Annotated in this window: 52 protein-coding genes and 7 pseudogenes (2 of these 59 only partly in view); 27 read left to right on the forward strand and 32 right to left on the reverse strand. The window is 64.8% G+C overall.

Annotation, left to right across the window (positions count from 1 at the left end):
• The 5 genes from EYW47_RS28640 to EYW47_RS28660 form a co-directional block, all read right to left on the reverse strand.
• Positions 1-520: the 5' portion of an alpha/beta fold hydrolase gene (locus EYW47_RS28640; RefSeq protein WP_133198218.1), read on the reverse strand. It extends 263 nt beyond the left edge of the window; 520 of the gene's 783 nt are visible here — the first part of the coding sequence; it begins with the start codon at positions 518-520; its stop codon lies beyond the left edge, outside the window.
• Positions 521-757: 237 nt separating this feature from the next.
• Positions 758-1534 carry a glycosyltransferase family 2 protein gene (locus EYW47_RS28645; RefSeq protein ID WP_338117847.1) on the reverse strand — a complete coding sequence of 259 codons (777 nt, stop codon included), beginning with the start codon at positions 1532-1534 and terminating at the stop codon, positions 758-760.
• A 131-nt stretch (positions 1535-1665) separates the two neighbouring features.
• Positions 1666-2985: a chorismate transformation FkbO/Hyg5 family protein gene (locus EYW47_RS28650; RefSeq protein WP_133198220.1), complete on the reverse strand. Its 1320-nt coding sequence runs from the start codon at positions 2983-2985 to the stop codon at positions 1666-1668.
• Between the two features lie 47 nt (positions 2986-3032).
• Positions 3033-3749, reverse strand: coding sequence for a 3-oxoacyl-ACP reductase FabG (gene fabG, locus EYW47_RS28655; protein ID WP_133198221.1), 717 nt, complete (start codon positions 3747-3749; stop codon positions 3033-3035).
• Between the two features lie 145 nt (positions 3750-3894).
• Entirely contained in the window at positions 3895-4155 is a 261-nt protein-coding gene (locus EYW47_RS28660; protein ID WP_240763963.1) for a phosphopantetheine-binding protein, read from the reverse strand.
• Between the two features lie 691 nt (positions 4156-4846).
• Here EYW47_RS28660 and EYW47_RS28665 point away from each other — a divergent pair.
• The 13 genes and pseudogenes from EYW47_RS28665 to EYW47_RS28725 form a co-directional block, all read left to right on the forward strand.
• Positions 4847-5497 (forward strand): annotated as a pseudogene (locus tag EYW47_RS28665) (COG4648 family protein); the annotation flags it as partial.
• A 195-nt stretch (positions 5498-5692) separates the two neighbouring features.
• Positions 5693-7660: an ApeI family dehydratase gene (locus tag EYW47_RS42100; protein ID WP_133198223.1), complete on the forward strand. Its 1968-nt coding sequence runs from the start codon at positions 5693-5695 to the stop codon at positions 7658-7660.
• Positions 7657-8571: pseudogene (locus EYW47_RS28675) on the forward strand (LpxL/LpxP family acyltransferase); the annotation flags it as partial. The gene EYW47_RS42100 and the pseudogene EYW47_RS28675, both read left to right, overlap by 4 nt.
• Positions 8572-8822: 251 nt before the next feature.
• Complete coding sequence (locus EYW47_RS28680; RefSeq protein ID WP_133198225.1) at positions 8823-9506, forward strand: outer membrane lipoprotein carrier protein LolA; 684 nt, start codon at positions 8823-8825, stop codon at positions 9504-9506.
• A 25-nt stretch (positions 9507-9531) separates the two neighbouring features.
• Positions 9532-12222: an MMPL family transporter gene (locus tag EYW47_RS28685; RefSeq protein ID WP_133198226.1), complete on the forward strand. Its 2691-nt coding sequence runs from the start codon at positions 9532-9534 to the stop codon at positions 12220-12222.
• Positions 12223-12372: 150 nt separating this feature from the next.
• Positions 12373-13389: a polysaccharide deacetylase family protein gene (locus tag EYW47_RS28690; protein ID WP_133198227.1), complete on the forward strand. Its 1017-nt coding sequence runs from the start codon at positions 12373-12375 to the stop codon at positions 13387-13389.
• 76 nt (positions 13390-13465) lie between these two features.
• The gene (locus tag EYW47_RS28695) at positions 13466-14689 is read left to right on the forward strand and encodes a beta-ketoacyl-[acyl-carrier-protein] synthase family protein (RefSeq protein ID WP_133198228.1); all 1224 of its coding nucleotides are present in this window, start codon (positions 13466-13468) and stop codon (positions 14687-14689) included.
• Positions 14690-14696: 7 nt separating this feature from the next.
• Entirely contained in the window at positions 14697-15539 is an 843-nt protein-coding gene (locus EYW47_RS28700; protein WP_133198229.1) for a beta-ketoacyl synthase chain length factor, read from the forward strand.
• The gene (locus tag EYW47_RS28705) at positions 15536-16120 is read left to right on the forward strand and encodes a hotdog family protein (RefSeq protein ID WP_240763966.1); all 585 of its coding nucleotides are present in this window, start codon (positions 15536-15538) and stop codon (positions 16118-16120) included. The genes EYW47_RS28700 and EYW47_RS28705 overlap by 4 nt, the downstream gene beginning before the upstream one ends.
• Positions 16117-16422, forward strand: coding sequence for a hypothetical protein (locus EYW47_RS28710; RefSeq protein ID WP_133198230.1), 306 nt, complete (start codon positions 16117-16119; stop codon positions 16420-16422). The genes EYW47_RS28705 and EYW47_RS28710 overlap by 4 nt, the downstream gene beginning before the upstream one ends.
• Positions 16423-16712: 290 nt before the next feature.
• Positions 16713-17321 carry a DUF2760 domain-containing protein gene (locus EYW47_RS28715; protein ID WP_133198231.1) on the forward strand — a complete coding sequence of 203 codons (609 nt, stop codon included), beginning with the start codon at positions 16713-16715 and terminating at the stop codon, positions 17319-17321.
• Positions 17318-19171, forward strand: a complete 1854-nt coding sequence (locus EYW47_RS28720; protein ID WP_133198232.1) for an Hsp70 family protein — start codon at positions 17318-17320, stop codon at positions 19169-19171. Before EYW47_RS28715 ends, EYW47_RS28720 begins: the two co-directional genes overlap by 4 nt.
• Before the next feature lie 26 nt (positions 19172-19197).
• A complete protein-coding gene (locus tag EYW47_RS28725; protein ID WP_133198233.1) occupies positions 19198-22041 on the forward strand; it encodes an Hsp70 family protein in 2844 nt (947 codons plus the stop codon).
• A 173-nt stretch (positions 22042-22214) separates the two neighbouring features.
• Here EYW47_RS28725 and argG read toward each other — a convergent pair whose 3' ends face one another.
• The 4 genes from argG to EYW47_RS28740 all read right to left on the reverse strand — a co-directional run bounded on the left by argG (position 22215) and on the right by EYW47_RS28740 (position 26226).
• Positions 22215-23549, reverse strand: a complete 1335-nt coding sequence (gene argG, locus EYW47_RS28730; RefSeq protein ID WP_133198234.1) for an argininosuccinate synthase — start codon at positions 23547-23549, stop codon at positions 22215-22217.
• A gap of 409 nt (positions 23550-23958) precedes the next feature.
• Positions 23959-24363 carry a PAAR domain-containing protein gene (locus EYW47_RS42600; protein ID WP_133198235.1) on the reverse strand — a complete coding sequence of 135 codons (405 nt, stop codon included), beginning with the start codon at positions 24361-24363 and terminating at the stop codon, positions 23959-23961.
• 219 nt (positions 24364-24582) lie between these two features.
• On the reverse strand, positions 24583-24747 hold the full coding sequence (locus EYW47_RS41050) for a hypothetical protein (protein WP_165976701.1): 165 nt from the start codon (positions 24745-24747) through the stop codon (positions 24583-24585).
• Between the two features lie 84 nt (positions 24748-24831).
• On the reverse strand, positions 24832-26226 hold the full coding sequence (locus tag EYW47_RS28740; protein WP_133198236.1) for an MFS transporter: 1395 nt from the start codon (positions 26224-26226) through the stop codon (positions 24832-24834).
• A gap of 503 nt (positions 26227-26729) precedes the next feature.
• Between EYW47_RS28740 and EYW47_RS28745 the strand changes: the two genes are divergently transcribed.
• A complete protein-coding gene (locus EYW47_RS28745) occupies positions 26730-27203 on the forward strand; it encodes a hypothetical protein (protein WP_240763967.1) in 474 nt (157 codons plus the stop codon).
• Positions 27204-27223: 20 nt separating this feature from the next.
• Here EYW47_RS28745 and EYW47_RS28750 read toward each other — a convergent pair whose 3' ends face one another.
• The 10 genes from EYW47_RS28750 to EYW47_RS28795 all read right to left on the reverse strand — a co-directional run bounded on the left by EYW47_RS28750 (position 27224) and on the right by EYW47_RS28795 (position 37626).
• Positions 27224-28033: an NAD(P)H-dependent oxidoreductase gene (locus tag EYW47_RS28750; protein ID WP_133198237.1), complete on the reverse strand. Its 810-nt coding sequence runs from the start codon at positions 28031-28033 to the stop codon at positions 27224-27226.
• Positions 28034-28628: 595 nt separating this feature from the next.
• Positions 28629-29291: a response regulator transcription factor gene (locus EYW47_RS28755; protein WP_133198238.1), complete on the reverse strand. Its 663-nt coding sequence runs from the start codon at positions 29289-29291 to the stop codon at positions 28629-28631.
• Positions 29292-29309: 18 nt separating this feature from the next.
• Complete coding sequence (locus EYW47_RS28760) at positions 29310-30215, reverse strand: S1C family serine protease (protein ID WP_133198287.1); 906 nt, start codon at positions 30213-30215, stop codon at positions 29310-29312.
• A 356-nt stretch (positions 30216-30571) separates the two neighbouring features.
• Positions 30572-31045 carry a DUF6130 family protein gene (locus tag EYW47_RS28765; protein WP_133198239.1) on the reverse strand — a complete coding sequence of 158 codons (474 nt, stop codon included), beginning with the start codon at positions 31043-31045 and terminating at the stop codon, positions 30572-30574.
• A 201-nt stretch (positions 31046-31246) separates the two neighbouring features.
• Positions 31247-32599 carry an epoxide hydrolase gene (locus EYW47_RS28770; protein ID WP_133198240.1) on the reverse strand — a complete coding sequence of 451 codons (1353 nt, stop codon included), beginning with the start codon at positions 32597-32599 and terminating at the stop codon, positions 31247-31249.
• Positions 32600-32621: 22 nt separating this feature from the next.
• The gene (locus tag EYW47_RS28775; protein WP_133198241.1) at positions 32622-33554 is read right to left on the reverse strand and encodes an NmrA family NAD(P)-binding protein; all 933 of its coding nucleotides are present in this window, start codon (positions 33552-33554) and stop codon (positions 32622-32624) included.
• Positions 33555-33662: 108 nt separating this feature from the next.
• On the reverse strand, positions 33663-34700 hold the full coding sequence (locus EYW47_RS28780) for an alpha/beta fold hydrolase (protein WP_240763976.1): 1038 nt from the start codon (positions 34698-34700) through the stop codon (positions 33663-33665).
• Positions 34701-34752: 52 nt separating this feature from the next.
• Entirely contained in the window at positions 34753-35745 is a 993-nt protein-coding gene (locus tag EYW47_RS28785) for a carbon-nitrogen hydrolase family protein (protein WP_133198242.1), read from the reverse strand.
• A gap of 74 nt (positions 35746-35819) precedes the next feature.
• Entirely contained in the window at positions 35820-36302 is a 483-nt protein-coding gene (locus tag EYW47_RS28790) for a MarR family winged helix-turn-helix transcriptional regulator (protein WP_133198243.1), read from the reverse strand.
• A gap of 217 nt (positions 36303-36519) precedes the next feature.
• Positions 36520-37626 (reverse strand): GlxA family transcriptional regulator, encoded by a 1107-nt coding sequence (locus tag EYW47_RS28795; protein WP_338117848.1) that lies wholly within the window; start codon positions 37624-37626, stop codon positions 36520-36522.
• 36 nt (positions 37627-37662) lie between these two features.
• On the opposite strand from EYW47_RS28795, the gene EYW47_RS28800 reads away from it, so the two are divergent.
• The 6 genes and pseudogenes from EYW47_RS28800 to EYW47_RS28825 form a co-directional block, all read left to right on the forward strand.
• Positions 37663-38217, forward strand: coding sequence for a tautomerase family protein (locus EYW47_RS28800; protein ID WP_133198245.1), 555 nt, complete (start codon positions 37663-37665; stop codon positions 38215-38217).
• On the forward strand, positions 38214-38672 hold the full coding sequence (locus EYW47_RS28805; protein ID WP_133198246.1) for a hypothetical protein: 459 nt from the start codon (positions 38214-38216) through the stop codon (positions 38670-38672). The genes EYW47_RS28800 and EYW47_RS28805 overlap by 4 nt, the downstream gene beginning before the upstream one ends.
• A gap of 17 nt (positions 38673-38689) precedes the next feature.
• Complete coding sequence (locus EYW47_RS28810; protein WP_240763970.1) at positions 38690-39094, forward strand: hypothetical protein; 405 nt, start codon at positions 38690-38692, stop codon at positions 39092-39094.
• A gap of 328 nt (positions 39095-39422) precedes the next feature.
• Positions 39423-40055, forward strand: a complete 633-nt coding sequence (locus EYW47_RS28815; RefSeq protein ID WP_133198247.1) for a LysE family translocator — start codon at positions 39423-39425, stop codon at positions 40053-40055.
• A gap of 80 nt (positions 40056-40135) precedes the next feature.
• Positions 40136-40337, forward strand: a pseudogene (locus EYW47_RS42110) (cystathionine gamma-synthase family protein); the annotation flags it as partial.
• 135 nt (positions 40338-40472) lie between these two features.
• Positions 40473-40688, forward strand: a pseudogene (locus EYW47_RS28825) (integrase); the annotation flags it as partial.
• Between the two features lie 128 nt (positions 40689-40816).
• Here the strand turns inward: EYW47_RS28825 and EYW47_RS42115 are convergent.
• Positions 40817-40971: pseudogene (locus tag EYW47_RS42115) on the reverse strand (IS6 family transposase); the annotation flags it as partial.
• Positions 40972-41214: 243 nt separating this feature from the next.
• Between EYW47_RS42115 and EYW47_RS28835 the strand changes: the two are divergent.
• Positions 41215-43272, forward strand: coding sequence for an FUSC family protein (locus EYW47_RS28835; RefSeq protein ID WP_133198248.1), 2058 nt, complete (start codon positions 41215-41217; stop codon positions 43270-43272).
• A gap of 17 nt (positions 43273-43289) precedes the next feature.
• On the forward strand, positions 43290-43685 hold the full coding sequence (locus tag EYW47_RS28840) for a hypothetical protein (protein WP_133198249.1): 396 nt from the start codon (positions 43290-43292) through the stop codon (positions 43683-43685).
• 612 nt (positions 43686-44297) lie between these two features.
• Here EYW47_RS28840 and EYW47_RS28845 read toward each other — a convergent pair.
• Together EYW47_RS28845 and EYW47_RS28850 are read right to left on the reverse strand one after the other, a co-directional pair.
• The gene (locus EYW47_RS28845; RefSeq protein ID WP_133198250.1) at positions 44298-44618 is read right to left on the reverse strand and encodes a DUF4148 domain-containing protein; all 321 of its coding nucleotides are present in this window, start codon (positions 44616-44618) and stop codon (positions 44298-44300) included.
• 356 nt (positions 44619-44974) lie between these two features.
• Positions 44975-45784: a LysR substrate-binding domain-containing protein gene (locus tag EYW47_RS28850; RefSeq protein ID WP_133198251.1), complete on the reverse strand. Its 810-nt coding sequence runs from the start codon at positions 45782-45784 to the stop codon at positions 44975-44977.
• Between the two features lie 53 nt (positions 45785-45837).
• On the opposite strand from EYW47_RS28850, the gene EYW47_RS28855 reads away from it, so the two are divergent.
• Complete coding sequence (locus tag EYW47_RS28855) at positions 45838-46254, forward strand: FAD-binding oxidoreductase (RefSeq protein ID WP_133198252.1); 417 nt, start codon at positions 45838-45840, stop codon at positions 46252-46254.
• A 229-nt stretch (positions 46255-46483) separates the two neighbouring features.
• On the opposite strand, the gene EYW47_RS28860 is transcribed toward EYW47_RS28855, so the two are convergent.
• Entirely contained in the window at positions 46484-48121 is a 1638-nt protein-coding gene (locus EYW47_RS28860) for an alkaline phosphatase family protein (protein ID WP_133198253.1), read from the reverse strand.
• A 573-nt stretch (positions 48122-48694) separates the two neighbouring features.
• Here EYW47_RS28860 and EYW47_RS28865 point away from each other — a divergent pair.
• Complete coding sequence (locus EYW47_RS28865; RefSeq protein ID WP_133198254.1) at positions 48695-48964, forward strand: hypothetical protein; 270 nt, start codon at positions 48695-48697, stop codon at positions 48962-48964.
• Positions 48965-49376: 412 nt separating this feature from the next.
• Here EYW47_RS28865 and EYW47_RS42500 read toward each other — a convergent pair.
• Positions 49377-49574 (reverse strand): annotated as a pseudogene (locus tag EYW47_RS42500) (HipA domain-containing protein); the annotation flags it as partial.
• 139 nt (positions 49575-49713) lie between these two features.
• Positions 49714-49896: a HipA domain-containing protein gene (locus tag EYW47_RS42505; protein WP_165976703.1), complete on the reverse strand. Its 183-nt coding sequence runs from the start codon at positions 49894-49896 to the stop codon at positions 49714-49716.
• A 252-nt stretch (positions 49897-50148) separates the two neighbouring features.
• Between EYW47_RS42505 and EYW47_RS28880 the strand changes: the two genes are divergently transcribed.
• Positions 50149-50352, forward strand: coding sequence for a hypothetical protein (locus EYW47_RS28880; RefSeq protein ID WP_133198257.1), 204 nt, complete (start codon positions 50149-50151; stop codon positions 50350-50352).
• Between the two features lie 258 nt (positions 50353-50610).
• Here the strand turns inward: EYW47_RS28880 and EYW47_RS42125 are convergent.
• A pseudogene (locus EYW47_RS42125) lies at positions 50611-50793 on the reverse strand (Crp/Fnr family transcriptional regulator); the annotation flags it as partial.
• Positions 50794-51218: 425 nt separating this feature from the next.
• Here EYW47_RS42125 and EYW47_RS28885 point away from each other — a divergent pair.
• The gene (locus EYW47_RS28885) at positions 51219-51422 is read left to right on the forward strand and encodes a cold-shock protein (protein ID WP_133198258.1); all 204 of its coding nucleotides are present in this window, start codon (positions 51219-51221) and stop codon (positions 51420-51422) included.
• On the opposite strand, the gene rpoD is transcribed toward EYW47_RS28885, so the two are convergent.
• The 4 genes from rpoD to EYW47_RS28905 form a co-directional block, all read right to left on the reverse strand.
• A complete protein-coding gene (rpoD, locus tag EYW47_RS28890; protein WP_377785334.1) occupies positions 51344-53515 on the reverse strand; it encodes an RNA polymerase sigma factor RpoD in 2172 nt (723 codons plus the stop codon). The two genes, EYW47_RS28885 and rpoD, sit on opposite strands and share 79 nt — an antisense overlap.
• 368 nt (positions 53516-53883) lie before the next feature.
• On the reverse strand, positions 53884-54282 hold the full coding sequence (locus EYW47_RS28895) for a hypothetical protein (protein ID WP_133198259.1): 399 nt from the start codon (positions 54280-54282) through the stop codon (positions 53884-53886).
• A gap of 23 nt (positions 54283-54305) precedes the next feature.
• Complete coding sequence (locus EYW47_RS28900) at positions 54306-54797, reverse strand: Rossmann-fold NAD(P)-binding domain-containing protein (RefSeq protein WP_240763971.1); 492 nt, start codon at positions 54795-54797, stop codon at positions 54306-54308.
• Between the two features lie 350 nt (positions 54798-55147).
• Positions 55148-55828, reverse strand: a complete 681-nt coding sequence (locus EYW47_RS28905; protein WP_338117849.1) for a TetR/AcrR family transcriptional regulator — start codon at positions 55826-55828, stop codon at positions 55148-55150.
• Between the two features lie 432 nt (positions 55829-56260).
• Here EYW47_RS28905 and EYW47_RS28910 point away from each other — a divergent pair, with 432 nt between their 5' ends.
• A complete protein-coding gene (locus EYW47_RS28910) occupies positions 56261-56521 on the forward strand; it encodes a hypothetical protein (protein ID WP_133198260.1) in 261 nt (86 codons plus the stop codon).
• 674 nt (positions 56522-57195) lie between these two features.
• Here EYW47_RS28910 and EYW47_RS42710 read toward each other — a convergent pair.
• Positions 57196-57396, reverse strand: a complete 201-nt coding sequence (locus tag EYW47_RS42710; protein WP_165976704.1) for an IS3 family transposase — start codon at positions 57394-57396, stop codon at positions 57196-57198.
• Between the two features lie 105 nt (positions 57397-57501).
• Positions 57502-57671, reverse strand: the 3' portion of a protein-coding gene (locus EYW47_RS28925; RefSeq protein WP_165976705.1) for a hypothetical protein. Its footprint extends 136 nt past the window's final position; 170 of the gene's 306 nt are visible here — the last part of the coding sequence; its start codon lies beyond the right edge, outside the window; the stop codon is at positions 57502-57504.

Raw genomic sequence — 57671 nt, forward strand, 5'->3', positions numbered from 1 at the left:
AAAACGGCCCCAACCAGGCATCGTTACCACCTTGTGCCTTCAATTGCATCAGGAATTGCGAAAAGCCGCCGTTGACGAATTGCTGCTCGGTTTGGGACGTAATCTCCGACAACATGGCTACGCCGTAGTCGGTCAGTCCAGGCTCACAAAGGACAAGCGTGCCAACCTGAATGGGCAACTGCTGCGCCAGCTTCAAGGCGATGAATGCCCCAGCGCTATGGCCGAACAGGTTCACGTTCGAGAAACCCTGGTTGAGCACAAAGTTCGACAAGACCGTTGCCTGTGTAGCGGAGACGTATTGTCCGTCTTGCGGCTTGTCGCTAAAGCCAGACCCCATGAGATCGACGAGAAAAGATCTGCGCTTCGAGTATGAATCGGAGGTCACGACCGGCGGGTAATCGCTGCTGGATGCGCAGCCCAGGCCATGAATATAAAAGAGTGGTTCAGACGCCTTTTCCCCGGAATACAGATCAAGGTAACGAAGGATATTACCTCTTTCGTCAATGGAAAACGTATTCATTTCCCGCCCTCAAACCTGGAACACTTTCGGAGTATGCTGCTATTCGCAGAATACATCCACGCATCGGAATCATTTGACGATGCGATTTGATCGGCATCAGCGATCTTTAGATGAATTCGATTTCAATTCACAGCACAAGCGCAATAGACATTGCACAACCAGGGCGGCAATGTACAAACATTTCCGCTAACGAAATACATTCACGTGCGTCCAGGCGAAACACCTGGGAGATCGGCCTTACACCGTCTCGCGCCCCAACACACGCCTCGCGGCAAGCAACGGCAATCTCACGCCGAAACCGGCCACGAGCCGCAGATGCATCCACGAAAGCAGCAGGTTGTCGCGCGCGTAGTTGAAATGCGAAACGCCACCCTCGTGCGCCCGGAAATAGCGCACCGGCGCCTCGATCTGGATCGGCCGCACGCCGGCCCAGCACAGGCGCACGGCCGCCTCGGGGTCGAAGTCGAAACGGCGCATCCAGGGTTGGCGCCGCATGATCGTCCTGAGCGGCTCGATCGGGTAGACGCGAAAGCCATAGAGCGAATCGCCAATGCCGGCCCACAGCGTCTCGATGTCCGCAAACAGGTTCGAAAGGCGCCGCCCCTGCACGCGAAGCTGCGGCGCGCTCGCGTCGAATTTCGGCATGCCCAGCACCATCGCATCGGGGGCCGCCTGCGAAGCGGCCATGAAGCGCGGAATCAGGTCGGCGGGATGCTGACCGTCGGAGTCCATCGTGAGCACATGCGTGAAGCCACTCGCCGCCGCGGCCTCGATGCCGGCGAGCACCGCGCCGCCCTTGCCGCGGTTGGTCGGCAGCACGATCACATGCAGCCCCGGATCGTTGGTCGCCATCGCCTGCAGGCGCTCGACGCTGCCGTCCGTGCTGCCGTCCACGACCACCCAGACGGGGTTCCACTGCGCACGCGCGGCGCGCACGGTCTCGTCGACCTTGAGGCCCGGGTTGTAGCTCGGGATCAGGACGAGGTGCGTGGTCGAAGCGGGAGGAGTAGGCATGGAAGCGGCCGATTGCATGGAACGGAATACTGACAAGATTTTATGACTCGCCGACGACCCTGCACATGTCTCTTCGACATCGTGCGCGCGTGGCCATGGCAATGCAACGCATCTCTATGGTGCCCCGCGTATCAGGCGAGGCTCGCCACGGCGTGACCCGCGCTCGCCTCGATCTCGATCAGCAGGTCCGAGCGGCACACGTCCGCATGCAGATAGAGCGCTCGCACGTGCGGACCCGCGGCCTCGCGCAGCTGGCTGTCGATCGCAGCGAGCATGGCCGCATCGGCGCCGTCGCGCACGTAGACCTTGAACGTGAGATCCGCCAGCGCGAACGGCCCATGGCCTTGCCGCGCGGCCTGGTCCAGCACGGCCGCGAGGTTCGCGAGCGTCTCGCGCGTTTGCGCCAGCACGTCGCCGTGGTGCACGGTGCGGTGCCCGACGATGCTCGCCGTGCCCGAAATGAACAGCACCGGCGCGGTGCATGCCCCGGCGGCGCCTGACCAGGCGGCCGCGCGCGCGAACGTCGGAGCACGCGCGCCGTATTGCGCCGGGTAATGGAACGCGCTCACCTGGCGCGGGTTCTCGATGGCGTCGGCGCTCGTGCGGCTCGCGAGAAAATACACCGCGAGCGGCTCGCCCGGCACGCCCTGCGCCGAAAGCGGGCCGACCGAGCCAAGCGCACATGCCGCCGGCACGCTGCCCGTGAGCGTGCGGCGGCACGCTTCGAAAGCACGCTGGCGTCCCGCATTGAACTGACGATAACGCTCTGCGCCATGCTGCTCGAGGTTGATCGCGGGCACGGTGTTCCAGATGCGCAGCGGATGCGGCATGTCCAGCCCGTCGAGCAGATCGAACAGCATGCGATAGGCCGCGTCGGTCGCGCGTTCGAGCGGTGCTTGCGCGTGTGTCGCGGGCTGGGCCGCGAAATCGGCTTCGTTCAGCACGATGCTGCCGAACACGAGCCCCGCCGCCTCGCTATAGCGGTAGTGCAGCGCGCCGCGCCGCACGCTGCGCAAATCGTCCGCTGCGCATTGCCAGATTTCGTAACAGGATGCGTCGTGGCCAGCGCCAGGAGTGGCCTGTGGCGCACCGGCTGAGTGCTGCGGCACGAGACGCTTCATGTGCACCGGCGCGAGCGGCAAGTCGGGCACGGCGTCGGCCAGCAGCGGCCCGTGCGCCGCCGCGCCAGTGCAGGCCGCACCAACGCAGGCGGCGCCAATGCCGGCCGCGCCAATACACGCTGCACCGATCGCGCCCGGAAACGCGCGCTCGAAAGCTGCGGCGCCGCTTTCCCCGCCGGCACCGGACGCGCCGCCCAGCAAAGCGGCAAGGCGCGCATGATCGACCTGCACGAGCCGCAACGCGCTTTGCAGCGCGGGGCCATGCGGCGCCACAGGCGCAGACGTCATCGATTGCGAACGCCCGCCGGCGTCGACAGTTTGCACAGACACTCGAAATTCCTCAGGAAATCGTCAACGGACAAAATACGCGCTCGCGGCTACGCGAGCCCGCCGTTGATCGACAGAACTTGCCCGGTCACGTACGCGGCCGCATCGGACACGAGATACGCGACCATGCCGGCCACTTCTTCCGGCTGCCCGGCGCGCTGCGCGGGCACGAGCTGCTTGATGCGCTCGGCGGGAAACGCGCGCTCGGCCATGGCCGATGCAATGACGCCAGGCGCGATTGCGTTCACCGTGATGCCGCGCGAGGCGACCTCCAGCGAGAGCGCCTTGGTCGCGCCGATCAAGCCGGCCTTCGCGGCCGAATAGTTGACCTGCCCGCGATTGCCCATGACGCCCGCGAGCGAGGCGATATTGACGATGCGTCCATGGCGCGTGCGGATCATCGGCAACAAGAGCGGCTGCGTGACGTTGAAAAAGCCGTTGAGCGAGACGTCGATCACGCGGCGCCATTGCTCGCGCGTCATGCCCGCGAGCGGCGCATCGTCGTGAATGCCGGCGTTGTTCACGAGGATCTGCACCGGCGCGTCTTCGATCAGGCCTTCGAGCGCGGCCTGCGCGGCATCGGCATCGGTCACGTCGAAGGCGATCGCCTGCGCGGCGCCCCCCGCATCGCTGATGCGCCGCACGACGTCCTCGGCCGCGCCGAGATGGCGGTTCGCGTGCACCCACACTTCGTGGCCCGCCTGCGCCAGCGCCATGCAGATGGCTTGCCCGAGCGCGCCGCTGCCACCTGTCACGAGCGCGCGCATCGGCTTTCTCCTTTCATTCGCGCTTCCCCTTTATCAGGACGGTCAGGACAGCAGCGCCGCAATCCTGCACGTGCCGCCGCACCACGTAGCTCAAGTCGCTCACGTAGCTCAAGTCACTCAAACGCATCCCACACCGCGCGCGCCCTCAGCGAACGCGATGCGCCTCTACGTAGGCAGCCAGCGCGCCCAGCGTCGCGAAGATCTTTTCGTTATCCGGATTGTCGGAGCGCAGCTCGAAGCCGTACTTCTTCGAGATCAGGAGCGCGATCTCCAGAATATCGATGGAGTCGAGCCCGAAGCCCTCGCCATAGAGCGGGGTCTCGGCGCTGACGTCGTCGAGCGAGACGTCTTCAAGGTTCAGTTCGCCGACGATCAGCGCGGCAAGCTCGTTTTCCAGTGCGTTCATCATGCGTGCGTTGGAGGCGGCGCGAGCGCGGCGCGCAACCGGAGACATGGCGCACGTATCGCACGTGCTCCCCGCCGTCCCTCCCGGCGCCTGCCCGCTGCCCCGCCTGCCTGATTTTGGGGTTCGTTTAATAAAAGTTACGCGGATTCTAGACGATGGGTATCGGTGCGTATACGGTGCGCGCCGCCGAAAGGTTACAAGGGGTCGGGCACGCGGCGCCCCAATTTTGGGACGCGAACGCGCGAGACGCTTGCACGGCGTTGGGCGCAATTGTTTCGGATACCCGCGCCGCGCCGCGCGGTGGCATACAAACGGTTACAAACCGGCGGCGCGCCATACCGGCGCTGCTCCGTCGCCATCTTAAAATATGGCTGCCGCAATTGCGCGGCCCGCTATTCATGTGACATATGCCCTACGGCGAGGTGCCAGGGGTGCCCGCCAAACAGTCGCCGCCATATGAAAGCCGTTTGAAACCCACCCAAGCCAACGGAGCCAAACAAGCCGTGCCCTGCCCGCCCATTCACCTTCGCCTCGCGCCCGACCGCGCTCGGGTACACTTGCCGGCCCGCCTCGCCGCGCGCGGCAGAGCCGGCGCACGCGGTGCCCAAGGCGCACAGGGCACTCAGGGTGCTCGCGGCGCGCGTGGCGCGGGGACGTCTGAAGGCGCGCGGCGCCGGCCCGGAGAAGCACGATGAGCACGCTCGCCGGCTTCGCGCGTGCAGCGCTCGCGGTCGTGGCGGTGGTCGCGTACCAGCTGCTGGCCCATCACGCGGTGGCCACGCCCGGCGAACACGGCCTCGGGCTGGCCATGGCGCTGGTGCCGCCGGTGGCGATCGCGCTGGCCGCGGCAGCCCGTTCGGCGCACCGGGGCTGGCTGCTGCCGCTCTGGGCGCTCGCGGCCGCCGCGCTCTGGGCTGCGCGCACGCCGCTTGCTGTTCATTTCGAATGGGGCCTGTACCTCGAGCACGTGAGCTTCAACCTCGGGATGGCGCTGCTATTCGGCCGCACGCTCGCGCGTGGACGCGTGCCGCTCTGCTCGCAGTTCGCGTCGATGATCCACGGCTCGCTGACGCCGGCCGTCGCGCGCTACACGCGGCAGATTACCGTGGCGTGGACGGTGTTCTTCGTCGCCATCGCCACAGTTTCGACGCTGATGTTCGCCGCCGTGCCGATCGTCGCGTGGGCGACCTTCGCCAACTATCTGGCGCTGCCGCTGGTGGGCGCGATGTTCGTCGCCGAGCATGCGTGCCGCCGCCTTGCGCTGCCCCGCGAGCGGCGCTCCGGCATGCTCGACGCGATACGCGCATTCCGGCAGTCGTCGGCGCAAGGCCACGCGGGCCAGGCGGATTGTGCGGCCCACGCCAGCCGCAAGGACTCTGTGAGCCGTCCAGACCGCGCGGGCCGTGCGGTGCCGGTGCCGGTGCCGGCCGGCCCAAGCGTAAGCCGGGCTGCGAGCCGGGCGGCCAACCCCATGCCATGAATAAACGGCCGGTGGCGCGCTGCATCGCCGGCCCCTGTTTCCGAATCAACTGAAGTTATGCCGACTCATCCGCTGGTCTTTCACGCTTCGCCCCGCCAGGTCATCGCCTGGCGCGACGGCTCGCCGGTCACGGTGCATGCGTTCCTCGCCGACGTCGCGCGCGTGGCGGCCGCGCTGCCGCCGGGCGGCCACGTGTTCAACGTCTGCCGCGATCGCTACCGCTTTGCCGTGAGCCTGTGCGCGGCGCTCGTCGCGGGCCGCATTAGCCTGCTGCCGTCCACGCATACGCCGGAGATGGTCCGCCAGCTTGCCTCGTTCGCGCCGGACGCGTTCTGCCTGCACGACACGGCCGACTGCACGATCGACCTGCCGCGCTTTCGCTATCCAGAGGCCACGCCGCCCGCCTTGCCCCACGAGACGGACAACACGGGCGACACGCCCTTCGAGGTGCCGCAGATCGACGCCGCGCGCATCATGGCCTACGTCTTCACGTCGGGCTCGACCGGCGCGCCGGTGCCGCATCGCAAGACCTGGGGCTTCCTCGTGGCCAACGTGCGCGCGGCGGCGGAGCGCCTCGGGCTGATCGATGCGTCAGCCCAGGCCCGCGATGAGACCCGCAATGAGACGCGCGCAGAAACCCGCGCCGAAGCCAGTGCCGATGCGCCCTTCAACACGCACACGCTGATCGGCACGGTGCCCGCGCAGCACATGTACGGCTTCGAATCGACGGTGTTGCTCGCGCTGATCGGCGGCCTCGCGTTCAGCAACCGCCAGCCGTTCTATCCGGTCGACATCCGCGCCGAACTGGAAGCCGTGCCGCAACCGCGTGTGCTCGTGACCTCGCCCATCCACCTGCGCGCGCTGCTCGCGACCGAAGCGGCACTGCCGGGCACGGCGCTCGTGCTCTGCGCGACCGCGCCGCTCGCGGAAAAGCTCGCGCGCGAGGCCGAGGCGCGCCTCGCCGCGCCGCTCGTGGAAATTTACGGCAGCACCGAAACCGGCCAGATCGCGACGCGCCGCACGGCGCAGGGCGCGACCTGGGCGCTGTTTCCGCACATCCGCATGGAGGCGCGTGCGGCCGCCAGCAATGGCAATGGCGACGATCGTGACGAAGGCCCGACGGTCTGGGTCTCGGGCGGCCACGTGGAAGAGCCGGTGCCGATGGGCGATGCGCTCGAACTGCTCGGTGCGCACCGCTTCCTGCTGCACGGGCGCAAGGCGGATCTCATCAACATCGCCGGCAAGCGGACCTCGCTCTCGTACCTCAATCATCAGATCAATGCGATCCCGGGCGTGGCCGACGGCGTGTTCTTCATGCCAGGCGATGCCGCGCACGCCAGCGGCGGCGCACAGGCCGGCGCAAACGCCGATAACGCGGGCAGCGGCGCGGTCACGCGCCTCGTCGCGCTCGTGGTCGCGCCCACGCTCACGGCCGCCGGCCTGCAGCGCGCGCTGCGCGAGCGCATCGACGCCGCGTTCATGCCGCGCCCGCTCGTGTTCGTCGAATCGCTGCCGCGCAACGAGACCGGCAAGCTGCCGCACGACGTGCTCGCTGCGCTGGTTGCACAGCACACGCACAGCGCGGCCGGGGCGGCAGCGCACGCGAACGGTGCGAACGGTGCGAACGCGGCGAACGCGGCGAAGCAGGCACACGCCCCAAGCGCCAGCGCGTCCACGCTCTCCTTCACGGTTCCCGCCGATCACCCCGCGCTGCCGGGCCACTTCCCGGGCCACCCGGTCGTGCCCGGCGTCGTGCTGCTCGATCACGCCATCGACGCCATCGGCGCGGCGCTGAACCGCCCGCTGCAGGCCTGGCGTCTGAGCGCCGCGAAGTTCCTGAGCCCGGTCAAGCCCGGCGAGACGCTCGATCTCGCGTTCGACGCGGCGGCCAGCGGCGCGATCCGCTTCACCGTGCGCGCGGGCGAGCGCGACGTCGCGAGCGGCACGCTGTCGACCACACCACAACCTCAACCCTGGGCGCCGTCCGCCGCGCGCGCCCCCTCACAGGAAGGGCCGCAACCATGACGAAGCGCACCGACTGGGCCCAGCGTCAGGAGCGCGGCAGCGCGCTGCTGCTGCGCGTCATGACCTGGCTCTCGCTACGCCTCGGCCGCCCGGCCGCGCGCGGCCTCCTGCATCTGATCGCCCTCTACTACGTGCTGTTCTCGCCGCGCGCGCGGGCCGCCTCGCGCGACTACCTGCGCCGCGTGCTGGACCGGCCGGTGTGCTGGAGCGACGTCTACCGGCACGTGTTCACCTTCGCGACCACCATTCACGACCGCATCTATTTGATGAACGAGCGCTTCGACCTGTTCGACATCCGCCCGCAGGGGCAGACGCTCGTCGACGCCGCGCTCGCGAGCGGACGCGGCGCGTTCCTGATGGGCGGCCACCTGGGCAGCTTCGAAGTGGTGCGGGCGCTCGGCAGGACGCGGCCCGACATGCGCGTGGTCGTCACGATGTTTGACGAGAACGCGCGCAAGATCAACGCGACGATCGCCGCCGTGAACCCGGCCGCGCAGCCCGAGGTGATCGCGCTGGGGCAGATCGATTCAATGCTGCGCGTGAACGAGCGGCTCGACGAGAACTGCATGGTGGGCATGCTCGCCGACCGCACGCTGCTTGCCGACGCCGCCAGCTCGATGCGCCGCATGGCCTTTCTCGGCGAGCCCGCCGCCTTCCCGCTCGGGCCGCTCTACATGGCCGCGATGCTCAAGCGTCCCGTGATCTTCATGACGGGCCTGTATCGCGGCGGCAACCGCTACGACGTGCACTTCGAGATGCTCGCCGACTTCACGCACACGCCCCGCGAGTCGCGCCAGGCCGCCATCGACGCGGCGCTCGTGCGGTACGTCGCGCTACTCGACCGGCATTGCCGCGCAGCGCCGTACAACTGGTTCAACTACTTCGACTTCTGGCAGACCGCGCAAGCGGCTCAACACGCGACCGGGACCTCTCAGACGGCACAGACGGCACAAGCAGCAACAGCGGCAAAAGCGCCACAAACGATGCAAGCGGCAGGCGCGATGCCCGCGCCGAAGCCCGCCGACGTTGCCGCGCGCGTCGCCAGGAACGCCTATGCGGCAAGCCGCGCCGAAACCGCTGGAGTTGCCCGAGCGCGCCGCGATGAGCCGCGCCGCAGCGAAGCGGCGCATGCGAGCCTTGCCGCCCGGGAGACCTCCGACGCATGAGCGCCACTCGCCGTTTCGCTTTCCTTCGCCGTGCGCAGCGTGTGCCGTGCGCAATAACGGGCATGGCTGCCGCGCTGGCACTGCTCGGCGCGACTGCCTTGTGCGCGCTCGCGCCTGCGCCCGCCGCTGCGGCACAAGCCAACGAGGCCGCCGCCCCTGGCTGGACACTCGACCGCCTCATGGCCGCGCTCGCCCAGCACAAGTCGGGCCGCGCCGCGTTCACGGAAACCAAGTACCTCGCCATCGCCTCGCAGCCCATCGAGTCGTCGGGCGAACTGATGTTCGTCGCGCCCGATCATCTGGAGAAAAACACGCTCAAGCCCAAGCCCGAGCACCTCGTGGTGGACGGCGACATGCTCACCGTCGAGCGCAACAACCACAAGTACACGCTCGCGCTCGCGCGCTATCCGGAGCTTGGCGCGTTCATCGAGAGCATCCGCGCGACGCTTACGGGCAACCGCCTCGCGCTCGAGCAAACATACCAGGTCGCGCTCGCCGGCAGCGGCGAGAACTGGACGCTCACGCTCACGCCGCGCGACTCGCGCATGCTCAAGGCGGTGAGCACGATCACGCTCGAAGGCACGGGCGACGCGCTGCGCAGCGTGGCGATCCAGCAGGCGGGCGGCGACCATTCGCTGATGCGCCTGCGCCCGCTGGCCGCTGCTGCGGCGGCGGACTGAGTCACCTTCGCGGGTAGCAGCGCGCATGGACAACCCGACCCGGCCCACACAGCAAGCCCGAGGCTTGAGCGCCCTCGGCGCGGCCTTGCAGCGCCGCGCCGTGCTCGTATGGCTCGTCTTCCTGCTCGCGTGCGCGGGAACCATCGCGCGCGCCCATTTCAGCACCGACCTCTCCGCGTTCCTGCCGCGCTCGCCGAGCGCAGGTCAGCGCGTGCTCGTCGATCAGCTGCGCGACGGCCTCGTCTCGCGGCTGATTCTCGTCGCCATCGAGGGCGGCGATCCGGCCACGCGCGCGCAGCTCTCGCGGCAAGTCGCGGCGACGCTGCGCGCCGACCCGCAGTTCGCCGCGGTCCACAACGGCGAAGCCGTGAACGACGCGCGCGACCAGCAGTTCGTGTTCGCCCATCGCTATGCGTTGAGCCCGGCGGTCACGCCGCAGCGCTTCACGGCCGCGGGCCTCCATGAGGCGCTGGGCGAGAGCCTCGACTTGCTGAGCTCGTCGGCGGGCCTCGTCGCCAAGGATTTGCTGCCTCACGATCCGACCGGCGAAGTCGCCGCCCTCGTAGGCGAGTTCGACAGCGCCGCCCAGCCGCAAAGCCTCGATGGCGTGTGGGCCTCGCGCGACGGCACGCGCGCCGTGCTGGTCGCGCAGACCAGCGCCGCGGGCTCCGATACCGACGCCCAGGCGCGCGCCATCGACGCCGTGCGCCGCGCGTTCGACGCGGCCACATATGCGCCTGCGAATGCCGCGGCGGCCTCGCCGTACCGGCTGGAGATGACCGGCCCCGGCGTGTTCTCCGTGGATACGCGCGACGCGATCCGCCACGACGTCGAGCGCATCTCGGTCTTGAGCCTCGTCCTGATCGTCGCGCTGCTGCTCACGCTCTATCGCTCGCCGCGCACGCTCGCGCTCGGCCTCGTGCCCGTGCTCTCGGGCGTGGCCGCTGGCATCGCCGCAGTGAGTCTTGCCTTCGGCACGGTCCAGGGGCTCACGCTCGGCTTCGGTACGACGCTGATCGGCGAGGCCGTCGACTACTCGATCTATCTGTTCGTGCAGTCCGGCGCGGTGCGCCCCGACCCGCGCTCGCACGACACCTTGCGCGCCTGGGTTGCCGCCTGGTGGCCGACGATCCGCCTCGGCGTGCTCACCTCCGTGTGCGGGTTCGCCTCGATGCTGTTTTCGGGCTTTCCGGGCCTCGTGCAGCTGGGCGCCTACTCGATCGCGGGCCTCGTGACGGCGGCGCTCGTCACGCGCTTCGTGCTGCCGCGCCTGCAAGGCGGCGCCGTGGCGATCCGCGACGTCTCGCGCGTCGGCGCCTGGCTCGCGAACGCCGCACACACCGCGCCGCGCCTGCGCTGGGCGCTCGCGGCGCTGGCACTGGCCGCAGTCGCGATCCTCGCGCTGCACCGGGACAACCTGTGGAGCCGCGAGCTTTCGTCACTGAGCCCGGTGCCGGCGGCAAGCCAGGCGCTCGACACACGGCTGCGCGCCGATGTGGGCGCGCCCGACGTGCGCTATCTGGTGGAGATTCCCGCGGCGAGCGAACAGGCCGCGCTTGAAGGCGCCGAGAAGATCGGCGCGCAACTGCAGCCACTCGTCGACCAGGGCGTGCTCGGGGGCTTCGAAAGCCCGGCGCGCTATCTGCCGAGCGACGCCGCGCAACGCGCGCGCGCCGCGAGCCTGCCCGACGCCGCCGAGCTCTCCGCACGCATGCACGCCGCTCTGGCCGACCAGCCCATCGACATCAAGCCCGACGTGTTCGCGCCGTTCATCGCCGACGTCGAGGCGGCACGCAAGGCGCCCTTGATCACGCGCGCGGACCTGCGCGGCACCTCGATGGCACTGGCCGTCAACGCCTTGCTGACCGAGCGGGACGGCCGCTGGAGCGCGATGCTCGCGCTGCGCGCGCCTCCGGCTCCGGCTCCGACTCCGACTCCGACTCCGACTCCGGCTCAGGCTCAGGCTCAGGCTCAGGCTTCGAATGCGGGCACGGCGGCTACGCAAGCGGCGCACGTTGCCGGCGGCGGCGCTGCCGGATCGAGCACGCAAGCGAGCAACGCGGCCAACCCCGCGCTCAACGGCACAAGCGCCAGCGACCGGAGCCTCGACACCACGCCAATCAGCGCCGCCGTCGCGCGTGCGGGCGTGCCCGGCGCGCTGTTCGTCGACCTCAAGGCCGAGGCCGACCGCCTCTATGTGAACTACGTCCACGAGGACATCCGGCTCTCGCTCGCGGGATTCGCGGCCATCGCCGTGCTGCTGACGCTCGCGCTGCGCTCGCCGCTGCGCGCGGCGCGCGCGCTCGCGCCGCTCGTGGCCGCCGTGCTCGTGGTGGCCGCGGGCTTCGCGCTCGCGGGCGTGCCGATGACGATCCTGCACCTGGTCGGGATGCTGCTGATCGTGGCGGTGGGCTCGAATTATGCGCTGTTCTTCTGCAAGCCCGAGGGCGGCGGCATGAGCGAAAAAGCGGGGGCACCGGGCATCACGCCCCAGACGCTGGTTTCGCTGCTGGTTGCCAATCTCGCAACGGTGGCAGGCTTCGGGCTGCTCGCGCTCTCGCACGTGCCGCTGCTCGAGACCTTCGGCCTCACGGTCGGGCCGGGCGCCATGCTCGCCCTCGCCTTCGCCGCGATTCTCGCGCCGCAGGCCCCGCGCGCCGCGCACGCGAGCGCCACCGACGCCGCGCTGCCCCGCCGCGAGGGAGGACGCGCATGAATTCGCCGCAACCGCTTGCCTCGCAGGCAGGCACCTCTGGCTCAGCCCTGCCAAACCGCGCAGGAGGACGCGCATGAACTTGCTCTCACCACTTGCATTGCGAGCAGGTCCCTCCTATGCAGCGCCGCGAAACCGCGCGGGAGGAAGCGTATGAACACGCCCTCGCCGCTCGCATCGCACCCAGGCGCCGCCACGCCGGGCGCCGCGCGCCGCTGGCGACCCGCGCCGCTGATCACGGGCGCGGCGGCGCTGCACGCAGGTGCGGCGGCGGCGCTGCTCGCCCAGCCGTCCACGTGGCCGTGGGCGGCGGGGGGCGTGATCGCCTCGCATCTCGCACTGACCGCGGCGGGACTCTGGCCGAAGAGCGCGCTGCTCGGCCCCAACTGGACGCGGCTACCCGAAATCCGCGCAACGGCGCCCGAGTTGGCGCTGGACCAGGCGGACGGCGGCGCGGACCGCCGCATCGCGCTCACCATCGACGACGGCCCCGACCCCGACGTTACGCCGCGCGTGCTCGACCTGCTCGACCAATACGGCGCGCGGGCGACGTTCTTCTGCATCGGCGATCTGGCGCGGCGGCACCCGCGGTGGATCGAGGCGATCGTCGCGCGCGGCCACGCCGTCGAAAACCATAGCCAGCGGCACCGGCACACGTTCTCGCTCTCCGGGCCCGGCGCGCTGCTGCGCGAGATCGAAGCCGCGCAGCAGACACTCACCGAGATCAGCGGCATGCGCCCGCTCTTTTTCCGCGCTCCGGCGGGCCTGCGTAATCCGTTTCTCGAACCGGTGCTGTGCGGGCTCGGCCTGCAGCTCGCGAGCTGGACGCGGCGCGGCTTCGACACGCGCGAGCGCGACGCCCGCAAGGTCGCGCAGCGCCTGCTGCATGGGCTAGCCGCACGCGACATCCTGCTCGTGCACGACGGTCACGCGGCGCGCGGCCCGAACGGCCAGCCAGTCGTGCTCGCAGCGCTGCCCGAGGTCCTGCGCGCCGCAGCCGACGCGCAATTGCACTGGACAACGCTGAGGGAGGCGCTCGGCCCGGCGCTCGACCCCGCGCTCGCAACCGCGGGCGGCGCCCACCTGGCGCGCCAAGCCGCTGGCGCCCGCCCGCCAGCCGGGCTTCCCGACCGGAATGGGGCCAGTCGCCCCCCATTTGATAAAATTTGATGAGGATCAATGCGCCACGAGGCCTCCGTTCGAGTTCCCCTCGCGGCGCGCGCTTCAGCTACCGGATTCGACCTTCGTGAAACCTCTACTGCTCTCGCACTTCACCGCCACCAGCTGCCTCGGGCGCGGGCTCGACGCGACGCTCGACGCGCTGCGCCGCCAGCGCGGCGGCCTCACGCCGTGCGATTTCGAGCGCGCGGAGCTCGACACCTGGATCGGCGCGGTAGAGGGCGTCGAAGCCGAGCCGCTGCGCCCCGATCTGGCCGATTACGCGTGCCGCAACAACCGTCTCGCGCAGCTCGGCCTCACGCAGGACGGCTTCGCGGGGCACGTCGAGCGGACCATCGCCCGGTATGGCGCGGACCGCGTGGGCGTGTTCGTTGGCACGAGCACGAGCGGCATCCTCGAAACCGAGCACGCCTACCGCCAGCTCGACCCGCAAACCGGCGCGCTGCCCCCGGGGTTCCGCTACGCAGAAACCCACAACCCCTATGCCGTGGCCTCGTTCGTGCGCGCGTATTTCGCGCTGCGCGGCCCGGCCATGGCGATCTCCTCGGCGTGCTCGTCGGGGGCGAAGGTGTTCGGCTCCGCGCGCCGCATGATCGAAGCGGGGCTCATCGACGCCGCTGTCGTGGGCGGTGTCGATTCGCTGTGCCTCACGACGCTGTACGGCTTCAATTCGCTCGAACTGCTCTCGCGCAAGCCGTGCCGGCCGTTCGACGTGGCGCGCGACGGCATCTCGATTGGCGAGGCGGCGGCGTTCGCGCTCGTCGAGCGCTTGCCCGAGGCCCGCGAGACGGTCGATGAGAACGCCGTGCTACTGCTCGGCGTGGGCGAATCGAGCGACGCGCATCACATGTCGTCGCCGCATCCCGAAGGGCTCGGCGCGCGCGCGGCCATCGAGCAGGCGCTTGCGACGGCGGGCATCGCGCCAGCCGAGGTCGGCTACATCAACCTGCACGGCACCGCGACGCCGAGCAACGACGCCGCGGAGAGCCTCGCGGTGCGCGCCCTCTTCGAGGGCACGCCGTGCAGCTCGACCAAGGGCGCGACCGGTCACACGCTGGGCGCGGCGGGCGCGCTGGAGGCCGTGGTGTGCGCGCTTGCGCTGCGCCACCGCTTCGTGCCCGCCGGCGTGAACACAACGCAGCCCGACCCTGCACTCGGCCTCGACTATGTGCTGCAAAGCCGCGATGCCGACGTGCACACCGTTCTCAGCAATTCGTTCGGCTTCGGCGGCACGAATTGCAGCCTGATTTTTGGCCGCGCGGACCATGCGCTGCACGAGCCGCGAGCGTGAACCCGCCATGAAATTGCGAGCCTCCATCGAAAGCATCGGCCTGATCGGGCCCGGCCTCGCCAGCTGGCCGCAGGCCGCCGACGTCCTCGCGGGCCGCGCGCCGTGGATTAGCGCGCGCACCGAGCTGCCGCCGGCCGCGGGTCTGCCGAGCGCCGAGCGGCGCCGCGCCGCGCCGGTCGTGAAAACCGCGCTGGCCGTGGGCCATGAAGCCGTGGCCGCGAGCGGCCGCGACGGCGCCACGCTCGCCACCGTATTCGCCGCGTCGGGCGGCGACGGTCAGAACTGCCATGCGATCTGCGAAATGCTCGCGGGCGACGACCGCCAGATCTCGCCCACGCGCTTTCACAACTCGGTGCACAACGCGGCAGCCGGCTACTGGAGCATCGCGGCGCACGCGCGGGCCACCTCGAACGTGCTGTGCGCGCACGACGGCAGCTTCGCCGCGGGTCTGCTGGAGAGCCTGTGCCAGATCGCCGTGGACGGCGTGCCGAGCCTGCTGATCGCCTACGAGACCGACTATCCCGAGCCGCTGCACACGGTGCGGCCGATTGCCGACGCGTTCGGCGTGGCGCTCGTGCTCGCGCCGGCAACCGATGACGATGCCAACGCGCAAGTGCCCGCAAACGCGCTGGCGTGCATCGAAGTGAAGCTCACCGACGCGCCGGTCACTACGCTCGCCTCACCCGAGCTCGAAGCCCTGCGCGCCGACAATCCCGCCGCGCGCGGGCTGCCGCTGCTCGAAGCGATTGCGGCGGGGCGCGCGGCGAGCGTGGTGATCGACTATCTGCCTGAGACGCGCGTGCGCATCGACGTGACGCCGCCGGGCACGCACGCGGAGCGCTCGCGATGACGCAAGACGTTTTGCATGGCGCGCCGCCCGATGCATTGCCCGGCACGACGGCCGCAACGCCCTCGACGTCCCATGCCGCGCCGCTCGGGCGTGCGTGGATCGCCGCGCACATTCCGCACAGCGGCGCGATGTGCCTGCTCGACAGCGTGGACGCCTGGGACGACGCGCACATCCGCTGCACGGCAACGAGCCACCGCGACGCGCACAACCCGCTGCGTTCGCAGGGCCGGCTGGCCTCGGTCTGCGGTATCGAGTACGCGGCGCAGGCGATGGCCGTGCATGGCGCGCTCGCCGGCATGCGCGACGGCGTTCCGGACCAGCCTCAGGCAGGCAGGCCGCGCGTGGGCTATCTCGCGAGCGTGCGCGGCGTCGAAGCCCGCGTCGCCCGCCTCGATACGTTCGAGGCGCCGCTCACCGTGGAAGCCGAGCGCATGAGCGGCGACGGCAACACCGTCCTCTACGGCTTCACGCTTCGCTGCGGCGACGAGGTGCTGCTGACCGGGCGCGCCGCCGTGATGCTCGACGCGTCCGGCGCGCTCGCCCGGGCCACCGATAACAGTCTCAAGGGAGAACCGACATGAAAACACGTCAAAGCGCACGTCAACTCGTTCTGGCCGCGCTGCTGCTCGGCATGGCGAGCTCGGCCGCCTACGCCGACCTCCACGAAGTGAAGGAGAACATCAAGCACGACTCGAAAGAGGCCGCGGCGAAGACCGGCCACGCCGCGCGCGACTTCGGCCACGCCACCGCCCATGCGGCGAAGACAGTCGGCCACGGCATCGCGAACGCCTCGCGCGAAGGCTGGGACGCCACCAAGCGCACCACGAAACGCGTGTTCCACAAGGACGAAAGCAGCCGGGACACGAGCAAGACCGAGACGTGATGCCGTGATGCACGCCTGACGCCCCGCCAGCGGCCTTCAAACCCGCCGCAAACCCGCTAATTCCCTCCCCCGAACGGCCAATTTACCCGTCTTGCGCCCGCGACAAGGCAAAATACGGGTTTTGAGCCCGCGCCGGGCTCATGTTTTTCCTGCCGGCTGCCGCTCGCGGGGGCTCGAACGCGCTCCCCGCCGTCACACGCTGGACGTCCCCATGACGTACCGTGAGCGCCTCGACGCGAGGCCGGCCGGACCGCTCGCCCCAAGCGCGCGAGCCCACTGGAGCTGTTTTGATGACCGAAACCAAAATTTCCTTCGCGGGCAGGCTCTCGCTTGCCTTCGGATCGTTCTTCGCCATCCTCGGCAACGCCGAGCTGGCCGCCGGCGTGCGCCGCCTGCGCAACGGCGAAACCATCGCACCCGCTGCCGCGCCGCGCACCCCGGCTCCGGCCGCCGCGCCCGTCGCCAAGCCCGCGCCTGCGCCTGCACCCGCCCCGGCCCCCGCGCCCGCCATCGAAGAAGCCAGCCCGCAATCGGCACTACAGTTGCTGGGCCTGCTCCAGCGCAACGCCCGCTTCGTCGACTTCGTCGAGGAGGACATCGCCAATTACGGCGACGCCGATATCGGCGCGGCCGCACGCCTCGTGCACGAGGGCTGCCGCGCGACGCTGCGCGAGCACTTCACGATCCGCCCGGTGCGCACGGAGGCCGAAGGCAGCCGCGTGACCATCGCCGAAGGCTTCGACGCCACTGCCATCCGCCTGACCGGCAACGTGGTCGGCGCCGCGCCGTACAACGGCACGATCAGCCACCGCGGCTGGCGCGTCGAGGACGTCAAGCTGCCCAAGCTCGTGAAGACGCACGACGCCAAGGTCATCGCACCGGCGGAGGTGGAACTGTGAGCGAACCGCGTTATTCCATCGGCGTCGACCTCGGCACGACGCATTGCGCCCTGTCCTACGTCGACCTCGCCGGCAGTGACGGCGAAAAAGCCACCCAGGGCGTGCTCGCCGTCACGCAATTGACCGCGCCCGGCGCGATCGAGTCGCCCGAGCTGCTGCCCTCGTTCCTCTACCTGCCCAACGCGGGCGAGCTGTCGCCTGGCGACCTCACGCTGCCCTGGACCGCCACGCGCGAGTACGCCGTGGGCGAAATGGCGCGCAGCCGCGGCGCCGGCACGCCCATCCGCCTCGTGTCGAGCGCGAAGAGCTGGCTGTGCCATCCGGGCGTGGACCGCCGCGCCGCGACCCTGCCCAACGACGCGCCGCCCGAAGTCGCGCGCGTCTCGCCGCTCGAAAGCTCGATCCGCTACCTCACGCACCTGCGCGAAGCGTGGAACCAGGCGCACCCCGACGCGCCGTTCGCCGAGCAGGACGTGACCGTCACGATCCCGGCCTCGTTCGATCCGGCCGCGCGCGAACTCACCGCCGAAGCCGCGCAGGCCGCCGGCTACACGCGCATGACGCTGCTGGAGGAACCCCAGGCCGCCCTCTATAGCTGGATCCAGAAGAGCGGCGGCGCGTGGCGCAAGGAAGTCAAGGTCGGCGACATCATCCTCGTGGTGGACGTGGGCGGCGGCACGACCGACCTCTCGCTGATCGCCGTGGTCGAGCGCGAAGGCAACCTGGAGCTGCATCGCGTGGCCGTGGGCGAGCACATCCTGCTCGGCGGCGACAACATGGATCTCGCGCTCGCCCACGTGGTCGCGCGCAAGCTCGCGGCGCAGGGCACCCAGGCCGATCCGTGGCAGTTGCGCGCGCTCACCTACGCGTGCCGCTCGGCCAAGGAGACGCTGCTCTCCGACCCGAGCGTGGAGACCGTGCCCCTCGTCGTGCCGAGCCGCGGCTCGAAGCTGATCGGCGGCTCGATCCGCACCGAGCTCACGCGCACCGAACTCACGCAGATCATCCTCGAAGGCTTCTTCCCGCAGGTGGACGCGGCGGCACGGCCCGTCACGCGCGCCCGCGCCGGCCTCACGCAGCTCGGCCTGCCCTACGCGCAGGACGCGGGCGTGACCCGCCACCTCGCGGCGTTCCTCGGCCGCCAGGTGGGTGCGCTCGCGGAACTCGAAGGCTTCGGTGCGCCCGTGGCGAGCGCCCAGGGCGCGAGCTTCCTGCATCCCACGGCGGTGCTGTTCAACGGCGGCGTGTTCAAGTCGTCGCTGCTTTCGGAGCGCGTGCTCGAGATCCTCAACGGCTGGCTGGCAGCCGAAGGCGCGCCGGCCGCACGACTGCTGGGCGGCGCGGACCTCGACCTCGCGGTCGCGCGCGGCGCGGCGTACTACGGCTATGTGAAGCGCGGCAAGGGCGTACGCATTCGCGGAGGCACGGCGCGCGCGTATTACGTGGCGATCGAGTCGGCCATGCCCGCGGTGCCGGGCCTCGAGCCGCCGGTCTCGGCGCTGTGCGTCGCGCCCTTCGGCATGGAGGAAGGCACCGACGCGGCCCTGCCGCCGCAGGAATTCGGCCTCGTGGTGGGCGAGCCGGTGCATTTCCGCTTCTTCGGCTCCTCGGTGCGCCGCCAGGACCAGGTGGGCACGCTGCTCGACTACTGGTCGGCGGAAGAGCTTCAGGAGCTCGAAGAGATCCAGGCCACGCTGCCTTCCGAAGGCCGTACGCCCGGCGAGGTCGTGCCGGTCAAGCTGCACGCGCGCGTGACCGAAGCCGGGACGCTGGAGCTCGAGGCCGTGCCGAGCGGCAGCACCGAGCGCTGGAAGGTCGAATTCGACGTGCGCGGCAACGCTAGCGCCTGAATCGGCCCAACCGTCTCTTGAGCACGATGAAGCGATACGTCGTAGGCATAGACCTCGGAACGAGCAACACCGTCGTTGCCTACGCCGAAGCGGGCGCGGACGAGATCCGCGTCTTCGATATCGAGCAGCTCACCGCTCCTGGCGAGGTGGGCGCGCAACCACTGCTGCCCTCGGCGCGCTATCACCCGGCGCCGGGCGAGCTCGCGCCCGGCGCGTTGCAACTGCCCTGGCCCACGGCCGCGGTTCCGGAAGGCACGGAAAACGCAACCTCTGCGGCGGCGCCTGTCGTCGGCCGCCTCGCGCGCACGCTCGGCGCCCAGGTGCCGGGCCGGCTCGTCGCCAGCGCGAAGAGCTGGCTCTCGCATGCCTCGGTGGACCGGCTCGCGCCCATCCTGCCGTGGGGCGCACCCGACGACGTCGGCAAGGTTTCGCCGGTGGACGCGAGCGCGAGCTATCTCGCGCACGTGCGCGCCGCGTGGAACCACTGCTTCCCGCACGCGCCGCTCGAAGAGCAGGACGTGGTGCTCACCGTGCCCGCCTCGTTCGACGACGGCGCGCGCGCGCTCACGCTCGAAGCGGCGCGGCGCGCGCGGCTGCCCGCGCTGCGCCTGCTCGAGGAGCCGCAGGCCGCGTTCTACGACTGGCTGTTCCACCATCGCGATACGCTGCAGGCCGAGCTCGCGCAAACGCGCCTCGTGCTCGTCTGCGACGTGGGCGGCGGCACCACCGACCTCACGCTCATCAAGGTACAGGTCGAGAACGGCGAGCCGCAGCTGAGCCGCATCGGCGTGGGCAACCACCTGATGCTGGGCGGCGACAACATGGACCTCGCGCTCGCGCATCTGGCCGAAAGCCGGCTCGCGGGCGAGAACGCGCGCCTCTCCGCCGCGAGCCTCTCGCAGCTCGTCGAGCGCTGCCGCGTCGCGAAAGAACAATTGCTGGGCGACGCCGCGCCCGATGCCGTCGGCGTGACGCTGCTCGGTGCGGGCTCACGGCTGATTGGCGGCGCGCGCACGACGCAACTCACCCGCGACGAGGCCGAGCGCATCGTCGTGGACGGCTTTTTTCCCGCAGGCGGCCCCGACGACCTGCCGCGCCGCTCGCGCGCGGCGATCGTCGAATTCGGCCTGCCCTATGCCGCCGACGCGGCGGTCACACGGCATATCGCGGCGTTCCTGCAGCGCTTTGCCGCGCAGTCGCGCGAGGCGCTGGGGACGGCTGACGGCGCACAAACGCCCCTGCCTGTGCCCGACACGCTGCTGCTCAACGGCGGCGTGTTCCGCGCGCAAGCGCTGGCCGGGCGACTGCACGAGACGCTGAGCGCGTGGCGCGAAGCGCCCCTCACCGTGCTGCAAAACGACCAGCCCGACGTGGCGGTCGCGCGCGGCGCGGTCGCCTTCGCGCTGGCGCGCTCGGGACGCGCGCCGCGCATCGGCGGCGGCTCGCCGCGCAGCTACTTTCTCGTGCTCGACGAGGAAACCGGCAAAGGCGCGGACGAGGACGCCAGGACGCGCGGCGTCTGCCTGCTGCCGCGCGGCACCGAGGAAGGCCACGAAGTGCGCCTCGCCGAGCGCGTGTTCGCGCTGCGTCTGGGCCATCCCGTGCAATTCCACCTGGTCTCGACGGTCGCCGATACGGCCTGGCGGCCCGGCGAGATCGCCGAGATTTCGTCGGCGGATTTCGTGCGACTGCCGCCGCTGTCCACTGTGGTGCAACGCCAGGATGGCCAGGACGCGCAAGGTGCTCAGGGTGCTCGCGCGGAACAGGAACGGCCGGTGAAGCTCACGGCGCAACTGACCGAGGTGGGCACGCTGGAAGTCGGCTGCATCGCCACCGACGACGACGCGCGACGCTGGCTGCTCGAATTCCAGCTGCGCCGCGACGAGGCCTCAGGCACACAGGCGAGCCAGGGCGCGCGCCACGCCGGGCTCGACGAAGCCATCGCCGTGATCGACCGCGTGTTCGGCGCGAAGTCGGCCAAGGTCGATCCCAAGGAAGTCAAGCGCCTGCGCGCGCAGCTCGAACACGGCCTCGGGCCGCGCCAGAACTGGGACGGCCCATTGCTGCGCGAGCTATTCGGCGCGCTGTGGGAGCGCGCGGGGCGGCGGCGACGCTCGCCCGACCACGAGCGCCTGTGGCTGAACCTCGCAGGCTTCTGCGTGCGGCCGGGCTTCGGCTATCCGCTCGACGAGTGGCGCGTCGAGCAGCTCTGGACCCTCTTCGACGATGGCATTCAGCACGTCAACGAAGGCCAGGTGTGGTCCGAGTGGTGGACGCTGTGGCGGCGCACGGCGGGCGGTCTCGACGACGCGGCCCAGGAGCAGGTGCTGGAAGCGATGCGCTGGCTCGAAGAAGCGGCGAGTTCGAAGAAGCACAAGCTGCCCTTCGATCCCGCCAAGCTCGGACATCAGGACATGGTGCGCCTCTACGCTTCGCTCGAACGGATCCCCGCCGAGCGCAAGATCGAGATCGGCGAGCAGCTTTTGACGCGTTTGCAAAAGCCCGCCGAGAATCATCAGAGCTGGTGGGCCGTGGGCCGCATCGGCGCACGCCTGCCCTTTTACGGCAGCGCGCATGGCGTCGTGGCGCCCGAGGTGGCTACGCGCTGGCTCGACGCCATCCTCGCGCTCGACTGGAGGAAGGTCGAGCCGGCCATGTTCGCCGCCGCGCAGATCGCGCGCATGACGGGCGACCGCTCGCGCGATCTGGAGCCCGCGGTGCGGGAGACGGTCCTGCGGCGGCTCGAAGGCGCGAACGCCCCGCAGACGTGGATCGAGATGGTGCGCGAAGTCGTGACGCTCGATAGCGCCGATACAGGCCGCGTGTTCGGCGAGGCGCTGCCGTCGGGCTTGAAGCTGATGGCTGGCTGAACACTCCGCGCGCCACGCGAACGCCGCTCACGGCGAGCGGCCGGACCACGCGGGACGGTGCCCGATAAAAAATCCCCGCGCTCCAGGTCGTTCATTGCGAACGCCGGATTACGCGGGGATTTGCGGCTTGCGGACCGCAACGGCGCCAGGCGCCGCGCGGTCCACCCGCCGATTTACTTCTTTTCGCCCTTGATCTGCGGCAGCGCCGACGCCTCGCCCGGCGTGAGCAGGCCGACTTGCGCGTAGACGCGCAGCTTGTCGCGCGTGTCGGTGATGTCGAGATTGCGCATCGTCAGCTGGCCGATACGGTCACGCGGCGAGAAAGTCGAGGCAACCTTTTCCATCGACAGGCGTTCCGGCTGGTACGTCAGGTTCGGCGACTTCGTGCTCAGGATCGAGTAGTCGTTGCCGCGGCGCAACTCGAGCGTCACTTCGCCCGTGATCGCGCGCGCGACCCAGCGCTGGGCCGTTTCGCGCAGCATGATCGCCTGCGGATCGAACCAGCGGCCCTGGTACAGCAGGCGGCCGAGGCGGCGGCCGTTCTCGCGGTACTGCTCGATGGTGTCTTCGTTGTGGATGCCCGTGACGAGGCGCTCATAGGCGATGTGCAAGAGCGCGAGACCCGGGGCTTCGTAGATGCCGCGGCTCTTCGCTTCGATGATGCGGTTCTCGATCTGGTCGCTCATGCCCAGACCGTGGCGGCCGCCGATGCGATTCGCTTCGAGCAGCAGCTCGACTGCGTCCGTGAAGGTCTTGCCGTTCAGCGCGACCGGCTGGCCTTCCTCGAAGCGGATCGTCACTTCCTCACGGTCGACCTTGACGTCGTCGCGCCAGAACGCCACGCCCATGATCGGGTTGACGATCTTGATGCCCGACTCGAGGCTTTCCAGATCCTTCGCCTCGTGCGTCGCGCCCAGCAGGTTCGAGTCCGTCGAGTAGGCCTTTTCCGCCGACATCTTGTACGCGAAGCCCGACTGGCGCATGAACTCGGACATTTCCGAGCGGCCGCCGAGTTCGTCGATGAACAGCTGGTCGAGCCACGGCTTGTAGATCTTCAGATCCGGATTGACGAGCAGGCCGTAGCGGTAGAAGCGCTCGATGTCGTTGCCCTTGTAGGTCGAGCCGTCGCCCCAGATGTTGACGCCGTCTTCCTTCATCGCGGCGACGAGCATCGTGCCCGTCACGGCGCGCCCGAGCGGCGTGGTGTTGAAGTAGGTGACGCCACCGGTCGAGACATGGAACGCACTGCTTTGCAGCGCCGCGATGCCTTCGGCCACGAGCTGCGCGCGGCAGTCGATCAGGCGGGCGCCTTCGGCGCCGTATTCCGTCGCGCGGCGCGGGATCGAATCGTAGTCGTCCTCGTCGGGCTGGCCGAGGTTGGCAGTATAGGCGTACGGCACGGCGCCCTTCTTGCGCATCCAGTGCAGCGCGGCGCTAGTGTCGAGGCCGCCCGAGAACGCAATACCTACTTTTTGACCAACCGGAACACTTTCAAGAATCGTACTCATCGACAAAACCCGTTGAATGGAGGACAAAGACCAGGCGCATAGTTTACCCGATGCGCAGGGGCTGGCCCCCTGGGTCCGACAGAAATCGTGTCGAGCAACGGCTTTTTTAGCGCGATTTTGGGCAAATCTGGTCCGGCCTGCCCTGCTCTGGCCTCGTTTCGAGCCGCCTGGTTTGACGCAGCCGAGCCTCGTCGGACACGTCCGACTCGGGCGCCAGTCACGCAACGGTTGGGTAACAGGGGGACAGCCGGCCATCGCGCCCCAAATCCACAAAAACGCAGCGCCACGAGGCACGAAGCACGAGGCGCGAGCAGATGCGTAGAGCACGAAGCGCCCGGCATCGGTAACAGCCAGAGCTCGGCAAGCACCTGGAGCGAGATCCCCGACGGCGCGCGGCGCACCGTGTGCATCAACCGGGGCTGTTGTCGGGCGGCTGTGGCGACAAGCCTGGCCAGGCCGTGGTGCCGGAATCCTCGGTACCAGGAACGACAGGCTGGCCTGCGTTCTCGCGATACCACCGCGGCGTGTACTGTCCGCCTTTATCCCGTGGCGACTCAATCGTGCTGAACAAACGTTGACTGGCGATCAGCGTGCTGCCGCATGCGCTATGCATGCCATCCAGCGCCACCGGCTGCCCCTCGACGTTGAACCGGGACGAGCCCACGATCGCGTTGTTGCCGTGCAGCGGGCAGGAAACGAGATCGCCGACACGGGCGATCGGAAGGCCATCGTACTTTGTCGCTGGCGCGCCGGTGATGACTTGTCCGGCGTGATCAGTCACGTCGCCAAGCAAGATAATGAAACGGTGCGTCAATGCGCGTCTCCTTTACGCGGTGCGGAAGGGCATGTTTTTGCGGATCGAGACAACACGCAGATCGGCCGCGTCGTGCGGCAGAAACACCCGGTCCACGACCGACAGCACAGCGCGCGTGAGCGGCGCACCGCGCTAGTTGATGGGAATAGCCATCGACCACGAGCGAGTAAGGCCAGGCGCAGCGTAACAGAACTCCTGCCCGCCTCCGGTCTCGCGAGATCAAACGAATCGTTCGACCGCAACGAGCGAGTCCGGGACGTGCGTATCGGCATCTTGAGTCGGGCGCGCATCGATGACCGGCTCGACCCACTCGGCGAGATAGTCGAAATTGCGGTTGAAGTTCCGCGCGGGCAGCGGTGGGGTACGCTCGATCGCCCACCCCACTCCACACGTTCGCAGCGCCTCCAAACAAGGCGGACGCCCCGGCCGGTCCCGAAGCGCCCGCGAACCTCAGCGGCCCCCTCCCGCTCAATTCCCCGCACTCACCTCGACGGTCTGCACGGCCGGATGCGCCACGGCGCCCTCCTGCGGCAGCGCCCAGCCGAGCCAGCGCGCACGATGCGCGAGCACCAGCATGAACGCCAGCGCCGCGAGCGCGCCGAAGGTCGCAAAACCCATCTGATAGCTGCCCGTGCTTTCTCGCGCGATGCCCATGACCACCGGCAGATAGAACCCGCCAATGCCGCCCGCCGCGCCCACGATGCCCGACATCAGGCCCGTGCGGCCGTGCCAGCGGCGCGGCACGAGCTGGAAGGTCGCGCCGTTGCCGAGGCCGAAGCACACATAGGTGAGCGCGAGCAGCGCGATGCCGGCGGAAAGCGGCGGCATCCACGCGGCGAACGCGAAATCGCACAGCGAGATGGCCGCGAGCAGCAGCACGAGCGCGCGCACGCCCGAGATACGGTCGGCGATCAGCCCGCCGACGGGGCGCACCATCGCACCCGTGAGCGCGAGCAGCGACATGATCACGCCGGCCTCGAGCTTGGGCACCTGATAGAGCGAGACGAGCAGCGTCGTGACATACGACGACATGCCCACGAAGCCGCCGAAAGTGATGCTGTACACGAGCATGATGACCCAGGTGTCGCCTTCGGCGAGTACGCCGCGATAGTGGCGCGGCAGCACGGCAATCGCGAGCAGCGCGCCCATCACGGGCAGCAGCAACACGCCGGTCTTGCCGGCGCCGAACACGCCCGCATGCACGGCGAGCACGAGCGCAATCAGGCCCGCCAGCGTGACGAAAAACGCGCGCAGCGCCTGCGCCGCGCTGCCCGACTTCTGGCCGAGATCGCGGGCCCAGAAGCACACGGCCGTCGCGGCGAGACCGAGCAGCGGCAGCGCCGCGCCCGTGGCATGCATCCAGCCGTGGCTGTTGGCGAGCCCCGGAAACAGGAAGCCGTCGAGCACCGCGCCGATATTGCCGGCGGCAGCGAGCCCGAGCACGAGGCCCTGCACCTTCGGCGGATAGTTGCTGCCCGCCATCGGCAGCGCCACCGCGAAGCTCGCGCCGCCCACACCCAGCAGCACGCCGAGCACGAGCAGCAGCGTATAGGACGGCGCGACCGGCATCAGCGGCAGCACGAGCGCGGGAATCGCCGAAAGCGCGATGCCCATCAGCGCGACCTTGCGGCCGTCGCAGGCCTGGTAGAGATTGCCGAGTGTCACGCGCAGAATGGCCGCGCCCAGCACCGGCACCGCGACGAGCAGGCCGAGCTCGGCCGGCGTCATCTTGATGTCCTTCTGGATGAACGGCGCGAGCGGGCCGAACATCACCCACACCGTAAAGCCAGTGTCGAAATACAGAAAACACGCGACCAGCGCGCGCCAGTTGCCACTCTTTAGCGAACTCAAAAGTTCTTTCACGAGGCTCTCTCCAGGTAATGAGTCTCGGCACGCCTGCGGCGCCCGGGTTCCGTTACTTCGTAGTCCGATTCAAAGGCGAAAACAAAACGGCGTCCCGAAGCGCATCCGCATGAAGCCGTTGCGCTCCATGGGATGCCACCTCGGGACGCCGTTGCCCCGCTTTGTTCGTCGCAATCGTCCCGCTTCCGCGTGACGAGCTGAAATCGCCGAGGCCGTCATTGGCCTCGCGGGGTATCAAGCAATACGTATGCCAGTGACAGAGGGAAATGAAATGTGATGACCGCAACGGCTTGCGACACGGGCCGCGCGCGGGTGGCCGCGTTTTCGTGACGGAACGTCCGGGACGCGCATCGAGCAGCGCAACCCACTGTTGATGTGCGATTCATGAAAGCTGCTGGTGCACTGCAGCGTAACCGCGCACCAGAGCCGGGCGCGGGTGCCTCCCACGCGGCGACCTATTATTGAATCGAGCGAAGTGCTCGGCCTCGCACTGGAGGCACATCATGAGACCCGCTGGATGGATACTGCTGGGCACGCTGGCCTTCGTCGCTTTCGCCGTTTGGTCGGAGAGCGTTGCAGCGAATACCGTGAGGCTCGCTGCGGCCTCGTCCTCGCCAGCCACGCCGATCGCGCAAGCCGCAGCAGCGCCGACGATCGCCATCGTTTCCGGCACGTGGGGGGCCAATTGCGGTGCGCCGCGCGGCAATGCCACGCGCGATCTCGCGCAGCACTGCGATGGCTTGCTTACCTGCGGGTACGTGCTTGGCGCGCACGCGCCGGGCTCGCCATCGACTCCCGCGCCCAAGGCGCTGCCCTCCGGGCGCCAGATGACGTCCTTCGCGACATGCCGCGTGGACTATCGCGCGCAATGGCGATGCGGCAGCCGCGAGTTTCATGACGCATCGCTCAGCGCAGGCGCCTCGCCCGGCGACACGCTCGTGCTGAGCTGCGTGCGCGAAAACGGGCCGGGACACTGAAGCCCCGCCCTCCACGACCATCACGCCCCCGATAGCGCTCCGGCCGTTACCGCCTGCTCGATATGCGCGGCAAAGCCGGTGCGGCCCGGCGCGATCTCGTCGCGCAACGTGAGCGCCGGAATCTCGTACGCCCCCGCATTCTGCGGACGAAACGCAATCGGCGCGGCGCTCCATAGCGTATCGAGCCGCTCGCCCAATGCCTCACGCGTGGCCGCGAAGCGTTCTTCGTCCATGCGCCCGGTGCGATACACGACGAACGGCGGCAGCACGTCGAAGCCCGGGTAGTAGAGCACGCCATGCTGGATCGGAAACAGGATGTCGTCGATCGGCCCGTTGACGCCGCGCGCGCCGTAGTGCGACTCCCAGCCGCCCGCCGTCACGACCAGCATCGCGCGCTTGCCCGCGAGCGTGCCTTCGCCATAGCGACTGCCCCAACGCTGGTCGGAATGCTCTCCCACGCCATAGCCGAACCCATAGGCATAGACGCGCTCGATCCAGCCCTTGAGGATCGCGGGCATCGAAAACCACCAGAGCGGGAACTGCAGGATGACTGCGTCGGCCCACCGCCGCTTGTCCTGCTCGCACGCGATGTCCGTGCTTTGCGTGCCGCTCTCGAAAGCGTGCTTCGATTCGAGAGAAGGATTGAACGGCGCGGCGGCATCGCGCCCGGGCGCGTCCTGCGTATCCAGTACCGCCTTCCAGTTCATTGCGTAGAGGTCCGAAACCTGCACCGCATGGCCCGCCCGCGTGAGACGGTCGTGCGCGAAATCCTTGAGCGCCCCGTTGAGCGAGCGCGGCTCGGGATGGGCGTAGACGATGAGTACGTTCATGCTGAAGCTCCGCTGGTTGAATCGATCGGGTGAATGGCACTCAGCATAGGGAACCGTCTGCTATATTTGAAATGAATATCGGCAATGACAGGTATTACGATGCTTAATCCACGCCGCCTCGATCTCAATCTGCGGGTCACGCTCGTGTTCGCCCACAAAATAAATAAAAAAAGAAAACAATAAAAACGAAAACAGGCGCCTGAGTATCACCCAATAAAAACCGAAACAAGTAAGACAACAGAAAGAAATAGGAGGATTCCGCCCAGACGGAGCGACGGAGCCAGTGATGCGGCGGCGATAACGCCCCTTATCGCGGCTTGCCGCCTGGCCCTCGCCGGATCCGCGAGGGCCACCGGTACGGTGCGCCGCCCCGCCGGCTCATCGAGGCACGGCTGACGCAGACGTCTTCCCTTGTTGAGGCGGCAGGCCGCCACTCAGCTACTTCCGGTCTCGGCCAAAAACGGTCCTTCGCGAGGGTCACCACATCGCGGACGATCGGCACAAAAACGAGTGCCGATGACGGTAGTTGGGTGACGCGTCGAGGTCGCGAGAGCCGTGGACCATATGCATGCAGTGGCAGGCTCGTCATGTTTGTCTACACCATGACGTATCCGTACCGCATACCGAGCATCACTGCTTCGGTGCGATTGGTCGCGCCGAGTTTGCCGAAGATCGAGGAGAGGTGGAATTTCACCGTGTTGTCCGAGATATCGAGTTGCCGCGCGATCTCCTTGTTGCCGAGTCCGTCGGCGAGCATCGCCAGCACTTCGATCTCCCGTAAGGTCAAGGCTTCGAACGGTTCGCCGGATGCCATCTGGCTCGACGGTTTGCGTGCGGCCAGCAGCCTTGCGAGGAGGTCGGGCGAAAGCACGCAAAGGCCCGCGGCGACCGCTTCGATGGACACGACGATTTCGGCAGGTATCGCGTTGCGCGGCAGGATCGCCGTCGCATCGGCGGGCAGCGCGTCAAGGCTCCAGTCGCTATCCGGGTCGTCGAGCAGCAGAACGAGCGCCGACGGTCCGTGTTCGAATAGCGTCTTGAGCGCGTCGCTCGCCTCCGGCTCGATGTCGGTCACGACCACATCCGGCACCGAACCGGCGAGGCAATCGACGAGCGTTTCGGCGTCGGCTGCGCTACCCAGGAACCCGAATGCCGGGTTCGCCTCGACAAGCGTTTGCAGGCTTGCACGCACCTGCGGCGATGCCGCAATCACCGCGACCTGCACCGGCCCCATGTGTACCCTCTGTCCATCCGACATTTAGCCGCTTCCCGGACCTCACCTGCACGAATTCCGTTGGGGGCGTTCGCCCACTGTTACCGAACTCGCGTGGCGTTCGCCACCTCGGATCAACGTGATTTGCAACTGCTGTCCAATGCTTGCGGAACCCAGCGCAGCGTGCACGTCGTCCATGTCGCGGCAAGGCCTGCCGTCCAGTTCGATCAGGACATCGCCTATGAGCACACCCGCCTGTTCTGCAGGACCGCCCGGCGCAAGCGAATTGATCAGCAATCCGCTATTGAACGGCAGGTTCAGTTTGTTCACCCACGCGTCTGGCAGGCTGACCTGCTGTGTGCCGACGCCAAGGTAGCCCCGCGAGACGCGCCCTTTAGCCAACAGTTCATCGGTGACGCGCTCCACAGTCATCCCGGGAATCACCATGCCGGCGCCGCGCATCAGTGCCGACGTGCAGATGCCCATGACATGCCCGCGCATATCTGCGAGGGCCGCCCCGGAGAAACCCGGGCGCAGACCGCCGTCCAGTCGCACGAACGCATCGAGCTGTCCACCTCTCCACGTGCGCCAGGGACCACCTGTGCTGCCGATCACGCCAAAATCAGCGCTGACCCCGAGCTCGTCCGCACGCGCGACGGCGAGCGCCAGATGGCCCGGCTTCAGTGAGCGGGCGTCACCAGACTCGGCTGGGTCCAGGTCCACGCCGTCCAGCTTCAGCACGGCGAGGTCGGTGCCCAAATCCAGGCCCGCGAGGACTGCGGCGACCGTACTGCCGTCGGTCGATGTAACTTCGATCCCGTCCTCGCGCCTGATCGTGTGCGCAGCCGTCACGACGACGCCATGGCGCCAGATTACCCCACTTGACGGCATGCGATGCCGGCCGCGTACTGCCACAACGCTGCGTCCGACTCGCCCGACAATGTCTGCCAGATTGTCCGAAAGATCCATCAAAGGATTTCCGCTCGAGGATGTGGTTTCCATTTCAAGTCTCCCGCCAATTGCGATACGCCCACTTTGTGCCTCGCGTCGTCGATTGCTTAGCTATCCTTTGCGGGTGGCGTTGTGACGACGGATTCACAATGACAGAAAGACAGGGGGTGCACACCACCCAAATGGGTAGCAGGGTAGACGCAGTGCGGGCTTCACGATGCAGCGAGAGGCTGACGGCGACCTGGCAGTTGTCCTCGTGCGCCATCCAATAAATCGGATCGACGCCGATGTCCGACAGCGAAGCCAGAATGAAAATTCAGGATGCGTCGGACGTCACTCGCGACGGACTAACGCAGAGGCTCTTGTCATCACCTTCAGTGTGAGTGAGACGTGCCCTCTGGGACCGTGAACGTCACTATCTGCCTGCACTCAGTGCACCCAGCGAATACGTGGTGTTGAGCGTCGACCAACTCGACAAGCATCTTGTGCTGACCAGGTGGCAGACCCGCCACGCTGATTGTATTGACGTCATTCGCTTCTACCCAACCCCAAGGCAGATCGTCGATGTGTACGTGCAGATGCCCGATTCGGGGAGACACGTTGAGCGCGGCTGCCCCGAACACCGGCAAGATATGCACGTTCTCCACCCGATATTGGATCCAGACGATGCCGTGGGCCAGACCTGCGGCAAGCGGCGTGGGATCCACAATCAGTTTGGGCGGGGGCTCGTTATCGATGGCGACGTACGGTGAGGCCACGCCGACCTCCCCTGTGCTCTGGGCGAAGGCGTTCGTTGCGAGCACGGTACCAGCCGCGACTGCGGCAAGCGTCTTGATCAGCATGTTCATTTGCGTTCTAACTATTTGATCCCCAGGGGGAAAATTTCGATTAACTTGGCGTGCAATCGCCGGTCCGTGTCATGGCAGTTGCACAAGCGGACCCGGGGCCGAACCAAACGGCAGATCAATGCGAACAACATCGCATGGACCTGACTAGCACGATTACATCGAGGAGCGCTCCAACGCATGCGCGTCGGAGCGCTTTGCACTTTAGGCGCGCAAGGGCCTTAATCCCGTGCGCACTTCGTTCGCGAAAATCATCGGTTCTTCCCATGCCGCGAAGTGCCCGCCCGTTTCAGGCTTGTTGAAGTAAATCAGGTTGTGATAGGCCTTTTCGGTCCAACTCTTCGGCGCCTGGTAGTTTTCACCCGGAAACGCGCTGACGGCGGCAGGCACGTTCACGTCGGCTGCGAGGAAGAAGTTCGCGTGCGACTCCCAGTAGAAACGCGCCGCCGAGATGCCGGTGTTGGTCAGCCAGTAAAGCGTGATGTCGTCGAGTACGTCGTCTCGCGTCAGCGCGCCTGCTGAATGACCGTTGACGGGATGACCGAGCACGGCCGCGCTCAGCGCCGCTGCGGGCTGGCCGTAGCCATCGCCATGGTCGAGCAGCCAGGAAGCCAGCGCGACGGGCGAGTCGGCGAGTCCATACAATGTCTGCGGGCGCGTACCCATTTCGAAAGCGTAGCCGCGCTTCTTCTTGAAGTTGGCGCTTAACTGCTCATACGCGTGCTTTTCCTCATCCGATAAGCCGGCAGGCATCGGGTCTCCCGCGGCCAGCGACTTCAGAATCTCGGCCGGAACGGAGGCAGGGAAGTTCACATGAATGCCGATCAGTTCGGGCGGCGCCTGTTTGGCCATGATGTTCGTGACAATCCCGCCGAGATCGCCGCCCTGCGAAGCAAAGCGCTCATAGCCGAGGCGCTTCATCAATGTGACCCACGCGCGCGCGGTGCGTTCCGGGCCCCAGCCCGTTGTGGTAGGTCTCGCCGAAAAGCCGTAACCGGGCAATGAGGGAATCACGAGATGAAACGCATCCGAAGCCGGCGCGCCATACGCAGTCGGATTGACGAGCGGGTCGATGATCTTGAACTGTTCGATGACCGAGCCGGGCCAGCCGTGGGTCACGATCAACGGCATCGCGTTTTCGTGCTTCGAGCGCACGTGGATGAAATGGATATCGAGTCCGTCAATCTCAGTGATGAACTGTGGATACGAATTCAACCGTGATTCGCATTTGCGCCAGTCGTAGCCGGTTGCCCAATACTGGGCGAGTCCCTGAATGGTGGCGAGCTGAATGCCCTGTGATTCGTCGGGCACCGTCTCGCGATCCGGCCAGCGCGTGGCTTTGATGCGGCGCCGCATGTCGGTAAGCTGCGACTCGGGGACGTGAACGCGGAACGGCCGGATCGCCGTCTTGTCGCCATTCGCGGGTTCGGTGATCTTGCCGATTGCAGGGCTCGTTTGCGCGAAGGCGAGCCGGCTCAGCGAGCCTGCCGCGAGCGCCGCGGCGGCCACGCCGACAAAGTGCCGGCGCGATGAGGATTGGGGCGTGTCTGTTGACATGGGAGCGGTCTCCTGCCTGGGTTCAACGTGTTGTGTTGCGCGTGAAGTCTGCGATGTGCAGTTTCACGAAGTCGTACATGCTCATGGGTTTGCGGCCCGTGAGTTCGAACAGGTCGTTCGTCATGCGGTCGTATCGTCCCTGTACGTGGAGGTCGGCCATTACGACCAGATGCCTGACGACATGATCGGGAATGCCGAGTTCGCGCAATTTGTCCGACCACGGCGCGACAGGCACATTCCGGTAACGGATGGGCCGGCCGAGCGCGTCCGAAAAGACACGCGCGGCCTGTTCGAGATCCGTTGATTCAAGGCCAGTCAGGTTATAGATCTTGCCGAGATGCGGTGCCGGATTCTCGAGAATGACCGAAACCGCATTTGCGACGTCAACCGCAGAAATGGGCGACGTCTTGCTGTTGCCAAGCGGCAGCGCAAGTTCGTCGTTGTCGCGCACGCCGGTTGCGCCGAGCGTCAGGAAGAAGCTCTCGAGAAACGCCGTGGGCCGGACCGTGACGACGGGCAGCCCCGACCACTGCAAGACCTGCTCGGCAAGCCAGTGCAGCTTGTGCTGGGGGCTGTCGGTCGTTGCCGTGATGCTCATTTCCGTGACGGTCATCTGCGACATGTTCACGATGGCTTCGACGCCATAATGACGCGCCACGGCAGCAAAATTGACCGTTGCTTCGAGATACGCTGGGGATACGGACATGCCGAAGTAGACGCGCGAACAGCCTTCGATTGCGCGGTGCATCGAGGCGAGATCGGTCAGATCGCCGACCACGACTTCGGCGCCAAGGCCGCGCAACTCGTTCGCGCGATCGTCGTCCTTGCGGACCAGCGCCCGCACTTTATAGCCTTTCGCGAGCAGTGACGTTGTCACGTTGCGCCCAATTCCACCAATCGCGCCTCCGGCGCCCGTCACGAGAATGGGCCGATCGTGGGCAGGATTCGTTGTCATATCACATTACCTTTGAAGGAGAAAAATCAGTTGATTTATGTATGCATATACACATATATGCATGGAATTGTGCGCGTGCACACGTCGATCAACGCGTCGATCGCGGCATCATTCGCGTGCGCTTTGCAGAAAGTCGAGCATTGACTTCGCAACCCGCTCGGGCTGCTCCTCCTGGATAAAGTGCCCACTGTTTTCTACGTCAACGGCGCTCATGTTGACCGCCTTATCTCCGACGACCATTTTCATCCACTTGTATGCGGGACCGCCCATCACGAGAACGGGCATTTGCAGCTGGCCATAATTCCTGTTGTCGCTGATGTCCTGAGGGAAGGCCTGATACCACGCGTTGCCCGCGCGGATCGCGGCGGCGCTGTTATAGGCGTGCTCGTACACGGCGCGGTCGCGCATGTCGACTGCTTTCTCGTTCACAAGAAAGTAGTGGAAGAGCCAGTCCTGTTCAAGCCGGACCCGGCCTGCGAGCAGTTGCTCCGGCAAACCGCTGACCTGATTGAATGCAAACCACCACAGGTTCGGGCGCGCCGAGCCCAGCCTGTCACCGTATGCGCCATTGGCGGGTAGAAGCGGAAACGTCTGCAGGCTATCGTCGGGATGCGGAAACTCCATCATCACCAGCTTGTCGGTGGCTTCCGGATAGTTTTCCGCGTAGGCGAACGCCACAGCCGAGCCGATGTCGTGTCCCGCGATCGCAACCTTGTCGTATCCAAGCGATTGCGTCAGTTCATGGATATCGGCGGCCATCGTTTTCTTGTCGTAACCGTCAGTGGGTTTCGACGACGCGCCCATGCCGCGCAGATCCACCACGATCACGGTGTAATGCTCGGCGAGCGCCGGCATGATCTTGTGGAAGGTCCACCACGTTTCGGGCCAACCGGGCAGCAACACGAGCGGTTCGCCCTTGCCGCCGATCACATAATGCAGCCGTACGCCGTTCACGGTTGCATAGCCATTTCTGAATCCGGGCAGCGACTTCACCAGCGTGCTGTCCGAAATATCGGTCTTTGCGGCTGCGGGCTTGTGCGCATGCGTTGCGGCGGGTGCATCCGTCGTGGACGTCTGCGTGTAGCCGGGCGAGGCGGTCGCCATCAGCGCCGTAACGACGATGCTCGCGCAGCCGGTCCTGAACATTGCTTTCAAAGCAAATCCTCCTTCGATAAAGGGGCAATTCGAAGTTCGCAGGTCATGCAGCCTGGGTGCGCAGATCGTCGGCACCCTGGTCGTTGACGATCATCGGATGCGAAGCGCGTTCGTGAACATGCGCGGTCGGCGCACGGTCGATCATCAGGCTCAACAATTCGGGGCGGTTGTAGTGGCCGGCCGAGTCCATCAGCATCTTGCGGCGGTCGATTTGCGTGAAGTCGAGATCGACGATCACTTCGCCTTCACCCGAGCGAAGCGGCTCGGCCATCAGCGTGCCGTCAGGAGCGACGATCGTGGTAAAGCAGCCGCCCGAGATCGGACCGATTCCACACCCGGTATCTTTCATGATTTGCGCCTGCTGGTCCGCGTCCAGCCACGCCGTTGCATTGACGACGAACGCGCCGGATTCGAGCGCATGCTGGCGGATGTTGATCTCCATACGCTGAGCAAAGCCTTCGCCAAAGGCGGAACCCGGGTACATCGCCGAATGGATCTGCTCGCCGTCGGCGATCATCGCGTAGCGGGCGAGCGGGTTGTTGTGCTCGAAGCATGCGAGCTGGCCGATGCGGCCGACTGCGCTGTCGACTGCACGCAAGCCCGAGCCGTCTCCCTGGCCCCAGATCATGCGTTCGAAATGCGTCGGCGTGATCTTGCGGCGGCGCTGGATCAGCGTACCGTCGGCATCGAAGAGCAATTGTGTGTTGTACAGCGTGCCGCCATCGCGCTCATTGACGCCAATGGACACGACCACGCCGGCCTTTCGCGCGGCTTCGCCAATCGCGTCGGTAGCAGCGGACGGCACCGTCACAGCGTGTTCGAACAGGCGCAGATGTTCGGTGCCCGAAAGAAGCTCGATGCCCGTCTGGACGGCTGCAAAGTAAGGGTAATACGGCACGACCGTTTCGGGGAAGGTGGCGAACTGCACGCCCTTCTGGCCGAGTTCGTGGATTTTCTGCACGACCTTGGCGACGGTTGCTTCACGGCTATAGAGCACAGGGCTGAACTGGACGGCGGCGGCTTTGACGACTTTCATGAAAAACTCCTTGATGATGGGTAGGGGTACCAGGCATTGTTCGATCTTGCATATGCAACATCGACCGAAAAACTTCATACGATGCGCAGCGGCAGTTTGCGGGCGATATTCATGAGTTCACGGGCACCGCCTTCGCTGAGGAGGTGCATCGCGTGGCTCTGTGCCGCCGACCACGCGCTCGCGGCGTTTTTGAGCAGCGCCCTGCCTTCGTGCGTGAGCGAGAGCGGGCGGCTTCGACCATCGCTTGCCGGGACGCCCTCGATAACCCAGCCCTGCGCGATCAGCGGCTGCAGATTCCTTGTCAGCGTCGAGCGCTCGTGATGACTACGCCGGCCCAGATCGGAGCGGCTAACAGGGCCGAACTCCCCGATCAGCACGAGCAATGAGAACTGCGGCGCCACGATGCCGAACGGACGCAACGCGTCGTCATAGACGGAAGTCAAGACGCGGGAGATCTGCCGGGCGCGCGTCAGCAGGCAATTGCGCGCGATCTGGCTGCTCAGCGGCTCATCCGCGGTGCGGTCCAGTTCAACGATTCCGTTCGACTCGTGTTGCATATGCACGACCTCGGTAAGCCCAGTTTTTGCGGTGCGGTGTTTTGCTCGCGATGGGCGTATTTGAGCGGATGAACGTATCCCGCTCGTGTCCGAAAGTTGGTTGTGCGCAAGCTTGCGTATCCCCGGCTGTTGTAGATACGTTGAGATACAAAAAGGACAGTGCGGGGAAAGAGGGAGGGAAATGACGAGAGTTGCGGCGTGATGATCCCGCGAGGCCTCAGCCGCCGTTGCGGCCTGATTCGGCTTCTATATTCTCCGCCGCGGCACGCAAGAACCGCATTTGATATTCACTCGGCGACAACCCGGTCTTGCGCTTGAACAATTGCCGAAATGTGCTGATATCGCCATAACCGACCCGCTGACTCACCGCCTCAAGCCCGATTGGCCGCGTTTCCAGCAACCTTTTCGCGACCTCGATGCGCAGATTCTGCAGATACGTCAACGGTGCGAGCCCGACGGCTTCCTTGAAACGGCGATTGAGCGTGCGTTCGCTGACAGCAAGCGACGCCGCCAGATCGCTCAACCGGAATCCCTGCTGCAACGTAGCCTCCATCTGCTGCTGGGCGCGCGCGACGAGCGTGTCGGTATGCCCATGTTCGTCGACAAGCGTGGCAAAGCACGCCTGCGAAGTCCGGTTCATGTCGATCAACAGCGCCTTCGCGGTCATCGTGGCGAGTTCTTCGCCGGCGAATGTTTCGACGAGCCGCACCGCGAGATTCAGATACGACGTCACGGAACCGCCCGAGATGATGCCGTCTTGCGCGATCAGCAGTTCCTGTGCGCGAACTTCGACACGCGGATAGCGGCGCGCGAAGTCCGCGGCTCTCGCCCAGTGCGTCGTTGCGGCGCGGCCATCCAGCAGGCCCGCCTCGGCGAGCAGGTAGTTGGCCGTGCAATAAGCCGCCAGCACGGCACCTGCCTTGCGTTGACGCCGCAGTGCGGAAGACAGCGCGTTCAACTGCTCGCGGCGCCCGATGAACTCGTCGATGTTCGAGAAAAACGGTGCCGTCAGCAGAACGGCGTCCGCCCGTTTGCGCGGGTCGATCTTGCCGTCGACGTGAATGGTCTGGCCCGACGCAGCCGTGACGGGTTGCCCGTCGAGAGATTCCACGCGCCATGCAAACACGGGCGCGGAAGTCGTGCCCGGTGCAGCCCTGCGCGCATGGAACTGATTGGCCGCGCTGAAGACGTCAACAGGGCCCGCGACGCCGGACGCGAGGATTCCGTCATAGACCCAGATGCGGACGATGGCCATTGCGTGTCTGAAATTCCCTGAATAATGGCGATCCTGCCACTTCCGGCCGCACGAGTAAACCCCGATCATGGCCACATCCAATGACCTGAAAGCAGGAGCAGCACCATGCCAATGATCGATGCACTGTGGCCCGAAGACGCCTTGACGCCCAAGGCCGAAGCGCGCCTCGTCAAGGAATTGACCGACATTCTCATCAAGGCGGAAGGGTACGATCCCGCCAATCCGATCGCACAGCGTGTCACCGTGTTCCATCTTCATCGGCCTGCTGCGATCTACATCGGCGGCGAACGCACGAACACGATACGCTACCGGATCATTCCGTCTGCACCCGAAGGGCAATACACCGACGAATCGCGTCGCTCGCTCGTCAGAAACGTCACGGAAGCGGTGGCGCGCGCGGAGAACCGGCCGTTCGATGACGTCGCGCCGCGCGTCTGGGTCTTCCCGACCGAGATTCCGGATGGCGCCTGGGGGACGCGCGGCGCGATCTGGATGCTGCCCGATATTCATGCGCTGCTGGCGGGCGAGTCTGAGCACGGCGCGGGCGTTGGACGCCTCGCGCGACGCCGCCTCGAAAAGGCGCGCATCACGCTCGAAGCAGCGCTCGATGCCGCTCGCGCAGGCATGACGAGCAAACCGTCACTGGAGCGCCCAGCATGAAATTCAACGACACAGCCCCCGTGCTGGCGCCCGCGGGCGGTCCGCCGCTCTGGCTGGCGAGGCTCGCCGAAAACGCGACGCTCGAAGCCACCGTCCTGAAGCGTCCGATCGAGGGACGAGCCGATATTCTCTCCGTGATCAAACACGCGGTCTCGCTCTACGAATTCCAGCATCACAGCTACAAGGGCGAGATCGGCAACGGTTTGTACATGGAATCCTATCGGTCGCAGATCCAGGGCGTGCCGATCGAAACGGTGGTCGTCGCGCATCTGAACGAACAGGGCGAGACGGATTCCGTGGTCATCAACCATCGCCCGCTCAACGCAGCGCTGCTGTTTTCGAAACGGATGTGGGAACGCGTCGATGAGCGCTTCCGCGATTGCTATCTGACGGGACCAGAAGCCGCAGCGCTGAATACGGCATCTGGTGTGGCCTCGCGCCAGCCTTCAGGCTAATGCGACAAGAACAGGACATGATGAAACGCCTTCTTGTTAATTTGACAACAGCCTCTGTGCTGGTCGCTTCTGCTGGAGTCTCCATGGCGCAAACCACTCCGATGCCAACCACACCAACCACGAAGATACTGGCGATTGGCACCTTTCCGCCGGGCACGGACATGCAACTTGTCCAACACATTCTTCCGACCGAAGTTCGCGAGACGGCGCAGCTCTACCTCGAGGGCAAGATTGACCAGTGGTATTCACTGCAAGACCGGGCTGGGGTGGTGTTCATCCTGAACGTTACGGACGTAAGTCAAGCGCATGAAATGCTCGAGGCACTTCCCTTGGGGAAAGCGCACTTAATGACATTCTCGCTCCTCCCAATAGGCCCACTGAAGCCGTTGAGTAAGCTTATGAATCCGCCTTCCCCCCAGTAGAAAGCGCTAGAGCGTACTGGGCTGCTGCGCCGCCGGTTTTCCTGGCGAGGCAGGCAACGCGGGCAGACTATCTCGCCGTTGTCTTTTGGTAACCTGGAAGTTCCCGGATTATATCGGCGCGGACTGCTCATGGCGTCCGGACAACATTATTCCCCCAATCACCGTCTCGCCGTCGCTTTGTTAGCGTGGCTGCTGCATTTGCCCAAGCCGCTAGACTTGAGCGCCCGGGTATGGGTGCGCTCTTTCTCGGGTACACAAGCTGACTCTTGAGTGCCCGCACGACCCGTCAGGTGCCGGTAGCGGCATCGACCTTTTCTGGATCCCAGACATGACTGGAAACGCCTTCTTCTCGACAAACCTGCTGCTTGCCTATGCAGCGTATTTCGTTGGCACCGCAAGTCCCGGGCCGAGCAACCTTGCAATTATGTCCATGGCGGCCAATCACGGCCGGAAAGCGGCATTGATGTTCGCACTCGGTGTCATCTCGGGGTCGATGTTTTGGGCGACGGTGGCAACGCTAGGCGTCTCGGCTACCCTGATCGCCTATTCTCAATTCATCATTGCAATCAAGATTTTTGGTGGTCTGTATCTCTTGTGGCTAGCCTTCAAATCCGGACACAATGCCCTTGCGACAGCAGCTGCATCCGCAATGAAGCTGGAACGAACACAGACATTGACGGGCGTCTACGCCCGCGGAGCGATGCTCCATCTCACCAATCCGAAAGCCATCCTCGTTTGGGTTTCAATTGTTGCTCTATCGTCGAACAGCACGGGATCTGCCCATAGTGCTGTAATTGCAGGCTGTGCGGCCATTGGATGTTTGGTGTTCGGCGGTTACGCCGTACTGTTTTCGACGGACTCGGCCCGCAGGATGTACGTGCGGACCCGTCGCACATTGGAAGGATGCCTGGCCATAGTATTTGGGATTGCCGGGATCAGGCTCCTGGCGTCGCGTGTCTAACTAGTTTCAGTAACTTCGCTTGTCCAATGTCGTACTGGGAACGCAAGGTCGTGGCAAATGGATCGTGGCGGAGGCAGGTATTGGAACGCACGAGCATCACCACGGAAATCGTGCATGCGGATCGGGGGGCGCTGCGGCATTCGGTGAGATTCACCAACAGATTCACACCTCGGTTCAGTACGGTTTCGAGCGTGTCGAGAACTGATCGAGGTATTCCAGGGCACGTTCAAGGGTGGCTTCCGCGACGCGCGGCAGGAAACGCCGACGACGCGCCTGGAGCGCTACTTCATCCCGGCGTCCCCTGCTACACCGATCTCGGCCGTTCGGTCGACATACCAATGAATGTCAGAGAAGGGCCCGGTAGCGCCCATTGCGTGGACTCAGACTGAATCTCCTTTCAACTGAAAGGAGATCGTCATGAGCACGCCATCCAACGCGCGCCCATCGCGGGCGCCTCGCAATAAAGGGAGATTGACCGGCCAGAAGCCGCCGCTGAAGCTTAAGGAGATTTGGACAATACGCGTGCGCCTGCAGCTTTCGTGCCGCGTGCGGGATCTGGCAATGTTCAATCTTGCCATCGACAGCAAGCTTCGGGCATGCGATCTGACGAAGCTGCGCGTGCGCGACGTTTGTCACCGGAAGCACAAGCGGCCCTGATGAGGAGCCTCCCCAGCTTTTGCACGCTCTCCTTTCTGCAGCAATAAATGTGTCAACGAATTCGGATGTGACCGCATAGCGACGAGGCGGGGTCGATGACACATTTATCGGGTTCTACGCTTCAGACCGAGCTTCGCGAGATTGCACTGCCCCTTGCGAACTCGATGCCTGAAATCGTTGTCGCGGCGCTCCTGAACCGTTTGAAACCGAGCATCACATTCGTTCTGGATTTGATGTAGCGATGGTCCTTGGCGAGCACTATCGTATCCGCGGATGGCATCCGGCCGATCCCGGCCGATGTTAGCAATCAAACGGCAGGAGGCCCTGTGTCGGCACCGTGAGTGATTTGTTTTCGACGGAGCATTCGACGGCGCTGACGCGCACGTAGTCATGTGCGTTCGACCCGGCGGATTTCAGCGAAACGTAGCACACTGTTGTTCGCTCCACTGCGAGCCCGGCCGGTTTGCCGGGCGAGAGCCTGTTCTCACACGCGATTATTCCGATGAATTTCCCTTCGCTGCGCGACTGGATTTTTTCTCTAAAGACCTTCTTCGCAGGGATGCTCGCGCTTTACATCGCGTTCTACTACGACCTTCCGAGGCCCTACTGGGCGTTGGCGTCGGTCTATATTGTGTCGAACCCGTTTGTCGGCGCGACACGGTCGAAGGCGCTTTATCGCGCGATCGGCACTGCCCTTGGCGCGGTCGCGTCGGTTGCCCTCGTGCCGCCTTTCGCGGAGACGCCTTATTTGTTGAGCGCGCTAATAGCGTTATGGACAGGCGTGTTTGTGTACATTTCGATCTCGACGCGAGCCGCACGCAATTACGTTTTTCTGCTCGCCAGCTATTCGCTGTCCGTCATTGCGCTACCGGCATTGTCGGATCCGTTGAGTATCTTCGATGTGGCAGTGGCGCGAACCGAAGAAATCACGCTTGGCATCGTCTGCGCGAGCATCGTCGGCAGCGTTTTTTTCCCGAACCGGCTCGCACCAACACTGATCGAGCGAACCGACTCGTGGTTCGGCGAGGCCGCTCTTTACGCGAAAGAGTCGATGGCGGGGCGGGTCGCGGGAGCGCTTGTTTCAGGAAGCCGCCAGAAGATGGCGTCGAGTGTCCGCGGCTTCGAATTCCTGTTGAGCCAGTTGGCCTACGATCATGTCAGCCCTGCGATTCTCGCTCGCAGCGAGCAACTGCAGGGCCGGATGCAACTGATACTGCCCATCACCTCGGCGCTCGCGGACGTACTCGCGGCCGTACACGCGGCCACGCAGAAATCAGGCCTTGCTATTCCTGCAGGATTCGTCGAACTGCTGCGCGATATTGGGCGCTGGATGGACGCGCCGCTCAGCGAGGACCCCGAGCGCGAGGCGCCGCTATTCCGGACGCGTATTGCGCAACTGGATCCGCCCCGCCACGAACTGACGACATGGCAGGATGCACTGTTATCCAGCGCGCTCTGGCGCTTGCGGCAACTGGTCGATTTGTGGGCCGATTGCCGGACTTTGCGCCGTATCATCGTTCACGAAAGAGGGCACTGGAGGCCACGGTATCGTCATTGGCGGATCGGCACGCGGCACGCTTTTCTCGACCATGGCCTTGCCCTGTTCTCCGCTAGTTCGGCAGCGCTGGTCATCTTCGTTTCGTCGTGCCTGTGGATCGCTTCGGGTTGGCAGGACGGTGCGGCGGCGGTGTCGTTGGGCGCCATCGGCGTCTGCTTTTTTGCTGCGCTCGACGAGCCTGTGCCGATGATGATCACTTTCCTGAAGTGCGCGACGATGGGCGTCATCATTTCGGCGTTCTATTTGTTTGTCGTGTTGCCGAGTGGCCAGGAATTCCCTTTGTTGGTCATTTTCTTCTCGTTCCTGTTCATTCCTCTCGGACTGTTGATGTCACGTCCGAAATGGGCGTTGATATCGACGCTCGTAGCGTTGACGACCGCAACCTTTCTTGGAATCGACAGTGTCTATGACGCCAACATTCTGAGCTTCCTGAACGGCAATCTTGCGGGACTGGCCGGCGTCATTTTCGCTTCGGTGATGACGGGGGTAATCCGTCCGTTCGGAACGGATGCCGCGACTGCGCGACTGACGCGGTCAAGCTGGAGGGATGTCGTCTTGAGCGGGTCCGCATTGTCGCTCGATCAGCAGCGCGATCTGAACGCGCGCATGCTCGACCGGCTCGTGCAGCTCATTCCGCGCGTGGCGCCGAGCGAGGACTACAAGCATCCTTCAACCGAAAGCCTGCGCGACATGCGCATTGCGCTCAATACACTCGACCTGCGCAGACTCTCGGGCAAGTTTTCTGGAGAGTTGCCAGTCGCGTTGAATCGCGTGCTCGACGACGTGCAGTCGCACTATGAACGATGCCTCGAATCGGGCGAGCGGCAACCCGTACCGCCCACGCTTGCAGTCGACATCGATGCCGCCATGGCGCGGATCATGGCCGATTTCGCCGCCACCCCAGCTGCGCCTGGCTACAAGCTGCGCAAAGGTGCGCTGCACGCGCTCATTGGACTCCGGCTGTCGCTGTTCCCAGGTGCGAAGCCCGACGACGTTTCATGATCGGGGAGCGGTCCGTCATGCAGGGCGCGCAAGCGAATGGCGCGCCAATGACGAAGGCCTGCTTCGTCGACCACGGTGGCAATTCCGCTGACATGGACACTCGTATTCAGCAGAACCTCGAGAACCATGGCGTCTCAGTGCTGACGGCTCCAGGTTGCGATAAGAACACTCCGGGCGTCGATTTCACGGTCACCTACACCGACCAATGGTGGTGGGACATCGTCATGTACTTGAAGGCGGTTGATATCCACTTCTACACCGCGCCGGGTGGGCAATTGATCGCGTCCGGTCACTGGAACAATTCGCCGCTGCATCAGTTTCCGAGCGCCGACGGCGTCGTCGCCAACCTGATGGACGATATGTTCAATCATGCATCAGGTGGCGTGGTCAGAACGAGTTCGGCGGCGAAATGAAACCACAGGGCGCGGTTGCTGACGTCCTATGAGCACGGTCGAGGCCGCCAAGGCGCGAGGACGAACGACAGACGCGACGAAGCGCGGCGTAAGCCCTGGGGAACGCACGTCACGGATCGATGGCCGCAGATGCGTCAAACGGGGAATTGCACAGCGCGCCTTTCACACGAGGCAGAAGGCGAACGGGATGCCACGTCTGTCGACGAAGCAGTTGCATCGTCCACCAGAAAACGATGGATGCAATTTGGGCGCAGGGCCCTCCACAGCGCATAGCGATGGCAGAATCATCGTGCCCACAATGCAGGCATGGCTGGAATTTTCCAGCTTTGAGATCGATGCCTTAAAGTGATGCGGCGCGAAGCGGACTGCCCGAGCCGGAATTCGAGACGTCGCAAGCCAACAACAGAACCGATCGAACGATGCCCAGTTGCGGGGTTCATCTGGAAAAGCGCCCAGGCCATAGGGCCCGAGCGAAGCCATCGGACAACCGACGGCGGAGGTATGCGTGTCGTTGGCGCGGAATGCGCTGCGCGCTCCTTCGGGAGCGCACCTTTTGATGCTGAACTGCAAGTATGTCCGGCGGCTCATGCGCCGCGCTGGACAAAGCTTCGCCTAGTGGTGGCTATAAATCGGGGCCGAGTACGACGAGACCCGGACGTCACGCGACTGGCCAGCGTCCGACGAGCCGCTCGCGACACCGCCGTAGCCGCTGTTTGCTGCGCCTTGCTGCGCAGCTACCTTCGCTTCGGCGGCCTGAATCTGTTGCGGGTAGGTCGTCCGATCGCCATCGCCAGGGCGATAGCCCGCCTGCTCGAGTTGAACGAGTTCCGCACGCACCTGGGCGCGGGTCACTGGGCCGCTCGACTGGGCGAACGAAGCAACGGGGACGATAAGAGCAGCGGCAACTGCAACGGCTTGGATCAGGGACTTCATGATGACTACCTCCGATGACTTTTGTGGGCGGTGCGACAACGTGTCTGCATCCGATGAGCAAAGTCTAGGAGGATCTTAGTCGAGGGTTAACCCCTGGCATTCGAAGACATCTTTCCTGCTGGTAGCAGAATCCTGGCATGTCTGCGCAAACGCCCGTCCGGCAACGCGCGGCCCGCGGGGCCACATCCCGGGTGCGACCTCGATCGGTATCACTTTCGGGCGTCGCCTGATCATTTCTAGCCAGGAGCAGTCAGTCCACCTGGATGCTCACCGGCCCCCCGATCGTCGGTTCCGCGCTCCTTACCGGCCGCTCAGCGAAATGCGAAGCTCGCAAGCGGGCCGGCATACATTTGCGCTCAGGCGTGCAGCGACGCGGCAATACGCACCTTCACGGAGGCTACGCAATCCAGTGCCGTAGCCAGCACGGGATTCGGCGAGCCATCGCCATAGTAGAGCCGCACTGTTTCAAGAAAGCGCGCGCCTTCGATCGGCAGAATCGCGAGCGCGCCGCGTCGTGCCACGGTCAACGGCATCAACGCGAGAAACGGATAAAGGCCGAGCATCGTCTCGTTCGCCTGGATCGAGACCGACTGCACGCAGCCCGCCGGCAACTCAAGGCCACCGCGTTGCAACCAACGTTCGAGTGCAACGAATGTGGGCGCCTCACGCGGCGGCAGTATCCATGGCAAGCCGGCAAGATCGGCGCGCGTGACGGTGCGGCGCGCCGCGAGCGGATGAGCGCGCCCGCACACGACCACGATGGGATCGTCCAGCAACGCGCGGGACGCGAGCGCACCCACGCCCTCCTGCGGTTCGGTGCGGCTCAGCACAATATCGAGGCTGCCCGAGGCCAGCATCAGGAAAAGACGGTCGCTCGTTGCTTCGATAAACGACACGCTGACGTGCGGCGCGCGCTTTTTGAGCTCGAGCACAAGTTCGGGCGCAAACACCGGCAGCACGGTTGGCACCGCACCGACAGCAATGCGCCCCGAGAGTCCGCTCGTGAGCGCATCGACCTCGTAGCGCGCCCGCTCGATTTGATGAAACACCTCGCGCGCATGCCGCAGCAGCACCTCGCCCACAGCCGTGAACCGCAGCCGGTTGCCCACGCGCTCGAGTACCGGTGTGCCGAGCCCCTCCTCCAGATCGGCGAGCTGCTTCGACACGGCAGGCTGCGTGAGATTTCGGCGCGGCCGCGCGGCTGCTTAAAACGTTGCGCATGCGCTTGCCGCGCCTTTCGTCGTTCGAGCTCATGTGGGACGACTTCATGCACGCCGCCTTCGACGTGGGCGTACCGATGGAGCAGATGGAACGTTGCGTCGCGACGCTGCGCGCACGGCTCGAAGAAAAATTCGCACAGCAGAGGCATCTGTTCTTCGGCCATCTCGGCGACGGCAATCTGCACGTGCTAAGCGGCCCGTACGCCGACGAAACTGGCCTGCTCGACGTCGAGGCGCTCGTCTACGAGACAGTGTGCGAAGCGGGCGGTTGCATCTCGGCGGAACACGGTATCGGCGTCGTCAAGCGTTCATTTCTCGGGCTCACACGCTCGGATGCCGAACTCGATCTGATGCGCAAGCTCAAGTCTGCACTCGACCCCGCGAACATTCTCAACGGTGGCCGGGTAATCCCTTGAGCAACGAGGCGGTTCGGCGGCCGCCTCGTTGCTCAATTGAAGCTTGAGAAACAGTTGCGAAGTCGTTTCGAATGGCCGGTGCTTATTGAACTCAAAACGAGCATTCCCGTCCTGCCATCTACCGTCTGGACGAGGAACGCACCGCGCCGACGGCCTGAAGCTAAAAGTGACCGCCGGCGCTTTCACTGCTGTTACTCCGAACCGTAAGCAGGATCGTCGTCCCCACGGTCTAGAGACCCGGAAGGGCCTGGGTGCCTTCGCGCTGAACGGCCACGAGTTTGTGTGGGTCAAGGCCGAGCGCCTTCAGGATGGTCGGCGCCACCTGCATGTTCGTCACCGGCGTATCGACGACCTTCTTTTCCAGCTTCGGACTGGAGAGCACCAACAGCGTGTTCGTATCGTCGGCGGCCAAGCCGCCGTGCTCGGCCAGCTTTGCCGCACTCTTGCTGTAAATCGTCCCCGGTATCGGCTGGATGATGAGATCAGGGACACGACCCTCAGCGGGATTGCCCCACTTCGACTGCAAGGTTGCGCCATCATAGAGGGTCTGGATGTGGGTGGAATTGGCGCCCGCCTGGTCAGTGCTGAGGATCGATACTGCCGTGGCTGTATCGGCGTGGTTTTTGAGCCATATGAGCGACACGTCGTCGGCCGTTTCCTGCGCGACGGCTACGTTGTTATTGGTGAGCAGGGTGGCAGGGTCGCTCACGTCCGCGTGCGCATAGGCGTTCGACGAACCACTCAGCATGTGGAGCTTCGTGAGGTCGATCGGCGACTGGCCATGCTTCGCGCCGACGATGAAAAGCGTCGAATGCAGGAGATTGGCCGCTTTGAGCGCATCGTACATCTGGCCCAAAGAGGCATCGACGAAGTCAAGCGATTTCTCCAACGGCTTTGTCGGGGTGGCGGCCGCGTCGAGATAGCCGCCACGGGTCGTGGAGGTACCTTCCATGGCCACCGTGACCTTCTGTCCGACGCTGACAGCCTGGAAGTTCATGCCGAAGATCGCTGGGACACCGACCTGCTTCGTCCCGGTCTGATCCAGCCCATGAATCCAGTTCAGCACGACCTTGACCTTGAAACCGTCGTAGGTCCGGGTATAGATCGGGTCGGCGGTCCAATCGTCGGTCGAGGGTGCGCCTGGAAAGCCATTGGCTTGCAGGGAAGTCGAGTTGATCTCGGGTGCGTATAGTTCGTCCAGCCCCACCCCCGACGGCCCGTTGACGATCTCGTAGGCCGGGTGCTTGTCCGACCATGCGGTGCGTAGGCCAGCCTCATGGATGATCTCAAAGATCGTGTTCGTCCCGTTCTTCATGTATAGATGCGGCCAGACCATCTCACAGCCGCTGGCGGTCTTGCGCAGCGGGAGGTTCGCGGGATTGATGTGCGGATTGCGTGGATCAAACGTTACTCCCGGGGGGGCCGAACCGCCGTCCAGCTTCGTAAGATCCCAGTCGAGTGCTTCGAAATTGGTGACTTCCGTGCCGGGAGTGCCCATGCAATTGCTGCCGTGAGGGTACAGGGTAGCGTCGTACGTATCGTCATAGAAGACGCCATGGCTAAGGGGGCTACCTCCGGTTGCAAAGGCCAGCAGTCCGGGATACGAGTCCGACGGCTCGGAGGTCGAAGCATGGGTGTACTCGACGCCATGTTTGACCAGCTTTGCGAAGGTGGATCCCGGGTGTTTCTTGATGTAATTGACCAGGTCGGCCTCATGCATGCCGTCCACACTGATCAGCAAGACATGCTGGTACTGCTGGTGGTGATCGCCATCACGATCCTGCGCTGTCGCGGCCATGCTCGTGAACGCCAGCACGCTCGCGGTGAAGATTGCAGTGACTCCAAACCACTTTCTGATCTCGTTCATTCTTCACCTCTTAATATGAATTATGAGTTGGGCACGAACGTGCCCTAAGGGAGATAAGTAGTGGAATGAGAAAATACCGTGAAGGAATGCTTTCGCATGTCTTCCGGTGGGGATCAGGAGCCTTTAGCGGCACGCTTTTGAGAGAATGTAACGATTTGTATCTGCGGAAAGCGCTTCTTTTTAAGAAGTGACAAATGTCAGCAATCTTTCAACAGATCAAACTAAACCCATATCACATTCGGCATCCTAATTTCAATTATCTGATTTATAAAACCATTTAACAATCGCCACCGCACTTAATTGCAAAGATGGACGCTCGAACTCTCCACAAGTCGATGTACGTTCTTGTTCTCTAGCACGCAGCAGATGCAACAACTAGCGCACCGGAGTGGTGCGTGCAGCAAGACGACGTAACGCGGAAGAGGACGCCGGCTACATGAGAGCCACCCAAACCTGATAAGCGCGACCCCGTCAGCGAGCCGGCTCGCTGACGGGCGATCACGACATGGCGCGCTCTTCCATCCAATCCACGTAGAGGCGACGTTCTGCGGCCAACGCGGGAGCCGTGAAACAATGAACCGCACGGAAACGAGAGTCCTGGTCAAGCGGGTCGCACAGTGCCGCGACCCGCAGGCCGCGTTGTCGCTGTACGAGCACAGCATTGCCGCTGGGCACAAGCGGATCGCTTTGCTGCGCTACATGGATGCGCGCGATTTATCCGTGCCGATGACGCAGCAGCACCACGCCTACGCGTGTGCCGTCGCGAACGCCCTCAGCGACCGGGAGATGGAGGCTATCGCGCGACAGGCCCTGAAGCGCAGCCGCCAGCGCGCGTCAAGATAGTTGCCGCCTCATGCATGCAGCCAGAGGCTGTTGATTAACGGCGGTCGACGTCATATGAACAACGGCGTCGCGTTCCGGGTTCAGCGTCGCGGCGCCGACTGGTGTCCAGTTGCGCGTGTTGCCCGACCATCTGGCCGGATTGGATGCACGCGCCTGCGCGTAGCTGGTCGCACGTCTTCGACCGGCCCCGCGGGGATCGCCGAGGTCGTGCACTCAACGATGCGCTCTGATGGAATTCACGAGCGCCCTTCCTACCGGGAACGGAATCCGAATGCGCCGTCAGGGTTGGCGCAGGGATTGGCTTCCTTCTTTCGCTGCGCGTCATCGGGATCGGAACAAGCGGCGTGACCGTGTGAACGGCATGCATGACCTGCTCCACGCACTCGTTCGTATCGGCCTTGCTCAATCCGAGCCGTGCACCGCCATTGGTCGTGAGGAGCTTGCCCGATGCCCAGACCCGCGTGCTCTGCAAGTCCAGCGCGGGGGCTGCATCCGCGAACGACGGGTAGACCGAGGGCGTCAGGACGTTGTAAACCGGCGCGAGCCGCGCGTCGTTCATGTCGGTGTAGGCGAGTGCGAAATTCTTGAGGTGGCCGTCGGCGTTGTGCATCGCGTAGTTCACAAGCAGCAGCGTAAAGAGGCGCCGGGCGTTTTCCTTGAAGCGCGCGCGGGATGTAGGTGAGCGCAAGCTTCGCGACTCTCTCAAGCGAGCCCTTGTACTTGCTGACCGGATCAAAGCCTTCAAGCGCTCAGAAGTCTTCGACCGCGAGCATCTGGCCAGCCTCACCCCGATCGAATCGGCGCACGGCGAGCACCTGGCCGTCGTCGGAGATCTGGGCCTGCGGGACTTCAAGCCCGCTGTGCCGCGCAACCTCAAGACACAGGTATTCGTTGAGGGCGAGCCACGGCAGGTCTTCGAAGCCGGTCTTCATACCGTTCGCCTGGCTAGCCCCCATAACTGGATCGGAATATGTGCCGCCACCAAACATTGCTAGCCAGGAGAGCGGCGCCTGGTGACCGATCGCTTGCTTGTCATCAGAACTCGCGGCTGAGGGCAGTACAGCAACGTGGAAACAGCCCGCGCACTGACCGCCGTCGATCTCTGTACGAGCGCTTCGACGAGCGCGCGCACTACGCCCATTCCGGCGAGATAGAATGGGCCGTGCAGTTCCTGGCGGCCGAACATGAAAACCAAAAAATTCACCGACGTCATCCGCATCTCGCCGGCTGTAGTTTTCAGTCGCGAGGTGCTCTTCCCTCCCGTCAAAGAAGAGGAATTCCAGCCAGGCCAGAGCGTGGCGCGCGTAGCTCGCGCACCCCGCGCTCCTACGGCTACTCGCGCTGAAGCCACGGCACCCGCACCCAGTGAGCAGTCCGAACTCTTCTAACCGACAAGGAAACCGGACAGCCGGAAACGCAACAACAGAACGGCAAAGCGGGGGCGAGTCTGGCGATCGATGAGACCTTTATCTGCTGGTCGAACAATTTCCGCCACAACGCCCCCACCATCGCGAAATAACGGCCGAAGAAGTCGAGATTTTGATGATCGACATGCTGCAGGTATTTGCAGAGGTTGCTCTGCCTGCAGTTGCTCGCGCATCGACACTTTACCTTCAGCCCCTGATCGCTCAGGTAGTGGTCGCCCAGCTCTTGAGCGCGACGTAGGGAAGCGTGCCGATCGAGCTGTCCTCCAGCGCAACCGCGCTGAACGCGTGCACGTCGTGAGCGATGCCGTCCACGCCCAGCGCGTCGCCCGCAAGACGCAGCCCCGTGATCTGCTCGCGGCCGTCACGGTTAACAATGAGGGTCTTGAGCGAGCTAGCTTTGAGATGCGGCTGCGGGCCCGAGCCGCACCGTGTACTTCAATGACCGCAGACTGGTCTCTGCGGTTTCTTTTTATCCGGATCCGGCTGCGTGTTCGCCGGAACAAGTCGATGCCCTTGCGCCTGATCAGTGCCTCGCCGCCCTGCTCGAACTCCACGATCTGTCCAATGTCCCGAGAGGTTGCTGTCGCTAACGCATTGACGCTGCGGACGGCCGCCACGCGCGTGGACTCCACAACGTTCCCGATTTCATGGTAAAGGCCCGCATCAGCAGGCTGCGCAATCTCGCGCTTCGCCACAACGCGTTCACCGCATCCTTTGAAAACCCTGGATTGTCGGCGACGGCTCACCTGTGCTACAAAAGATAGTTGCACGTCTGGCACGGGCCAGTGGCATCATCTACAACCAGTCTTCCGAGGAACATCCAGAACATGGCAACAGGTACCGTCAAGTGGTTTAACGACTCAAAGGGTTTCGGGTTCATCACGCCGGACGATGGCGGCGAAGATCTGTTCGCGCACTTCTCCGAGGTTCAGGGAGCGGGCTTCAAATCCCTTCAGGAAGGCCAGAAGGTGAGTTTTGAAGTCAAGCAGGGCCCCAAGGGGAAACAGGCAGCGAACATCACGCCGTTGTAAGTTTCCCGGGCAAGGTACGCGTCCTGCGGAGCAGCAATCAGGCCGACGCAGCATCGCCGCCGGTCTGGAGTCGGGCGTCGACAGGGGGCGTGCCCCGCTTTTGCTCGGCGCTCGACAAACGGCCTCAACCTGTCGGCGCGAATGGGCTCCCTCAGCGTACGCATTGCCTTGATCTCGATCTGACGGATTCGCTCGCGGGTCACGCCAAACTGCTCGCCGACCTCTCCAAGCGTGTGTTCCGAGGTCGTATCGAGCCCGAACCGCAACCGCAGGACCTTGGCCTCCCGTGGCGACAACCCGTTGAGCGCCTCATCGATTGCGGCACGCATGTTCGCGTGAATGGCGGCTTCAGCCGGTGAGCTCGCAGAGACATCCTCGATCAGGTCGCCGAGCGTAGCGTCGGCATCGTCGCCCACAGGGGTCTCGAGCGACACAGGTTGCTTCGCAATTCTGAGCATACCGCGCACTTTTTCCTCTGGTGTTTCCATACGCTCGGCGAGGACAGCGGGGTGTGCCTCCTCTCCCGTCTGTTGCAGGAATTCGCGCGAAATCCGGTTCAGCTGGTTAATCGCCTCGATCATGTGCACCGGCACACGAATGGTTCGGGCCTGATCGGCAAGCGCACGCGTGACAGCCTGCCGGACCCACCAGGTGGCGTACGTTGAAAACTTCCAGCCGCGCCGGGATTCGAACTTATCCACCGCCTTCATCAGGCCGATATTGCCTTCCTGGATCAGATCCAGGAACAGCATGCCGCGGTTCACGTATTTTTTGGCAATTGAGATAACAAGACGAAGATTCGCTTCGATCAGCTCCCGCTTGGCCTGCCGCATTTTCGACTCCGCAGCACTCATCCTGCGGTTGATCTCCCTGAGTTGCTGCAGCGGCAGTGAGACCCTGGCCTCAATGTTGGCGAGTTTCTGCTGTCCGGCCTGAATAGCCGGCAGGTGTCGCTCGAGCGCCACGCCAATCTGCGGCGAAGTCGCCACCACGCGGCGGGGCCAATCAAGGTCAGTCTCGTGGCCCGGGAACGACTCGATAAACGACTCGCGTGACATGCCGCAACGGTCGACGACGATCTCCAGGATGCTGCGCTCGATCGCACGAACCTCCGTGATCTGTTCGTGCACACTGGCACACAGGCGATCAATGGTTCTGGCCGTAAGCCGGATCCGCGCCAGTTCTCGCTGGATCTCCGGGCGCACTCGCGCAATGGCCGCGGAACGTGCCTTGCCTGTAGCACGCATATCCGGCAACTGCTCGGACAGCGCACGCACTCGCGCGAAAACCGCAAGACTGCCGTTCGTGAGTTGCTCCAGACGGGCTGCGTTCACCGCCTCCAGATCCCCGGCGTCCGGCTCAACATCGTCACGGTCCGGGTCATCGTCGCAGGTGGAGGCCTCCACTACATTTCGTTCGGAGTCCAGCGTTACTGCGCTTTCGCTCACGTCGTCGATAATGCCATCGACCAGTTCGTCGATACGCAGTTCGCCGGCAACGATGCGGTCCACCTCGGCAAGAGTGGCGGCCACGACCGACGGACACGCGGCGATCGCCTGAATCATGTCGTGCAGGCCGTGCTCGATGCGTTTCGCGATCTCAACTTCGCCAACGCGGGTCAGCAGTTCCCTGGCCCCCATTTCTCGCATGTACATCCGGACCGGATCGGTCGTGCGTCCGAATTCGGAATCAACAGTCGACAGCGCAGCTTCCGCTTCCTCGTCCGCCTGATCGTCGGATGCCACGGCGGGCGCGACACCGGTTAACAGGATCGTCTCCGCATCCGGCGCCTGCTCGTACACCACCACCCCCATGTCGCTGAACGTACTGACGATCGTCTCCATCGCGGCCGTTTGCGTAACGTTGTCTGACAGGTGATCGTTGATGTCCACGTGCGTGAGATAGCCGCGCTCGCGGCCAAGCGCGATCAGCGCGCGCATCTGGCGTTGACGCTCCTCGTCCTGTCGCGCCATCGTCTGGATGTCCAGCGCTGTTTCGACGGCTGGCGGCTTGCCCTTTGGCGTGCGGCGGCCACCCTTTGACGTAACCGCGATCACGCGGAATGCTGAATCGTCGCGAACGGGATTTGCCACTACATTCTCCTCGACAGGTTGGCCGACGATCGTCGCGGGCACGGCGGCAGACCAGTATTTGATCTGTCGGGGTGCGAACGGAATCGTGGAATGACGCACGGACGATCGAGGCTGGAATGCCTCCGCCGGAATCCGGTGTGCGCAGATTGTCGAATCCTAAATACTACGAGAAAAAAATTGTGCAATGCAACATACGGCAGGTATGGCCTGGTCAGACTGCGAGATAGCGGATAAAACGGGGGGGAGAGACGTAGCGCCCCGAAGCAGGGCACCCTGCTCCAGTCCGTTCGGCAATCGCATCACAGTGTTACCAGATGCCCGCAATCTGCTCTGCGAACTAACCCGAGAGCGCCGGCCAGCGCTCTCGTCTACGAATGCCGGGCAGGATGAATTCCGTGACGATTGTCACCGAGCATGACCGCTATGCATTGAAAACGTCCATCGGTGTAGCGTTGAACTGGACGGCTGCAGTGGCAGCCCATGTTTTGAGCCCGATTGGCGGCAGGAATCCCCACGGCCACGAGGATGTGCCATGGAATTACTTCAGCCAACCACCGATGCTGCGGACGCGGGCGCAGCGGCGCCCGCCGCCCTATGGGCACTCGCGAAGACGGCGCCCGTATCTGGCAGCCACCGTCGCCGCCGGCGTTCTCGACGAAGCCATGCGCGGGCTGCGTACCGAACTTCTCGGTCAGCTTCTTCTGCGCATCGCTTGGCTTCGACTGCTCGTCGACGAAGCGCGCCGCGTCGCGAAGCCGGTCCTCCACCCATTCGCCCGGGCCCGCCGGCGTCAGACGGCAGCCATCTTCTCCTGTGCCCAGGCGACCGCTGCACGGCCCGGCGCGGCGCCTGTGACGCGCACCCGGTCCGCGAGCTCAAGCACGCGCGGACCAATCAGCGCGACCTCATCGAGAACGGCCTGCGCATTGGTGGCACCGAGATACTCTCGGACGCAGCTGATGATGCCGCCGGCATTCACCAGAAAGTCCGGCGCGTAAAAGATGCCGCGCCGCTGCAGCGTGTCGCCGTTGTCGAGCGATAGCAGCTGATGGTTCGCACCGCCAGCAATGACCTTGAAGTGGAACTGCGCGGCAACCGTCTCAGTAATCGAACCGCCAAGCGCACACGGCGCGAATACGTCCGCGTGGACGCCGGCGATGCGCCCGACATCGGCCACCTGTGCACCGAACAGCTCCCGGGCGCGGGTGGTTCGGCCCGCATCGATATCGGCCACAATGAGTTGTGCCCCCGCTTGATGCAAGCGCCGATGGATTGCCGCCATAGGCCTCATCCGCACGAGGAATGCCGCTCACCCACGATGTTTCAGACTGCACGGCGCGCATGTCGTCTGCCGTGGTGCCGACGTCCTCGGCCGTAATGTAGATGCCGTTCAGCGAATGCACAAGGCGGCCGAATGCCTTGAAAAGTTAGTCCGATCGAGCGACTCGGGGCGACGCAGGATGACGGCCTTGCCGCCGCAAGGCGTTGATTGCATGTGGAAGCGCTTGCCGGTTAGTTGCAACAGTATTTTGGGCAGCAGCTCTATGCAGTGCCCTGCTCATCCCCCCTCGGTGGCGTTAGCCTGGATTCTTCGCACTCCGGCGCGCCAAGTCCGTCGTTCACCCGGTTCGTTCACTGAGGTGCGGCACTCAAAGCTTTCCACACGGCTTTCGTTGCAACGCGCAGCGTAGCCAGATCGGGAAGGCTGTCTCCCGTGCGACGGATGTAGACCATCAATCCCTGCAGGTGCGACAGGATTAATGCGCCACGCAAAACGCACTCTCCTGACGTGAGCGTGGGATTTATTTTCGCGACCAGGGCCGCAAACACCTCCTGGAATTCGCCGTTAATCTCCGCCATCAACTCCTTCACGAAGGCTTCACTTTCGGCCAGACTCCAACACTGCAGCGCGAAAGGACTTATCGTGCTGGCGGGGTTGGTCAGTTCTGCAAAGACGTCGTCGACCAGCGCGTCGAGGGCAGCTTCTGGCGTGATCTTGCTCTTGGCCAGCGCCTTGTATCGTTCGAGATACCGTTTGGCCATCTCCTTGATTGTGCTTTGCAGCAGGTTATCCCGCGTGCCGAAGTAATGCTGCAATGTACTCAGACGAATACCAGCGTCGCCCGCGACCCGGGTCTGGGTAAATCCCGCATTCCCTTCGGAAGCAAAGATTCTGATTGAAACCTCCAGAATTTCGGGCACACGGGTCGCCCGGTTTCCACGCCGCTTCGGCTCCCGCCCTCGAATCCCGACTGACGGGATGGTTAGCTCTTTCATCACGCTCCCAGGGAAACCGCCGTCCCAGACATTCACGCCGCTTTCCCACACACAGGACCTGTCACGACGCCACCTGGTCCGGCGGACATGGCCCACACCGACTGTTCCAGTACGATTTTTATTAAAAGCGTTGCTGCTACCAATTACTCTAGGCAGTCTCACCTAAAAAAGAAAGGCGATGTCCGTCGCCGTTAGCCGTCCGGCCTATGCCTATTGGTGTTTTTCCCAACTATGCCACCTTGATTATTGGTAGCTCTACCTCTAGTATTTGGTAAGCCAACCTATTTATTCTGCATACGAGAATGTCGGTATGGCCCTGTCGCATTGCACTGCCCCGCATCGGCGAGATGCGACGGTGGTCGTCGCGCAGCAGATCAACCCAACGCCGTGTCGAAGGTCCAGCGCGTCAACCGCTCGCGCTCGGGTCAGGGAACACGAGGCGACCGGGAACGCGATGAAGGGTAGGAAATGAACACGTGTGAGCACTCCCTGCGTTGGCTGATCGAGAAATGGTTTGCGCCGACCTCGACCATGCCCGTTCGGCTGACCAGATTCAGTCGTGAGCAAGCGAATCATCGGCGCTTTGTCTGCGTCGAGGGGTTGCGAAACGGCGGCTCGCTCGAAATTTTCTTCTTTCGCCACCGCGACGGTTCGTGGCGTGTGTTCCCTCCGGTGATCGAGCGGCCGACCTTGCGAACTGACCGTCCCCATCCAGTTCAGGCCTGCTGATCAACCAGATCACGTCACTGTGTGCCGCTCCATGACGTTCGACCCTCTACCTACCGTCTAGCGAAAGGAGCTTTTCGTGGACATCCTAAACATTGCGACTGAATCAGGATTGCTTGTCACGCTCGACGGCAGGATCGGATGCCAGGAATATCGGAGCGTGCACGGCTCCATTCAGGCTCTACAACGATTCGCAGATGCACTGCTTGCCTCGAGCGTAGTAGACGACGCGCGCCCACGCTCCCGGTTGGATTTTTCGCCCAACGAGCCATAATTTTCAGCTTCGAACCGGCCCGCAACCTGGCTCAGTGCTTTCGTGTCGCAAGCGCTGCAATAGCGTAGAGATGTGGATGTGGGTGATCAAGAATAGCGCTACCCCGGCCGGAGATCCTTCGATTTCGCCCGCGCCGCCATGGCCCTTCCGGGCTCTGGCTGGTCTGGAGTTGAGGGGGGGCCGGCTGTACGCTGCCGCCTTCAATTCGATGGTGGGATATTGCCCATCTGACGATGCAGCGACTGAACACGTCCGGGACCACAGCGAGTTACAGAAACCCTTCGCCAGTCGGGATTTAGCTGGCGTCCGCGACCCACAGCGCGTTCGCCGCCTCGGCACAGTAGTGCCGGCGCACCAGATCGGGAGCACGCCGTACTCCCATGCGTTGCCGCGTGGTTTGTGGTCAGCGCCGCCGGCTCACGCCATGCAAGCCGGCCAGGCGCGTCAGGCCTGCGACCCGCTTGCGTCTTACATGCACACCTTCATGCGCGAGCTGCACATGAATACGTGGTGCCCCATACGTGCCGCGCGAACTCGCATGCAGCGTGCGGATGTGCGCGAGCAGTTGTGCATCGCTACACGATCGTTTTGATGGCGCACGCAAAGACTCAGCAGTGACGAGGTTTGTATGCGCCTGACCAGCCGATTCGGGTCCGCGTGCGGCCGATCGCCGGCAGTGAGAGGCCGGCCAAGCGCAGTCTGTCGGAATTTATGCGCCGAAGTAGTCGAATTCCGGCGTCACGCGCTGAATATCTGTGACCGAGAGCGTGATGCGCTCGCCGGTTGCAGATGCTGCTCGATATTGTTGCACGGCCGTTAGAAGTCGACGTTTGTTCAACTCGAACGCGAGTCGCACCTGCTGTACGGTCTCTTTGCGAG

The organism is Paraburkholderia silviterrae, from assembly GCF_004353915.1.
GTDB lineage: Bacteria > Pseudomonadota > Gammaproteobacteria > Burkholderiales > Burkholderiaceae > Paraburkholderia > Paraburkholderia silviterrae.

Excerpts from the sequence above, each read along its gene's own strand:
- EYW47_RS28645 (WP_338117847.1), bottom strand. The coding sequence starts at position 1,534 with ATGCCTACTCCTCCCGCTTCGACCACGCACCTCGTCCTGATCCCGAGC.
- fabG (WP_133198221.1), bottom strand. The coding sequence starts at position 3,749 with ATGCGCGCGCTCGTGACAGGTGGCAGCGGCGCGCTCGGGCAAGCCATC.
- EYW47_RS28660 (WP_240763963.1), bottom strand. The coding sequence starts at position 4,155 with ATGAACGCACTGGAAAACGAGCTTGCCGCGCTGATCGTCGGCGAACTG.
- EYW47_RS42100 (WP_133198223.1), top strand. The coding sequence starts at position 5,693 with ATGCCGACTCATCCGCTGGTCTTTCACGCTTCGCCCCGCCAGGTCATC.
- EYW47_RS28680 (WP_133198225.1), top strand. The coding sequence starts at position 8,823 with ATGAGCGCCACTCGCCGTTTCGCTTTCCTTCGCCGTGCGCAGCGTGTG.
- EYW47_RS28685 (WP_133198226.1), top strand. The coding sequence starts at position 9,532 with ATGGACAACCCGACCCGGCCCACACAGCAAGCCCGAGGCTTGAGCGCC.
- EYW47_RS28690 (WP_133198227.1), top strand. The coding sequence starts at position 12,373 with ATGAACACGCCCTCGCCGCTCGCATCGCACCCAGGCGCCGCCACGCCG.
- EYW47_RS28700 (WP_133198229.1), top strand. The coding sequence starts at position 14,697 with ATGAAATTGCGAGCCTCCATCGAAAGCATCGGCCTGATCGGGCCCGGC.
- EYW47_RS28705 (WP_240763966.1), top strand. The coding sequence starts at position 15,536 with ATGACGCAAGACGTTTTGCATGGCGCGCCGCCCGATGCATTGCCCGGC.
- EYW47_RS28710 (WP_133198230.1), top strand. The coding sequence starts at position 16,117 with ATGAAAACACGTCAAAGCGCACGTCAACTCGTTCTGGCCGCGCTGCTG.
- EYW47_RS28715 (WP_133198231.1), top strand. The coding sequence starts at position 16,713 with ATGACCGAAACCAAAATTTCCTTCGCGGGCAGGCTCTCGCTTGCCTTC.
- EYW47_RS28725 (WP_133198233.1), top strand. The coding sequence starts at position 19,198 with ATGAAGCGATACGTCGTAGGCATAGACCTCGGAACGAGCAACACCGTC.
- argG (WP_133198234.1), bottom strand. The coding sequence starts at position 23,549 with ATGAGTACGATTCTTGAAAGTGTTCCGGTTGGTCAAAAAGTAGGTATT.
- EYW47_RS28745 (WP_240763967.1), top strand. The coding sequence starts at position 26,730 with ATGAGACCCGCTGGATGGATACTGCTGGGCACGCTGGCCTTCGTCGCT.
- EYW47_RS28750 (WP_133198237.1), bottom strand. The coding sequence starts at position 28,033 with ATGAACGTACTCATCGTCTACGCCCATCCCGAGCCGCGCTCGCTCAAC.
- EYW47_RS28755 (WP_133198238.1), bottom strand. The coding sequence starts at position 29,291 with ATGTCGGATGGACAGAGGGTACACATGGGGCCGGTGCAGGTCGCGGTG.
- EYW47_RS28760 (WP_133198287.1), bottom strand. The coding sequence starts at position 30,215 with ATGGATCTTTCGGACAATCTGGCAGACATTGTCGGGCGAGTCGGACGC.
- EYW47_RS28765 (WP_133198239.1), bottom strand. The coding sequence starts at position 31,045 with ATGAACATGCTGATCAAGACGCTTGCCGCAGTCGCGGCTGGTACCGTG.
- EYW47_RS28770 (WP_133198240.1), bottom strand. The coding sequence starts at position 32,599 with ATGTCAACAGACACGCCCCAATCCTCATCGCGCCGGCACTTTGTCGGC.
- EYW47_RS28775 (WP_133198241.1), bottom strand. The coding sequence starts at position 33,554 with ATGACAACGAATCCTGCCCACGATCGGCCCATTCTCGTGACGGGCGCC.
- EYW47_RS28780 (WP_240763976.1), bottom strand. The coding sequence starts at position 34,700 with ATGTTCAGGACCGGCTGCGCGAGCATCGTCGTTACGGCGCTGATGGCG.
- EYW47_RS28785 (WP_133198242.1), bottom strand. The coding sequence starts at position 35,745 with ATGAAAGTCGTCAAAGCCGCCGCCGTCCAGTTCAGCCCTGTGCTCTAT.
- EYW47_RS28790 (WP_133198243.1), bottom strand. The coding sequence starts at position 36,302 with ATGCAACACGAGTCGAACGGAATCGTTGAACTGGACCGCACCGCGGAT.
- EYW47_RS28795 (WP_338117848.1), bottom strand. The coding sequence starts at position 37,626 with ATGATCGGGGTTTACTCGTGCGGCCGGAAGTGGCAGGATCGCCATTAT.
- EYW47_RS28800 (WP_133198245.1), top strand. The coding sequence starts at position 37,663 with ATGCCAATGATCGATGCACTGTGGCCCGAAGACGCCTTGACGCCCAAG.
- EYW47_RS28805 (WP_133198246.1), top strand. The coding sequence starts at position 38,214 with ATGAAATTCAACGACACAGCCCCCGTGCTGGCGCCCGCGGGCGGTCCG.
- EYW47_RS28810 (WP_240763970.1), top strand. The coding sequence starts at position 38,690 with ATGATGAAACGCCTTCTTGTTAATTTGACAACAGCCTCTGTGCTGGTC.
- EYW47_RS28815 (WP_133198247.1), top strand. The coding sequence starts at position 39,423 with ATGACTGGAAACGCCTTCTTCTCGACAAACCTGCTGCTTGCCTATGCA.
- EYW47_RS28835 (WP_133198248.1), top strand. The coding sequence starts at position 41,215 with ATGAATTTCCCTTCGCTGCGCGACTGGATTTTTTCTCTAAAGACCTTC.
- EYW47_RS28840 (WP_133198249.1), top strand. The coding sequence starts at position 43,290 with ATGCAGGGCGCGCAAGCGAATGGCGCGCCAATGACGAAGGCCTGCTTC.
- EYW47_RS28845 (WP_133198250.1), bottom strand. The coding sequence starts at position 44,618 with ATGAAGTCCCTGATCCAAGCCGTTGCAGTTGCCGCTGCTCTTATCGTC.
- EYW47_RS28855 (WP_133198252.1), top strand. The coding sequence starts at position 45,838 with ATGCGCTTGCCGCGCCTTTCGTCGTTCGAGCTCATGTGGGACGACTTC.
- EYW47_RS28860 (WP_133198253.1), bottom strand. The coding sequence starts at position 48,121 with ATGAACGAGATCAGAAAGTGGTTTGGAGTCACTGCAATCTTCACCGCG.
- EYW47_RS28865 (WP_133198254.1), top strand. The coding sequence starts at position 48,695 with ATGAACCGCACGGAAACGAGAGTCCTGGTCAAGCGGGTCGCACAGTGC.
- EYW47_RS42505 (WP_165976703.1), bottom strand. The coding sequence starts at position 49,896 with ATGAAGACCGGCTTCGAAGACCTGCCGTGGCTCGCCCTCAACGAATAC.
- EYW47_RS28880 (WP_133198257.1), top strand. The coding sequence starts at position 50,149 with ATGAAAACCAAAAAATTCACCGACGTCATCCGCATCTCGCCGGCTGTA.
- EYW47_RS28885 (WP_133198258.1), top strand. The coding sequence starts at position 51,219 with ATGGCAACAGGTACCGTCAAGTGGTTTAACGACTCAAAGGGTTTCGGG.
- EYW47_RS28900 (WP_240763971.1), bottom strand. The coding sequence starts at position 54,797 with ATGGCGGCAATCCATCGGCGCTTGCATCAAGCGGGGGCACAACTCATT.
- EYW47_RS28910 (WP_133198260.1), top strand. The coding sequence starts at position 56,261 with ATGAACACGTGTGAGCACTCCCTGCGTTGGCTGATCGAGAAATGGTTT.